Genomic DNA, 57,671 nt, shown 5'->3' with positions numbered 1-57,671 from the left:
GATTTGTTGCTTATTTTACAATTGAAAACGGCATTAAAGACAGCCTGAATTATGTTTTTAAAATCCATGACAGCATCCAAAACATTACAATTAAACGCTTCAAAAAAGACAGCTTAGAACAAAAAGCTAAAAAAGCAGTCCAAAAAATTTCTGCTGCCGACCAAAATAAAATCAAAGCTTTAAAAAAGAAAAAACGCATCAACGGTTTTGACAAAACTTCCAAAACTTTCATTCGGGAGCTGCGTTTTCTATCGAAAGACAGCAGCGTTGCTTATTTAAAAATCAGTGGTTTTAAAGAAGGGCGTTTTCGGAAATTCTACAAAGACTGTTTTGCCGAACTTCAAAAAAAAAATACCCAAACGCTGATTCTGGATTTACGGAACAACGGCGGCGGCCGATTGAACGAAATTATCAAACTCTACTCCTACCTCTCCGACTCGACTTTTGTTTTTCTGCAAAAATCGGAAGTGGTTTCCAAAGGCAGTTTGTTTGAAGGTGCTTATTTTAACAAAGGTTCTTTTCCGGTAAAAATTGCCAAATCTCTTTTGGCTCCTTTTGTTTACAGCTATTTGTTACTGACCGTTCACAAAGACAAAGATGGTGAAAATTATTTTGCCACCGAAATCAAACCCCATCCAATCGCTAAAAATGCCTTTGGCGGAAAATTATTTGTGCTGATAAACGGCGGTAGTTTTTCGGCATCGAGTATTCTTTCTTCCAATTTAAAAGGCTCGCAAAGAGCTACCTTTGTGGGTACAGAAACGGGTGGCGATTACAACGGAACCGTAGCCGGTTTTATGCCCGTTATTCAAATGCCTCATTCGAAATTAAAGGTCCGAATGGGCGTTATGAATTTTGCTCCCTTTTACCAAACTCCCGTCAAAGGACATGGAATTTTTCCGGATATAAGTATTCAACCTACTTTGGAAGATAAAATTCAGGGAAAAGATCCTGAACTGAATTGGATTTTAAATAATATTAAAGCGCAGTAAATAATTAGCTTTTATTTTTTAACCTTTTTAAGCCACTCCGACTGGGTTAAGCCAATGTATTTTTTATCATTCCCATACGGATCTTTCCCTCCTTTTAAATAGGCTTGGATAACAGTCATCGGAATGGTATCTTTTAATTTTGTAGCAACTTTATAGGTATGATTTCCGTGAAAATCATGGCATTGAATACAAGTAAACCACTGTTCTTTGGCGATTAATTCTTCATGCGAAATATCAACTGGATCCTCTTCTACTTTTAAATCCTTATGGCAGTTCATACAATAATTCATACTGATGGAAGCTACTGTAACCCGCTCTCCCTTATGCTCCGTATGACAACTGATACAAGTGGTTGCATCGATATGCTTTATGGCTTCTTTAAATTTAGGTTCCGAGAAACGATAGGTAGGATGCCTGTCATTAGGCCTGTCGTGACAAGCCAAACAGGTATTTGCATCGACATCTTTGGTTCCAAAATCAACTCCTTCTTTTCTCAATCCTATCATATGTTGAAAATTAGATTGAAATTGTTGAGATAAATTTCCCTTGGCATCAAGATGACAGGCCATACAGGAAACATCCGCATGACCGGAATTCATTGGTCCTAATGAAATATATTCTTCTGAAGAATCCAGCGTAAGATAAAAGAAGAGAAAACCTCCCAAAACCAAGCCAATAATTCCACCTATAAATTGTCTTTTCCTTAATGGGCTAACTTTCAGCATAAACTGTTTTTTTTTATATTTCAATAGTTACTTTTTCACTTTTAGGATAACTAATACAGGTCAGTATACTTCCCTTTTCAACTTCCGATTGTGGCAAAAAATGCCCTTCAGTCATTTCAATATCACCAGAAGTACAAACTCCTTTACAAGTAGAACACATACCTGACCGACAGGAATAAGGCAATGCGATATTACTAGCCATAGCTACACTCAGGATGGATTTATTTCCGGGTACTTTTAACTGATGGGTTTGTCCTTTAAAAATTAATTCTACATCGCTAACCCTATCTTTACCATATATTTTGACGGCGGGACTTTTAAAAATTTCAACGATTATATCGCTCCTTTTCACATTATTGGAAACCAAAATTTCTTTGGTTATTTCCATAAAACCAAAAGGTCCGCATATCATATAAACATTGCCTTCAAAAGCGACATCATGCTTTTTAAAAAGTTTTGAATACAATTCATTACTGGCTAAACCTGTATGATAATTATCTTTAGTTTCAGGGTTATCAACTAAAAGATGTTCAACTTTAAAAGTTTCGGGATATTGTTGGGATAATTCACAAATTTCATCGTGAAAGATAATTGCTTCTTTATTTTGATTAGCATAAACTAATAAAACTTTAGACCGGGGTTCATGAGTCAATACCGACTTAATAATTGAAAGTACAGGTGTAATTCCGCTCCCCCCGGCAAATAGCACGTATTGTTTTTGTTGCTTTTTATCCGGTTCTACAAAAAAACTCCCATTGGGTTTCTCTATTTGAAAATGGTCTCCTACTTTCACCTCATTACACAAATACTTAGAAACCAATCCGTTTTCTACTTCTTTGACTGTAATTTTTAAATCTTTATCGGTAAAAGGATTACTGCTGAAAGAATACAAACGTTTTTCGGTTGTTCCGTTTACAGGTACATAAAGAGTCAAAAATTGTCCTGGTTTGTATTTTATCTTATTGAAAAAATTACCATTTTTAAAATATATACTAACTGCTTCCTTAGTTTCTCTCTTGATATCCTTTACTACTAACTTCATTTGTTACTGTTTAAAAAATTTTAGATGTTTTGTACTTTAAAAATTCACAACGCCTTACTTATAATAAAAAACAACGCCTATATGAAAAACCATCAAAAGGGTTACAATGATGGAAAACGCTACATGTACAATCATCCAGCCTTTGAACAACACCTCATTGGCAGACTTAATCACATCCAAATTAAAATAACCAAGTAGGGTATTGATCATAAAAATATAAGCAAGCAAGGCTGTGTATCCATAACCTAATTCCATGCTGTGCAAATAAAAAAGCAGCGGACTTAAAGCCCCAATCCACTTATGGAGTTGGGTTACTTTTAATGAATACTTTCTGAATTTTTGAATCACTCTGCTAAAGGTAAGCAGCCATTGAAATAGTATAAATATTGCTAATCCAAAGCCTGACCACCTTTTAAACATTTCTTCTTGTTGCAACTTATACAACCACTCCCATTTTAAATCCAGAGCAAACTGAAGAAAAAACAGAAATAGTAGTATAAGCCCAATAGTGGTTGACTTTGTATTTCTCACTTTTGAATTTTATTAAAAAGCTATTAGCTAAGATTATTTTGCAACAACCAATTTTTTCATGGTATTGTAGGCGGTAAGTTTCTTAACGCTATCTAAGAATACTTCAGGAGTAGGTAAATATTTCCCTTGCGAAGGCCATTTAGTTCCTATTTCAGGTTTTTCACTTTCTTTAAACGTTGCTACCTCAGCCAAATATTCTTTATACGTATCTATTGTCCCTTTAGAATAAGCATTCAAAATAGCAATAGCTCCTTTATAACTCAATGAATCAGATGGATACTGCCAGGTTGTTGCCCCCATTACGTCTCCCAGTTTCCAGTCTTTTTTAGTAGTTTGTTTATGATTATTATGACAGCTTACACAAGCATCTGCACTGGCTAAATCGGCAAACATAGCCGTATGTAACTTTTGCTCTTCATCATAAAAAAACTGAGGTTTTTGATCTTTTTTGATTGACTGAAATAAATCAGCCTGTTTCCCTTTGAACTTATTGGCATTGTTAACCGGAAAATCAGAGCCCAGATACAATCCTAATGGCACATCTCCTTTTTTAATACTGGTGGCAATTCCTCTTAAAAATAATGCCGGCAATGGTCCTGCTTCTATTTCATTTTTTCGCCAATCTTCGTCAAATTTCATTCCTTGTTTCTTTCCTTCACCAACAATTGCTTTGGTGTATAATGTTCTGGTAACATCATTTTCTTTAGCAACCATTTCCAACACCTCATCAACAGAGAAAATATTCTCTTCAGCCGATGTGGTTTCTTTTTCTTCTGCTACTCCTCCGCAGGCATAAGTAAGTACAATCAGGAAGGAATAAGTAATCATTTTTAAAGTGGTATTTTGAATATTTTTTTTCATAATCAGTAAATTAAATAAATTAATAAGATGCATCAATCATTACAGTTGCCATAGTACCGTAAACACTAGCCCAGGCCTCTTTAACTTCCGGAGTAAAATCATCTCCAAGTCCTACAGCCAGAGTATCTAAAAGTGCAGCTCCAACCGTATTATAATGAGAAGGCTCTACTTTATACTCTACATGACGTTTCCCTAAATTTTGCAACACAGGCACTAACATCTCTAAATTGCTTAATCCTGCCACAGCACTGGATAACATCATCATTAATTTATTTCCCTGTGCTTCCATTGCTTCATCACCTGATGGAAAAAGAGGCTTAAGCGCCGGATCCAATTCAAATAGTTTCGAATAAAATATTTTGGCTGCCGTTGGCGCAATTGGTTTTACTTTCTCGAAAGATTCCTGTACTAAAGTGATTGTTTTTTGTTCCATAGTTAATTCATTTAAGGGTTATTTAATACGTATATATACATAAGTATTACTTAGTTTTTTTCAAAAGTAACTAAACTCCTTTTTAATAAACAGGTCAATAAATGGACTTTTATATCTTTTTAAAACACTATTTTTTTGATGAATCCCAAAAAAAAAAGATGCCCTTTTGCATAAAAAAAATATAAAAAGAACGGTATTACAAGCAAACAGACTGATAATAAAGTCTGTATAATTTGAAGATGCTGATGAGCCAATTTGGGTCATTTCTATTGATACCAATCACTCTATAAAAAGTAGTAAAGCATTCTTACTTATATATTTTTCTTGATCTATCAGAAACAACCACAACCGTTAAAATAGAAAAACACGTCACATATATAACTAAAAATCACTAACTTAGTAGTACCAATTTTAAACATACAGCAATATGAACAGTGTAAAAGAATTAAATAAATGGGCCAATGCGCACACTTATTTTACTTTAGATTTACTACGAATTGCACTTGGCGTGTTTTTATTCGTAAAAGGAGTTAAATTCATCACCAATATTCAGTATCTGGTCGAGTTGATTTCTCCTATTGACCAAATTGGAGGAGGAATGTTCCTCGTTCATTACATTACACCCGCCCACATGATTGGCGGTATAATGATTGCTTTCGGATTGCTCACCCGCTGGGCTATTATTGCACAATTACCTATTTTATTTGGTGCCGTTTTAGTGAATTTTATGGGCGAAATGCACTCTGAAAATTTATTTTTAGCCTTAGGAACTTTGGCTGTTTGTTTATTTTTTATGGTTTATGGAAGCGGAAAACATTCTGCTGACTATTATTTTAAAATGTATCAATAAATAATAATTCCTAAAACCGCTTAAACACAAAGCCCAAATTAATTAAGTTTCTATTCTGTTTATTTTATAAAACTAAAGCTCGATATTCTATCGGGCTTTTTGCTTTTTATAGGACAAAGACCTTTTTCTACGTATTTCCAACTCTTTTTGAATCTCAAACAATCAAAAAACCTAAGTAAAACATCTCTAAACAATTAGTTTTCAAAAAGTTACTTAGCACGCATAAGTAATTTTAAAATATTATAAATCAATAACTTAAATACAAAAATTGTTTTTACACCTATTTTTTATTGTGATATAAAATAAAAGTTTCTGGTTTAAAAAACTAGTTTTTGTTGCGCAAGACATTATGCGTAAGTAAAATTACGTAAGTATGTTTGCAATGTAATAATTAACAAAACAAATTTTTAAATCAACTTATTATGAAACTATTCAAAACACTTTCTTTATCAGTACTTGGCCTAATGGGTACTGCTGCTGTAGCTCAGGAATTTAGTTCTGACATTCAACTAAGACCAAGATACGAATACACTAATGGTTTTGGAACTTTATTAACCCCTACAACAGCACATACTTCATTCGTGGGTCAACGTTCAAGAATTAATTTGAACTATGCTGATACCAAATTAAAAGTAAAAGTAGCTTTGCAAAATGTACGTACCTGGGGAAATGTAAGTACTTTAGGAAATACCTCTACTGACAAAAACGGATTTGCATTATACGAGGGTTGGGCTCAATACAATTTCACTGATAAATGGGGTACTAAAATAGGACGTCAAATGATTTCTTATGACAATCAAAGAATCTTCGGAGGATTGGATTGGGCAAATCAAGGGAGAAGCTTTGATGCCGCTTTAATTAAATACAAAGGCGAAAAAAGCCAGTTAGATTTAGGATTTGCCTTAAATGCAGATTCAGAAGGAAAAGTTGCCCCATCTGCCCCTTATGCTACTGATTTTAAAGACATGCAATATGCCTGGTACCACACTAACATTAAAAAATTAAACATTAGCTTCTTAGCTTTAAACTTAGGCAAAGAATACCAAAAAACGGTTTCTGAAATTGAAACCAATTATTTCCAAACTTTAGGAACTTATGCTAATTATGCCGGTAAAAAATTAAGCTTAGACTTTAGTTTCTACGGGCAAACCGGAAAAATTGGAGCCAATCAGGTTTCGGCTTACGAAGCAGCAGCTAACTTAGGCTATGCTTTTACACCAAAATTCAAAGCAACTGTAGGATATGAATTCTTATCCGGAAAAGATCAAAGTTCTACTTCTTCAGTAGTTAAATCATTCAACCCGGTTTTTGGAACTAACCACGCTTTCAACGGTTTTATGGATTATTTCTACGTAGGAAACCACGCGGGTTCTGTAGGATTACAGGATGCTACTTTAAAATTAGATTTCCCTATCAAAAAAGTAAACCTTTCTATTGCTCCGCATCTATTCTACTCTGCTAACGAATTGGCTACAACCAGTGACAAATATTTGGGAACAGAGGTAGATTTAACGGCAGTTTACAAAGCAAGTAAAGACATTACCTTAATTGCAGGATACTCTCAAATGTTTGCTTCAGATGCTATGGTAGCCTTAAAAGGCGGAACAGGTTTGAAAGACACCACAAACAACTGGGCTTACTTAATGGTAAACATCAACCCACAAATTTTCTCTATAAAAAAATAATTGACACTATAACTTAAGAAACTTTAACATGAAAAAAATAGCATTACGATTATCGATGATAGCGCTAACAGCTTTAAGTATTATTAGCTGTAAAAAGGAAGCTAAAAAAGAAATGGAAGCCGGAGCTGAAACTGCAAGCGCTTCTAAAACTGAAAAATTAGCTTTAGAAAAACCACAGGTAACTTTGGGATTCATTAAACTTACTGATATGGCTCCTCTTGCCATTGCAAAAGAAAAAGGATTCTTTGAAGACGAAGGTTTATTTGTAACCTTAGAAGCACAATCTAACTGGAAAAACGTATTAGACCGTGTGATTGACGAACAAATTGACGGTTCGCACATGCTTGCCGGACAACCTATCGCTGCTGCAGTTGGTTTTGGAAGACAAGCCAAATTAGTGACTACTTTCTCTATGGATTTGAATGGCAATGGTATCACAGTTTCTAACGATGTTTGGTCAAAAATGAAACCGGGAATCCCTTTGAAAGACGGAAAACCGGTTCACCCAATCAGCGCAAGTGCTTTGTTACCGGTAATCAAAGAATACAAAACAGCTAACAAACCATTCAAAATGGGTATGGTATTCCCGGTTTCTACACATAACTACCAATTGAGATATTGGTTGGCTGCCGGAGGAATCAACCCTGGACAATATACTAAAGACAACGTACAAGGAAACATCAATTCAGATGTATTACTTTCGGTAACGCCTCCTCCACAAATGCCGGCTACTCTTGAAGCAGGAACTATCAACGGATACTGTGTAGGTGAACCTTGGAACCAACAAGCTGTAGCTAAAGGAATTGGAGTTCCGGTAATTACTTCAAGTGATATCTGGAAAAATCACCCGGAAAAAGTATTCGTAATGACAGAAGCTTTTGTGAAGAAAAATCCAAACACAGCAATAGCAATTACAAAAGCTTTAATCAGAGCTGGAAAATGGTTAGATGATCCAAAAAACAGAGCAGAAGCTGTAAAAATCTTATCAAGTCCTGCTTATGTAGGTGCTGATGAAAATGTATTGAAAAACTCAATGACAGGAACATTTGAATATGAAAAAGGAGACAAACGTGATGAACCAGATTTCAACGTATTCTTCAAATACAATGCAACTTATCCATTCTACTCTGACGGTATCTGGTACATGACTCAAATGAGACGTTGGGGACAAATTACAGAAGCGCAATCTGCTGAATGGTATGCATCAAAAATCAAAGAGGTTTACAAACCGGAAATTTGGACAAAAGCGGCTGAATTATTGGTTAAAGAAGGAAACTTAGACCAGACTGATATCCCAACTACTGACGGTTATAAAGCGCCAACAAACGAATTTATTGACGGTATTACTTACGACGGTAAAAAACCATTGGAATACTTGAAAAGCTTAAAAATTGGTAATAAAAACTAAATAAAAGTTCATAATGTGGGGGCTGTTTCTAGGACAGTCTCTGCATTATTTAAAAAAACAAAACAGTTTGAGTTTTAAAAACAGTGAAACTCTATTTTATATTTCTTTTTAAAAAGTTTAAAAAGGATTTTACGAAATCATACTTTTTTAAACGCTTTTAAACCAACATTATTAAATACAAGCATTATGAAAACAATGACAATAAAAACGGTGAAATTTATAGGATTAGGTTATTTAGAACCGCTTATTCGATTGATTGCAGGTGAAGAAGTGAAAAAAAACGCAAAGGAGGCATTCAAAAAAATCATGATTCCTTTACTTTCTGTATTCTTTTTTATTCTCTTATGGCAATCATTTTCAGATTATTTAAATAATGTGGAATCCGAAATGAAAATTGAAAAAGCCTTGCAGGATCAGGGCCCGGAAGCGGCTAAAAAATTAGAAGAATGTATTGCTTCGGGAGACATTAGCTGTCGTCCAAATTCTTTACCTTCTCCTTTAATGGTAGTAGGCGCTTTAGGAAAATTATGGGATGATCACTTATTATTATCTTCCAAAAAAGCAGATTTTATTCAACAATATGCTGCTGTAAACGAAGAGCGTTTGGCCAAAGGAGAAACCGAAATCAAATACACCGGAAGACCTTCATTTGTAGATCAAATTTTCACCAGTCTAAAAACCGTTTTTGCCGGATTTTTATTGTCCATCATCATTGCAATTCCAATGGGAATTTTGTTAGGATTAAGTGAAACATTGAGAACATCTTTCAACTGGATTGTTCAAATTTTCAAACCGGTATCTCCGGTAGTTTGGTTGTTATTAGTTTCGATGATTGTAAAAACTATTTTAGCTAATGTTGATGTCGAAAAATCATTTGTAATTTCTTTTATCAGTGTGGGATTGTGTTCGATGTGGGCTACTTTGGTCAATACCAGTGCGGGAGTTTCTTCAGTAGATAAAGATTACATCAACGTGGCCAAAGTATTGCAGTTGGGAACTTACCAAAAAATCTTCAAAATTATTTTACCTTCTTCGTTCCCGATGATTTTCACCGGATTACGAATTACGCTTTCTGTAGCCTGGATGGTATTAATTGCTATTGAATTATTGGCACAAAGCCCTGGATTAGGTTCTTTTGTTTGGGAAGAATTCCAAAACGGTTCCAGCGATTCCAATTCGAAAATTATTGTAGCCATGTTTGTTATTGGATTAATCGGATTTATGCTGGATCGCATCATGATGATTTTCCAAAAATTACTAACCTTCAATAATTAATTTCCAACTTAAAAAACTACAATTATGGCTTATTTAGAACTTAAAAATGTTTGTAAATCATACGGTGAAGGAAAAAATAAAACGGAAGTCTTAAGAAACATCAATTTAAAAATTGAAGAAGGAGAATTTGTTGCCATCGTTGGATTTACGGGAAGTGGAAAAACAACCCTGATTAATTTGATTGCCGGCTTAATCGAACCCGATTCCGGACAGGTACTTTTCAAAGGAAAACCTATTCAGGGAACCAGTCACGAACGTGGAATTATTTTTCAAAATTATTCCTTACTTCCATGGTTAACGGTTTATGACAATGTGGCGATGGCGGTAAAGACCGTTTTCCCGAATTGGAAACCAAAAGAAGTCGAAGAACATGTGAATAGTTTTATTGCCAAAGTAAATCTTTCACATGCTGCTCATAAAAAACCAAAAGAACTTTCAGGAGGAATGCGTCAGCGTGTGGCGGTAGCCAGAACTTTGGCCATGAAACCGGAGTTGATTTTGATGGACGAGCCACTGGGTGCTTTGGATGCTTTGACCAGAGGAAATTTACAGGAAGAAATTTTAAACATTTGGAGTGAAGACAAGCGTACTGCACTTTTAATTACCAATGACGTTGACGAAGGTGTTTTTATGGCCGATAAGGTAATTCCGCTTCGTCCGGGACCAAAAGCCACTTTAGGCCCTGAATTTGACATTAAAATTGACCGCCCAAGAGATAAAACCGCTTTAAATCATAATGATAATTTCAAAAAATTAAGAAATTCCATTATTGAATACCTGATGGAAATAGGCGCCGAAAGAACCGCCGGACAGGAAGTTAGCGCTTACGAGTTACCGGATTTAGTTCCGCTGCAATTCAGCTAATTTTTTAAACATATAAGTCATTAAAAGCTAAAACTAATTCGACTTATATGCTCTTAAAAATCACTTTAACTTAAAGTCATAAGCCAAAAACTTATATGACTTATATGTTTTTAAAAATTTTAAAGAAAGAACATCATGACAGAAACGATAATAAATACACAAAAAGTCCCACACGATCCGGCAGGTTTTGAAAAATACATGTTGGAATTAAACAATCTGACAAAGGTCTATCCTACTCCAACCGGTGATTTTGTGGTATTAGAAAACCTGAATTTAAAAATAAAAGAAGGCGAATTTATTTCCATCATTGGACATTCAGGATGTGGAAAAACGACTTTACTCTCTATGATTGCCGGTTTAAACCCAATTTCGGGAGGACAAATCGTTCTAAACGGTTCCCCTATTACCGGTCCCGGACCAGACAGAGGAATCATTTTCCAATCACCAAGCTTATTACCTTGGATGAGTGCACTTGAAAATGTGGCTTTGGGAGTAGATAAAGTTTTTGCTTATGCGACCAAAAAACAACGCATTGATATTTGCAAATATTACCTAAGCAAAGTAGGATTGGACGGTGCTTTTGACAAAAAAGCCAAAGACCTTTCGCAGGGAATGAAACAAAGGGTGGGAATTGCCCGAGCTTTGGCACTAAAACCTCAAATTCTTTTGTTGGACGAACCTTTTGGAATGTTAGATTCCTTAACCCGAGGCGAATTGCAGGACGTACTTTTGGAAGTTTTGAACAAAGAAAAAACAACCGGAATCATGATTACGCACGATGTGGACGAATCCATTTTCCTTGCCGACCGTGTCATTATGATGACTTCAGGACCAAGAGCACAAATTGGCGACATCCTGGACATCAATTACGAAAGACCCCGAAACCGAAAAGCCATTCTCGAACATCCTACTTATTACGATAACAGAGAACACCTGATTAATTTTCTGGAACATTAATTCCATCACAATAATGCCCCGGAATCTTACTTTAATTATTTTTACTAAAAGAATCGAAGCCTCAAAACTTCGATTTTTTTATGCCTTTTCCATAAGAAATGAGTATTCTTGCACGAAATAAACAACCACAGATTGCCTTGCCTGTTCGCTATTGCTCGGGTCGCAAATTGGTTTAGTTTAAAATGCCACGAATTCACGAATTTAATTTGTGAATTCGTGGCAAGTCTTTATTTTAAAACTCTAACTATTAAAATGAACATCGAAGACTTAGTAGGCAAATTTCAAATTACAGGCAGCAATCAGGATGCCGAAAACCATACTTACAAAGGAACCCTTACTTTACGACTGGACCGCAACAAAAGAATCAAAGCCCAATGGCTCATTAATAACGAACAGCTACAAACCGGCAGCGGATTTTTCAGAGATAATATTCTGGTGATTAATTTTAAATACCTGGGCGAAGACGACAAATTTTTCAAAGGTGTGGTGGTGTATCGTTGTATTTCCAAAGATCTATTAGACGGTTTCTGGTCCGAAAAACACGGCAATCCCCTATTTTTAGGAACGGAACGTGCTTTAAGAATCAATGAAGTGTTACAGTAATTTTTATATGTAAGAAATATTTTTATTTTTGTATTGCGTAGTTAAAAATCACACACAACCTTTTAAACAAAAAAAAAAATCGTCTGTCCATCTATATATATACGAAAGTTTGTTTGGGCTATATATTAAGTTATACGAAAGTCACACAATAATGCAAAAAGTATGAAAATAAATATAATCATATTAATCCTCTTATTTCAAATAATTTCACAAAGTGAAGTTGTCGGAAAATACAAAAGATTTGGAGGTGATATCACGCTCAATTCTGACTATACTTATGAATATAATTATTATTTCGACACTTATTCAGGATGGTCAAAAGGAAATTGGAAAATGAAAAATGACACCATTTATCTATATCCAATTCTAATATATGATACATTAAGAATTCCTGGAAAAAAAGATTCATTAATATTATCGTCCACTAAAAAGCCAAATCTCATTGTCGCGAAGAATTTAAACGAAATATACTGGCCAGAATCCTCAGGCGAACAAACTGGAAATATTTTCAAGAAACTATTTTACAAGAAAGGGAAGTTATTTCAAATAGATAAGAATGGAAAATTGAAAATCAAAAAAGAAAGAAAACCTTATTACAGAGTAGAAGAGTATTACAACCCTTGGTTTGAGAAAAAATAATAACCTTCGCACAACAGCGGTAGCTGTTGGACAACCCCAATTTTGGATTGATTTTTTTTTAACGATACCGTTTCAACCTCTTTTAAAACGATTTCAAAGGGAGTTTGTATTTACACAAATTAGTTTTAACAGAAAAACAATTGTATTTTTAATCCCAACCTCTACCTACTAGCCAAACGTTAGTTATATTAAAAAAAACATGAGAAAAATATCACTTTTCATTGCTGCAAGTTTAGATGGCTACATTGCAAAGCCTAATGATGATCTTAGTTTTTTGAAACTGGTTGAAAAGGAAGGCGAAGATTATGGTTATAAAGAATTCACAGATACAATCGATACTTTGATTATTGGCAGAAAAACCTATGATTATGTGCTTAAAGAAATTGGTTCTTCTCATTATGACAATGGACAAAGAGAGGTATATGTTATAACAAGAACCTCAAGACCAAGTGTTGGCAGAACGACTTTTTACAGAGGTAAACTGACCGATTTAGTAGAACAACTAAAATCTGAAAATGGGAAAAACATATATTGTGATGGTGGTGCAGAAGTAATTAATGAACTATTAAAAAATGACTTGATTGATGAGTTTATTATCTCTGTCATTCCTGTTTTATTAGGGAATGGAACCAGATTATTTAAAGACGGGCGTCCTGAACAATTACTAGAATTTGTAAAAGCAAAAACATTTGATACGGGATTAATACAATTGCATTACAAACGAAAAAAATAAAAAAATCCCCCTCTAAAAGCAAAAATCGCTATAAAAAAACAAAAAAATGAAACACCTCATCAAATTCAGTTACTTACTCTTATTAGTAATCAGTACTAAAGAATTGGCACACAAACAATAGTTGCTCCTAAAGTAATTGTTACTGAAAATGCTTAAACAGAGTATAATATAAAATTTGTATTTTTGCAGAGAAAAGTCTATTTTAGATAAAATTTAATGTTATGGCAACAACAATTAAAATTACTCCTGTAGTAAAAGGAAAAGAATCTGAGAGATTCAATGCTGTCATATCTACCAGTAAAACAAATAAAATTTCAGAAGCTAAAAAAGCTAAAATTTTTGCCTTGGTAGGTAAAGTAATGGCAAAAAAAGCATAATCAATGGATTTATCAGATTTCGCTTTTTCTCTATTAAACGAAGATGAAATTTTAGACAGTTTTGACTGTAATGATGATGAAATAAACGAATTCCTTCTTGAAGATTCTAAAAATTTTCAAAACGAAAAAATCACAAATACTTATTTATTCAAAGAAGGCAATGAAATAGTTGCCTTCTTTTCTATATCCAATGATTGTTTAAATGATTTGGGATACGAAAATTCTATTTGGAATAAACTACATAGAAAAATTAAACTCCCAAATGAAAAAAGAATCAGACAATATCCTGCCGTAAAAATCACCAGACTGGGAATTGACAAAAAATATCAAAAGAATGGTTTATCCCATCAGCTATTAGATTTTATTAAAGGCTGGACTTTCATTGAACACAAACCTGCCTGCCGCTTGTTAATCTTAGACGCTTATAATCAACCCAAACAAATTGCAATGTATCAAAAGAATGATTTTATATTTCTTTTAGAATCTGACAAAGATGAAAAACATCGGTTTATGTATTTTGATTTAATGAGATTAGAATAACAACTTCGTAGAGCATCTATTATTTACTCTCTAAAAAAATAAAAATAAAAACAAAAAAATGAAACACCTCATCAAATTCAGTTACTTACTATTACTAACAATTAGTTGTAAAGGATTCGCACAACAAACAGCCGTTGCTCCTAAAGTAACCCTAACCGAAACCGAAAAAACACTGCAATCGCAATGGCAGGGCAAAAAGGTCGCTTTTTTGGGAGATTCCATGACCGATAAACGCCGAGTGGGAACTACTTATGTGTACTGGGAATACCTGAATGAGTTGTTAGGAATAGAGTCTTTTGTGTACGGCATCAGCGGAAATCAATGGAATCACATTTACAAACAAGCCGAAAAACTAAAAGCCGAAAAAGGAACAGATCTGGATGCCATCATCATTTTTGCCGGAACAAATGATTACATGCACGGCACTCCTATTGGTGACTTTTTTACTGAAACGACAAAACAAACCAACTTTAACGGCAAGGAAGTAAGCCGTAAATACCGCACACCTATCTTCAACGATACGACCTTTTGCGGAAGAATTAATAAGGCGATGTCTTACTTGAAAAACAATTTTCCGGAGCAGCAAATTATTATCATGACGCCTATTCACAGAGGATATGCTAAGTTTAATGACAAAAACGTGCAACCGGACGAAAACTTTTGCAACGAACAGGGTTTGTATATCGATAGTTATATAGAAATACTAAAACAGGAGGCTTCCTATTGGGCTGTTCCTTTAATCGATTTGTATTCAAGCAGTGGTTTGTTCCCTATGGCGGAATCGCATTTGCAATATTTTCATAATAAAGATACAGACAGACTGCATCCTAATGCACTGGGAGATTATCGTTTAGCCAAAACCATTCAGTACCAATTATTAGCTTTGCCTTCCGGTTTTGTACAAAAATAAAATCTAAAAAAAGTGGTTGTCCTAATAACAATCACTTTTTTTTATTCCTATTTTTGAGTAAAAGTAGAACTTAGAAAAGTTGGCTTGCAACAAAATAGCATTTCTAAGCTTTTAAGAACAATAAAAATGGGACACTATAAAGCCAATTCGATTAATTCTCACAATTTTAATCTGACCTCAGACGACCAACAAATTGGAGCTTTAGTTTACTCCAAATGGTATTCTTTCAACGCAGACATTTTACTCGCGGATGGTTCAAAATACGAACTAAAATCCAAAGATCTTTGGGATTCGAAAATTGAACTGAAAGACAGTAATCAAAATACTTTACTGGAGTTCAAAATGGGTTGGAAAGGCATCCTTATCAAATGTTTTTTTGATACAAAAGAAACAACCTATTTACTCAAACTTAAAGGTTTGTTCAGTAATAAATTCACCTTGATTGATACCGAAAAAACCGAATTACTGGTGGCTGAAACCGATTTTAAATGGAGTAAATTCAGCTATGATTATCATATCGAAACAACTCCGGTTTTTGAACAATTGGGCAACAGCAAACTATTTTTACTAACCCTGTTACATTGTGTTAATTACTACATGAACAGCATTGCAACCGGCGGTTAATATAAATTTGCTTATCTTTAAAACCAACTTTAAAAAGCAGCATCATGGGAAAAATAATTTCATTTATGCATATCTCACTCGACGGTTTTGTAGCCGGACCAAACGGAGAAATGGACTGGATTAAAATAAATGACGAAATTTTTGATTTTGTAGGCAAACGCATCAGCACCGGAAATACTGCTTTGTACGGTCGAAAAACCTATGAAATGATGGAAGGTTACTGGCCTACCGCCGCCGATAAACCCAATGCGAGCAAACACGACAAAGAACATTCCAAATGGTACAGCAAAGTGCATAAAGTGGTTTTGTCTCAAAGCTTAAAAAATGTAAAGCTGGCCAACACCACCATTATCAGCGAACACCTTTCGGAAGAAATTAATGCTGTAAAACAACAAACTCCTAACGATATTTTGCTTTTTGGCAGCCCAACCGCTACTCACGCACTGATACAGCAAAACTTAATTGACGGTTACTGGCTTTTTGTAAATCCGGTTATTCTGGGAAAAGGAATTCCGTTGTTTAAAGATGTTCAAGAAAAAACAGCGCTCCAACTCATCGGCAGCCACACTTTTGACTGTGGTGTTATAGAGCTGAATTATTTGGTAAACCAAAAAGAATAAGCACCTCCTTTTTAAAATTTTTGTTCAAGAACGTTCTCTTCGAAATTTCTAATCTTTTTTGAAATCAAAGAGCGCTAAAGTCATTTTATTTCCGCATATTAGTGCTGACCAATCTGACTTTTGTAAATTAACAACTATGTGGTGGCAATATCTACTCGTTTTTTTAGGAGCTTTTCTGTTTGATGTTGTTCCGTTTCCGTTTCCGCCTGCTTTTACCATAATGGTAACCCTAAAAATACTCTTTGACTTAAATACCTGGTGGGTTATTATTCTGGGAGTATTGGGTTCTATTGCGGGACGCTACACCCTTACTTTGTACATTCCGTTACTGGCCGACAAGATATTCAAACCTCAAAAAAACAAAGAAGTACAGTTTTTAGGCGAAAAAATAAGCGAAGAAGGCTGGAAAAGCCAAATGGTAATTCTGACTTATTCATTGATGCCCCTGCCTACTACACCATTATTTTTAGCTGCCGGAATGGCAAGGCTAAAACCCATTCAAATTATTCCGGCTTTTTTTGTTGGCAAATTTATCAGTGATACAATTGCCGTACATTTGGGCGATTTTGCCTCCGAAGGCATCGACGACATCCTAAATGAGGCGCTCTCCTGGAATTCCATTCTCAGTTTAGTACTTAGTCTATTATTCATTGCAGCCTTACTTTTCATCGATTGGTTTGCCCTGATTGAAAAAAAACAATTCAGGCTGAATTTTAGAATTTGGAAATAAATCCAAACTAAAAAATCGCAGCAACAGCAATAAAAAACGGCGCAAACTCCGTGGAGACCTGCGCCGTTTTCTATCCCAAAACATTCGGAATAAGATTTTTATTGGGCTTTTAAGATGACAGTTAAATCACTAAAACAACTTGTAGATGCGATGAATTGGGATAACCACGCCTTGTTTTAAAACAACATTTTTATCGGTTACCGCCCACACGGTGGTATTTACAATTTTTTTAGATTCGTTGTCTTCAAAGAAAATTTTAATTTTTGAATGCTCCAAATTACCTAATGACAAAGCCCGGTTAATTTCGCTTATTCGGGTTTTTACCTCGCCGTCATCATCAAGTACATCTGTAGCAGGAAATTTTAGAGAAGCAATATCTTCTTTCTCTATGATTGTGAATTCTTCTGTCATGATTGAAATTTTTAATTAATACTATGGCTATCGCAACGATAGAAAGGGTTTTACCGCTATCCTTTCAACAATAACCTACTATAAAATTAAAAACAATCTTTTGATGTAAATGCCAATATTTTATTAATTTTTCAATACAAATTAGAATTTGATGCAAATAAAAAAAACGATTCAACACTTGGTAAAACCGTCTTTTTTCATCTAAAAACTATTTAAAACTAAAATCACTCAATGACAATCAGGATTAGCCTGTACAAACAAACTCATCGTGGAAGGAGACACATAAGGAATCCCCAAACCTAATCCTCTGAGAATAAACAACAACCCGATAACCACGACCACATAAGGGATGGCTTTTTGAATTTTATTGCGGGTAGCCAAATTTAAAAACGAATTAATATAAACCACACTGCTCATTAAAGGAACGGTACCCAATCCAAACAAAATCATATACAAAACTCCTAAACCACTACTTTGCATCGCAATAGCGCCAAACAAAGCCACATAAACCATTCCGCAGGGCAAAAATCCGTTTAGCAAACCAATCGTAAAAAGAGATTGATAACTTTTCTTCTTAAACTGATTTCCTAAAACCTGTTTTAACTTAGAAATTCCTCTAAAAATTGGTTTTGAAAAATTATAATTAGCAAATGTTCTTTCGGGAATTACGATGGCTGCAATCATTAAAATTCCAATAATAACAGACAGTTTTTGCTGCATTCCCGCCATAAAAAAACCTTTACCTAACAATCCGAAAATAAAACCGATACCGGCATAAGCCGCAATCCGCCCCAAATGATAGGTAATAATCTGTGTTACTTTCTTTGCCGGATTATTTCGATCCACAGGCAGCATCATCGCTATAGGACCACACATCCCAATGCAATGAAAACTACTTAGTAATCCAAATATCAAAGCGGTGTAAAGCATCATTCTTGAAGTTAGGAGTCCCGATAGCTATCGGGAGAAGTCAGGAGTTAGAAGTTAGAAGTTTTTAAAATCTACAAAAACTCATAACTCACAACTCATAACTTTTTTTACTGAATATATATCGGTTCTTTTGTTAAGTATTTTTTTCCGGCATATTGCCATTCCATATTAATGTCCCATTGACCGCCTACCAATTTTGATTTAGGTATGAGCAAAGTTGGATTAGATAACGAAATCGGAGTGTCGAAATCTAATTTTTTGTTAGACGGTCGGTAAAGGGACACTGTTCCTGTAATTTGGTTCGGTGTAAACTCCTGCGGAAATTCAATAGTAATTCCCGCATCGGTTTTGGTTATGATTGGTTTTTGTTTCAAATCCTGAGCATTTTGAACACGCTCCATTTCTTCCTGAAAACGGGCGTCATGCTTGTAATATTCTTCCACAACCAATTCATTATCATACTTTGAATTGGATTGTACTTTTATCACAAAATATAATATAAAGCTCACAAACAACGCTATGGCTATTAGTAATCCTGTTCCCCAATTGATTCTTTTCATCGTCTTATTTTTTTTGAAGTAAACCTTTCTCTTTCTTTATCAATCAAAACTTCTCGGGCTTAAAAAACTCGTACTGGTGGTTTCTATTTTTTTATCGCCGTTATATACTTCTACTTTTAATTTCGTTTTATCGCTTTCCAGCAAATATTTATTGATTTCAATAAATAAAGTTCCGCTGCTCATCCCTTGTTTAGGTACTTTTAAAGTTTGCTTTCCTACTACTTTCAGGTTCCCTTTGATATCTTTCAATTTGAAATGAATATCATTAAAATCATCGTTGGTTTTATTGATAATTTTATAAGTAAACACATTACTGATATTTTCTCCTTTATGCTGGTACAACTGTCCCGGTAATCGCAAAATAAGTGCCTCGACATCGGTGCGTAAAAACAACAGCCCTACTAACATTCCAACCAAAATGACTAAAACAGCGGTGTAACCTTTCATTCGGGTGGTGAATTTAAACGGTGCTTTTTTCTCAATTTCATCTTCCGAAGCATAACGAATCAAACCTTTAGGCAAGCCCACGCTTTCCATAATACTGTCGCATTCGTCAATACAGGCGGTGCAATTGACACATTCTAACTGCGTTCCGTTTCGAATGTCAATTCCGGTAGGACAAACATTCACACATTGACGACAATCGATACAATCGCCTTTTCCGGTTAAAGCACGATCTTCTTTTTTATTGAATTTGGCACGTCCGGCTTCTTTTTCGCCTCGAACAAAATCATAAGCTACATTGATGGATTTATTATCTAACAAGACTCCTTGTAATCTTCCATAAGGACAAGCTATGATACAAACCTGTTCACGAAACCAAACAAAAATAAAGTAGAAGATTCCGGTAAAAATGGCCAATGATATCAGCGTTTTCAAATGATTTAACGGATTATCCTCAATCATCGCAATCAAAGTATCACTTCCTATCAAATACGCCAGAAAAATATTGGCTATCCCAAAAGAAATCAACAGGAATACCGTCCCTTTCAAGGCTTTCTTTCTGATTTTTTCGGCATTCCATTCCTGTTTTGCCAATCGCATCTGAGCACCACGGTCACCTTCTATCCAATATTCAATCCGCCTGAAAACCATTTCCAGGAAAATAGTTTGCGGACAAATCCAGCCACAGAATATACGCCCGAAAATAACCGTAAACAAAATCACAAACACTACTCCGATAATCATAAAGAGCACAAAAAGATAGAAATCCTGTGGCCAGAATGGAAATCCGAAGATGTTAAAACGACGCTCCAGAATATTGAACATCATAAACTGATTGCCATTTACTTTTATAAAAGGATTAGCAACCAGAATTAACAACAAAACATAACTCAGTGCCTTTCGGTAATTATAAAATTTTCCGGATGGTTTTTTAGGATAAACAAATTTTCTTTTTCCTTCATTGTCAATTGTTCCAATGCTGTCCCGAAAGCTTTCGTGACTAAATGTTTCGTCGGCTAATTTTGACATTTTTTTTGTGATTTTTAATCTAAAAACATTAGATTATTTTTACCATTAAGGAATTATGTATTAGAATTCCATGAGCCAAATCTTCATAATTCCCTAATGGCTTAAAATTTTTATTTTGTTGCTTCCTCAACCCAAATTTCACCGTCCGGCGCTTTTGGATCTTTAGGATTACTGCCTTTTAAAGACATAATATAGCTGGCTACTTTTTGAATTTCTTTTGGTTTCAAAGTTCCTTTCCAGGAAATCATTCCTTTACCGTCACGGCCACCGTTAGTAATGGTGTGGAAAATATTTTTGATTCCGCCACCCAAAATCCAGTTGTCATCGGTTAAGTTAGGACCAATTTGCCCTCCGGCATCAGCGCGGTGACAGGCGGCACAATTGGTTTCAAAAGTTGTTTTTCCTATTGCTAAATCGGCAGGATCCGTTAGTTGGGTAACCGTTTTTTCGTCCATTAAATCAGGTGCATTTTTCATGTACTCCGCCACTTCAATTTTGGCCTGAGCCAATTCTTTTTTCAATTCCATTTCCTGATTATCGGCTCCCAGCATTTCGTAACGCACTAAATAAATAGCGGCAAAAACAATACAGGCATAGAAAGAATACACCCACCAGGGTGGCAAATTATTATCTAATTCTTTGATTCCATCGTAATCATGATTCATCAGCAGGCTGGCTTCATTTTCGATAGGAACCGTACGGGTAAGCTTGTTCATCAGGTTTTTAAACCATGCCGATTCTTTTAATGGCAATTGTTCTTCGGCTGCTAATCGGGCTTTTTCTTCTTCCGGTAACAATTGGTACACAATATTGTCAGCCGCTTTAATCACCATTTCAATAGCAATTAACAACAACAATACCACCAATAAAATAACGTCAACCATTGGGTATTTGATAAAAGCCGCCCGGTCTCCGGAGTCAATAAAATATTCGATAGCACCAAAAATGAGGAAGAAAATCACCGGTACTCTTACATATGCTGGAATTATTTTTTTCATTTTGTTTATTTTGAAATTATACTACAAACTGTCTTTCAACGGAATCTGACTCATCTCTTTGATTTTATCTTTTTTATAGGTAAAAACCCAAAGCGCTAATCCCATGAAGAAGAAAAAGAAAATCAATAAGGATACTATTGGATAAATCGCAACTCCCGCGATGGTTTCCATGTTGTGTTTTATTTGTTCAAACATGATACTTCTTTTTACTAGTTCGTTTTCACTTTAATATCCGTTCCTAATCTTTGGATGTAAGCAATCAGGGCTACAATTTCTCTGTTTTTCATTGGAACAAATTCCTCTCCTCTCGCTGCTGCTTTCTTTTTGCTTTCGTCATAACTTTTTACAAAATCAGGATCAGCATGCAGGCTGTTTTCAATTTCCTGAGATTGAGCTTCTATGGCTTTTTGCGCATTTGCAATATCTGAGTCTGTATAAGGAACCCCTAAATTTCGCATCACTTCCATTTTTCCTTCGATATCCGAAATATCCAATGCTTTATTATCAAACAACCATTTGTATCCCGGCATAATAGAACCGGCAGATGTACTTTGAGGAGACCACATGTGGTTAAAATGCCAGTTGTCGTTGTATTTCCCTCCAACCCTTAACAAATCCGGTCCGGTACGTTTAGATCCCCAAAGGAATGGATGATCGTACACAAATTCTCCGGCTTTAGACTGAGGTCCGTAACGTTCTACCTCACTTCTAAACGGACGAACCATTTGAGAGTGACAGCTTACACAACCTTCACGGATATACAAATCACGTCCTTCTAATTCTAATGGTGTATAAGGTTTTACACTGCTAATCGTTGGAATATTCGATTTTACCATAATCGTTGGCACAATTTGAATAATACCTCCAATTAAAATCGCTACAGTAGCTAAAATGGTCAATTGAATAGGTTTTCTTTCTAACCAAGGGTGGAATTTTTCACCGGCTAATCGGGCGCTGCTTATTCTTTGTAAAGCAGGAGCTTCGGCTAATTCGTCTTCTACAACATTATTCGCTTTTACCGTTTGATAAATGTTATACACTAAAATTAGCATTCCGGTAACATACAAAGTTCCTCCCACGGCTCTCATCCAGTACATTGGAATAATTTGAGTTACGGTTTCTAAGAAGTTACCATAAGTCAGTGTTCCGTCAGGATTAAATTGTTTCCACATGGACGCCTGTAAAAATCCGGCAACATACAATGGCAGTGTATAAAGAATGATTCCTAAGGTTCCTAACCAAAAATGCACATTGGCTAATTTCAAAGAGTACAACGGTCCTTTAGTCATTCGCGGAATCAACCAATAAATGATACCAAAAGCCATAAATCCGTTCCAGGCTAAGGCTCCCACGTGTACGTGAGCAATAATCCAATCGGTAAAGTGCGCAATAGCATTTACATTTTTAAGAGACAACATTGGCCCTTCAAAAGTTGCCATTCCATAACCGGTAATTGCCACTACAAAAAATTTCAACACCGGCTCTACACGTACTTTATCCCAGGCACCACGAAGAGTTAACAATCCGTTAATCATACCTCCCCAAGACGGAGCAATCAACATTACTGAGAAAACAACTCCTAAATTCTGCGCCCAGTTAGGCAAAGCAGAATACAATAAATGGTGTGGTCCCGCCCAGATGTATAAGAAAATTAAAGACCAAAAGTGTACAATAGACAAGCGATAAGAATATACCGGTCTGTTAGCCGCTTTAGGAATATAATAATACATTAAACCTAAGAACGGAGTGGTCAGGAAGAAAGCCACCGCATTGTGTCCGTACCACCATTGTACCAAAGCATCCTGAACCCCAGCGTAAACAGAGTAACTTTTCATGGCAGAAACCGGCAAAGCCAAACTGTTAAAAATATGCAACACTGCTACCGTAACAAAAGTTGCTAAGTAAAACCAAATGGCTACATACAAATGACGCTCTCTTCTTTTTAAGATAGTTCCAATCATGTTGATACCAAAAACTACCCAAATCAGCGCTATTGCAATATCTATAGGCCATTCTAATTCGGCGTATTCTTTTGAAGTAGTGTAACCTAACGGAAGACTTATCGCGGCAGCCACAATAATCAATTGCCAGCCCCAGAAGTTAAGATTACTCAAAAAGTCGCTGTACATTCTGGCTTTTAACAAACGTTGCAAAGAATAATATACTCCCGCAAACATCGCATTCCCAACAAAGGCAAAAATTACAGCATTGGTATGCAAAGGTCTTAAACGACCAAAACTCAACCAGGAAAAACCATCAGTCAGGTTTGGGAATAAAAATAAGATAGCTAATAAAAGTCCGACCGTCATCCCGACTACTCCAAAAACAATGGTAGCGTAAATGAACTTTTTAACAATTTTGTTGTCGTAATAAAACTGTTGCATTTCCATATATTAAAATTAAAATGATTTAAAAATTATTGCTTTACTCTTTTTCAGAATTCGTTGTTGTATTCTGATTAACGGACTTTGCCTTGTGATTTCTGCTTTGCGTCCTGGCTGTTTCGTCGTCAAAAAGCATCCTGACCGATGGCGTATAATCGTCATCATACTGACCGCTTTTAACTGCCATAAAAAAGGCAATTAAAAACGCTATAGCCACGAAAATGCTAATGGTGATTAATAAATAAATGACACTCATACCTTAAATTTGTGTTAACAAAATTACTTTAGACATTTTAGAGAAAATATGACATTTATCATACAAACTATTTTTATTTTACCGCAATCCCGATAGCTATCGGGACACAAAGATTATTCGCAAAGATTCGCCAAGTTTTTCCAACTCATAACTCATAACTCATAACCCCTAACTTCTAACTTCTTAGCATAATAATTACTCATTAAAGTCACAAAACTCACAATAGTAATCGTACTCAGAGGCATCAAAATCGCGGCTATTAAAGGATCCAAATGGCCTGTTATTGCAAAGCTCAACCCTACCACATTATACAACAGAGACAAACCAAAACTCATCTTGATTACTTTCATGGCTTTTTTAGAAAGTTTTAAGAAATAATGCAATTTTTGAAACTGTCCCGCTTCCAGAATAGCATCGCAGGCGGGAGAAAAAACATTCACATTTTCAGAAATCGAAACGCCCACATCACTTTGTGCCAATGCTCCGGCATCATTCAGTCCGTCACCAACCATCATTACATTTTTGCCCGAATCCTGTAATTGTTTGATAAATTCCAGTTTTTGTTCCGGTTTTTGATTGAAAACCAATTCGGTTCCCGCTGGTAAAAGCTTTTTCAAAGCTGTTTTTCCACCTTCATTATCGCCTGATAAAACTTTGATTTGGTATTCTTTATGCAAACTTTTAAACAAAAGCTCTAATCCGTCCCGATATTGATTTTTAAAAATATATTTCCCAAAATAAACGCCGTCAATTTGGATATGTACCGAAGTTTGTAAACTCTGCTGTTCTTCCGGCATTCCGGCAAAAGCAGCCGAACCAATTTTTACCAAACTCCCCACTACCCGCGCCTGAATTCCTTTTCCGGTAATTTCTTCAAATTCGCTAATGGTTATTTTGCCCGCTTCCGGCAACATATCATACAACATCCTGCTCAACGGATGATTAGAACCCCGCAACACTGATTTGATTCGAACCAAATTAGCTTCCGTAAAAGGCTTCCCTTCATAAAAAATATTTGATGCTGCATTAGAAGTAATGGTTCCGGTTTTATCAAAAACCAGCGTATCCACTTTGGCTAATTGTTCAATAACCAATGCGTTTTTGAGATAGAATTTTTGCTTGCCTACAATTCGCAGAATATTCCCTAAAGTAAACGGAGCCGTTAAGGCCAATGCACAAGGACAGGCCACAATTAAAATCGCGGTAAAAACATTGAAAGCTTTATTGATATCAATAAAAATCCAATAACCAAAAGCCGCGAAAGCAATCAGCAGCAAAACCACCGTAAAATAACGACTGATGGCATCGGTAATACTTTTGTGTTTTTGTGTTACTTTTTTCTGAAAAACATCATTGCTCCACAATTGGGTTAAATAACTTTGGGAAACCGAAAACAGCACTTCCATTTCAATTACCTTACCCAGTTGTTTTCCTCCGGCAAAAATTTTATCTCCGGATTTTTTGTTTATCGGAATAGCTTCTCCGGTAACAAAACTGTAATCGATAGCGGTATTATCACTTATTAAAATTCCATCCACCGGAATCAATTCCTGATTTCGAATCAATAATCGATCGCCTTTTTGAATATCATAAACCGGAACGCTTTCTTCAGAACTGTCGGCATTAATCCGGGTAACGGCAACCGGAAAATAGGATTTAAAATCCCTTTCAAAACTTAAAAAACTATAAGTTTTAATTTGGAACATTTTTCCTAAAAGCATAAAGAAAATTAAACCGGTCAAACTGTCAAAAAAACCAGAACCGTAATCAAAAATGATATCAACTACACTTCGGATAAACATCACGATAATCCCTAAAGCAATGGGCACATCGATGTTTAACATTTTAGACCGGATACTTTTGTAAGCCGAAACATAATAACCGCTTCCGGAGTACAAAAAAGAAGGCAGCGACAGAGCAAAAATCAGCCAGCGGAAAAACGGTTTGTAATTGTCCAGCCAAAATTCTTTTACCTCAAAATATTCGGGAAACGAAAGCAACATGATATTTCCAAAACAAAAGAAAGCCACGCCTAATTTATAGGTCAGACTTCTGTCGGTTTTGGTTTGAGGTGTTTCGTAATTCTTTAAACTAATATAAGGTTCGTAACCAATAGATCCGAGCAAATACACAATAGTACTTAGCGAAACTTCGGCGGGATTATAAATAATACGTACTTTTTTCTCCGGAAAATTAACCTGAGAACTGCTTATTCCTTTTTGAAGACGCTGTAAATTTTCCAGAATCCAAATACAAGAGCTGCAATGTATATGAGGAATGCTAAGTGAAACAATAGCGGTTGTAGCCTCTTGAAATTCCAATAATTTCGAAACGATGTTTTCATTTTCTAAGAAATCATATTTTCCTTTTATGTCCTGCGGACTTGCTCCTGGTGATTTTTCAAAATCGTAATAACAACTCAAATCGTTCAGACTAAAAATTTCGTAAACCGTTTTACAACCGGCACAACAAAATGTCTTTTGGTCAAACAATATTTCAGCTTCTTTTACAATATCTAAACCACAATGGAAACAGTTTTGTGTATCCATAACTTTGCTCATTTTACCTAATGCAAAATTCTTAAAGGAATAACACTTAAAATATGATATATGTCATATAAATACTTAATTTTGTAAATAATCAAATCATTCATTCAAAATGAGCAAATGTGAACAATGTATCGTTAGAGAATTCAGCTCTCTGAAAGCACTAAACAAAGAGGAATTAGTCAAACTTGCCGAATGCAAGACTTCCCGTTTAGTAAAAAAAGGAGAAGTGATCTTTGAAGAAGGCGAAAATGTCAATGGCATTTTTTGCGTAAAAGACGGCGTTTGCAAATTGACTAAATTGAGTCAGAATGGGAAAGATCATATTGTAAAACTGGTGACCAAAGGAGAACTTTTAGGGCAACGTTCGATGATAAGTGAAGAACCCGTGAATTTAAGTGCCGTTGCTCTCGAAGACATGCAGGTTTGTTTTATTCCGAAAAGTGAAATCATGGGCTTTTTTGACAAAAACAACCAGTTTTCTATGAATGTGATGCGTACCATTTGCGGTGACCTGAAAGAAGCCGACAGCCAAATGGTAAACATGGCTCAAAAAACCGTAAAAGAACGTCTGGCTGAAACCCTGCTCTACCTTCAGGATACTTTTGGCAAAAACGAAGACGATTCCTTAAAAATCCAACTTAGCCGCGACGAACTCGCCAGCATGATTGGTACCGCTACCGAAAGCTGCATCCGCCTATTATCTGATTTTAACAAATTAGGCTTAATTGAATTAAAAGGAAAAAAAATCATCCTGAAAGACATTCCTAAGCTGAAAAAGATGAGTTAAGTTTTTTTTCTTGACTCTTTACCGCAAATTACTACTCTCTTATCTTTTGTAATAAAAATAGTATTTCTATTTTTGTTGGGATATGTGCTATATTAAAGTAGCAAAATCCTGATTAGGATTGATTGTTACTCCCACTTGGCACTCGTTTGCAAGGAGTGCTAGTGAAAATTGACTAAAAATTTTAATAAGTATACAGAAAAAATAAAAATATGGATAAGGTAATTAATGATTTCTCAATTGGGCTAATGTTTTGGCAAATAATAATCTTTTTATCTCTTGGACTTTGGATTTATTGTTTAATCGATATTTTAAAAAATAAGTTTCTCCATAATGACAAACTTATATGGATTTTAGTGGTTCTTTTGGTTCCATTTATAGGTTCTTTATTATACTTATTCATTGGCAAAAGAAGAAAATGCGAACAATAGTTTTAATAGCAATCTTTTTAAATTTCTATTCTTTTTCCGCATTTGGAACAAACAATATAAACACTGCTTTGGACACTATCCGAAATAAAAAAGAATGTTTTATCAAAGAACTCACTTTAAAAACCGAAAGAATTGAGAAGCCACGAAAATTCATTTTTTGGAAATTAGCTCACAAAAAAGTAAATACTATCGACCGAATAATTGATACTAAAGGAAAAGTGATTTTAAAGAAATCTTCCATTCAGATTTGTTCAAGTGATGCTTGCGGTGATCGTAAATTTCGTAGAATAAAAATAGTCGGTAACGAAATTTGGATTTTCAAATACAATAGAAATCCTGAAAAAGGAATAATAAAGCATTACAACTTTTGTAAAAGATATTTAGTCCAAAAAATTTGGGATGATGAAAATTTCAATGATTATTAATAAAAACTAAAGAATCACTACCATCTGGCGCTCGTTTGCAACGAGTGCCTACTTACATAAATAGATAAATCATAGCGTTTGCAACGGGGTTTACTAAACATAAATCCTTACCGGTTTTCATAAAAAAATTGAAATTACTGGATAAGATTGCTTCCTTCGTCAGTATGACATATTAAGTGGTCTAAGTCATTGCGAGCGATAGCGTGGCAATCTCACTAAACTAAAGCTATGAAAACCCAATCACGCCGATATACACACAAACGTTAATGCAGTCGCGAAGCTTCGAGATACAATCCGTACCCTTAACAATAAGAAAAATTCGAATTTCCTTCTTGAGATGCTTCCTTCGTCAGCATGACAAGTTTGCGGCGAATACTAAACAAAACCTGAAAGCTTTGCAATCTTGTAGACAATAAAAAACCTCAATAAAAACCCTTATTTTTTTCGAATAACAAAATAGCTTCTTAAATTTTAATTCGTTCTATCAAAAATTAACTTTTATTTTCTTTTTCTTTCGTTTATTTTCTTTTATATTTGTTTTCACACTAACACAAAAAGAAAAAACAATTTATGTTACCCAATCAACGAAGAGAGAAAATTCTCGATTTATTAAAAGAAGACGGTTTTGCTAAAGTTATTGATTTAGCCCGTCTGTTTAAAGTTACCGAAGTAACTATTCGTCAGGATCTTGAAAAATTAGAAAGTGAGGGGCTAATTTTAAAAGAACACGGAGGAGCAAGTATCAAAAACGTTGAAGATCAAGTAAGAAGCTTTTCGCTTCAGCGTCAGGAAAATTTAGAACAAAAATCGGCAATCGCCCAGAAATGCCTGGAATTTATTGAAAACGGAGACACCATCATTCTGGATTCCGGTTCGACAACCACTGAAATTGCCAAAAAACTTAAAGGGAACAAGCAATTAACAGTAATTACCAATGCGTTAAACATTGCTTTGCTGTTAGGAACCGACCCTGACATTGAAGTAATTATGACCGGAGGCGAATTTAAACCGCCTACATTATCCTTAACCGGACAAAAAGCCGCTGACTTTTTCAAAGGACTCAATGTGCAAAAATTATTTTTGGCCACAGCCGGAATTTCCTTAAAATCAGGACTTACCTATCCTAGTATTAGCGATTTAGTAGTTAAAAAAGCCATGATTGAAGCAGCCGAAGTCACTTATTTGGTAGCCGACAGTACTAAAATTGGTAAAAGTGCTTTAGCCAGTCTGGGTGCCTTATCCCTAATTGATTACATCATTACCGATGGAGACATCGAAGAAAAACACAAAGAAGTATTCAGAGACAATGAAATAGAAGTCATTGTTTCCTGATTGAAATAAAAACAAAAAATTAAAAAATAAAACTAAAGAATTCATAAAATGGCAACATCAACATTAGGAGTAATTATAGGAAACAGAGATTTTTTTCCGGACAGTTTAGTCGAAAAAGCGAGAATTGAAATCATTGAAGTGTTTGAAAAATTAAACATCAAACCTATTTTATTAGACAGTAACGCTACCAAACTGGGCGGTGTAGAAACCTATAAAGAAGCACAAAAATGCGCGGATTTATTCAAAAAACACCAGGAAGAAATTATGGGAGTACTGGTATTGCTTCCTAATTTCGGAGACGAAAAAGGTGTTGCCGACACTTTGAAATTAGCCAATTTAAACGTTCCGGTTTTAATTCAGGCCTATCCGGATGAATTGACAAAAATGAATGTGGTTAACCGTCGTGATTCCTGGTGTGGGAAAATTTCGGTTTGCAACAACTTATACCAATACGGCATTAAATATTCGTTGACTTCTCAGCATGTCATGAGTCCGTCTGACCCAATTTTCCAAAAAGACTTATTGGATTTCACAGCTGTTTGTCGTGTGGTAAAAGGGATGCGTAATGTTCGTATCGGTGCAATCGGAGCCAGACCGGGAGCTTTTAACACCGTTCGTTATTCTGAAAAAATATTACAAAGACACGGTATCAGCGTAACCACTTTCGACTTATCAGAAATCTTAGGGAAAGCCAATAAATTAACCGCTGAGGATACTAAAGTTAAAGCACATTTAGAATCTATCAATGCCTACGTTGCTCAGGGCAAAACTCCAAACGAGGCGATGGTTCAAATTGCCAAACTGGATGTAGTTTTAAAAGAATACATGGAAGAATATGCTCTGGATGCCACTGCTATCCAATGTTGGACTTCTTTACAGCAAAATTATGGTTGTAACGTGTGTACCAGCATGAGTATCATGAGCGAAAACATGTTGCCAAGTGCCTGTGAAGTGGACGTAACCGGAACTTTGAGTATGTATGCGATGCAATTGGCTTCGGGTTCTCCGAGTGCCTTGGTGGACTGGAACAACAACTACGCCGACGATCCTGAAAAATGTGTGCTCTTCCACTGTGGAAACTGGGCTAAATCCTTCTTGCCGGATATTCAATTGAGTAATGCACCCATTTTAGGAACTTCTGTTGGGGTTGAAAATACATATGGCGCTTTGGACGGAAGAACGCCAGCCATGCCATTAACTTATGGCCGTATCAGTACCGATGACCCAAAAGGAATTATCAAAGTGTACATTGGCGAAGGCGAATTGACAAACGACGAACTCAATACTTTTGGTAACCGAGCCGTAGCTCAAATACCGGATTTACAGGGATTAATGCAATACGTTTGCAAAAATGGTTTCGAACATCATGTCGTTATGAATGCTTCCAAAACAGCAGCCATTCTGGAAGAAGCCCTTGGAAATTACATGGGGTGGGAAGTTTACAAACACTAAAAACAATCAACATGCATATAGCGGAATTACAACGAAAATCCCTTGAGAACAGAAAAAAAGTACTCAAATACATCTATCATGCGAAGGCAGGTCATACAGGAGGAAGTTTGTCTATTTTAGATATTCTGAATGTATTGTACAACGATGTGATGAATGTTTCTCCGGAAAATTTTCACTCGAACGACAGAGACCGATTCATACAAAGTAAAGGTCATAGCGTCGAAGCTTTGTATGTGGTTTTGGCCGACAAAGGATTCTTTCCGGAGGAAGATTTATTGACGCTGTGCCAATACAACTCTCCTTACATTGGACACCCAACCAAATCCATCCCGGGAATTGAACAAAACACCGGCGGATTAGGACATGGTTTGCCTATTTGTGCCGGAACAGCATTAGCTGCCAAAAAAGACAATTCTCCGGTAAAAGTTTTCACCATTTTAGGGGATGGCGAAATGGCAGAAGGTTCGAATTGGGAAGCGATGATGTTTGCAGCTCATTACAATCTGGATAATTTATGCGCTATTTTGGATTACAACAAATTGCAAATTACCGCTGCTAATGAAGACGTATTAGGTTTAGAACCTATCGATAAAAAACTGGAATCCTTTGGCTGGGCCGTAAAACATGTGGACGGACATAATATTGAAAAACTTTCTCAAACCCTGAAAGGACTGCCATTGGAAAAAGGAAAACCAAGTTTTATCATAGCTCATACCACCAAAGGAAAAGGAATCAGCTATATGGAAAATGTCCTGAAATGGCACCATGGAGTTCCTTCGGAAGAGCAATACCAACTGGCTATGGAGGAATTAGACAAGCAATTACAAGAACTTGAAACTAAGGAATAATGGAAGAAACAAAAGCAACTGCAACAGCTAATTTAGAAGTTTTTTCAGAAGTACTTCAAAATTTAGCTGCCAGCGATAAAGATATAATGGTCGTAACAAGCGATTCTCGTGGCTCGGGAAAACTGGTGCCTTTTGGACAAAAATATCCGGAACAAATTGTAGAAGTGGGTATTGCCGAGCAAAATCTGGTAGGTGTTGCCACCGGATTAGCCAGCATGGGCAAAAAGGCCTTTGCGGTCTCCCCTGCCTGTTTCCTGACCGCCAGAGCTTTGGAACAAATTAAAAACGACGTCGCTTATTCGGACAATCCGGTAAAATTAATCGGAATCAGTGCCGGAGTAAGCTACGGAGCCTTGGGAACTACCCACCACAGTTTGCACGATTATGCGGTTTTGAGAGCTATAAATAACATCACTGTTGTGGCTCCTGCCGATAATTTTGAAACCGCCGAAGCCATTAAAGCAGCAGCCGAAATGAAAAGTCCGGTTTACCTGCGTTTTGGTAAAAAAAATATGCCGGTAAACCTGAATGCAAACGCAACAGATTTCAAAATCGGCAAAGGTCGTGTTATTCAGGAAGGAACTAATTTAACTTTTGTGGCTACCGGAGAAGCCGTTTTACCTTGTGTAGAAGCCGCTAAATTACTGGAAAAAGATTACAATATTTCCTGTAAAATTGTAAGTATTCACACAATCAAACCATTGGACAACGAACTTTTATTAGCCTCAGCTGCTAATAGCAAACCAATCATTACCGTTGAAGAACATTCTATTTACGGCGGTTTAGGCGAAGCAGTAGCTTCTTTATTGTTCCAGAATGGTTTTAGGAATAAATTTAAAATCGTAGGCTTACCGGACGACCACACCGTTTCAGGTTCGCAAATTGAAATATTCAACCATTATGGTATCTCGGCTGAAGGATTAAAAAACACAGCTTTAAACATAATAAAATGTGATTAAAATTTAGTAAAAACGTCAGTTCGAGTGTTTTTTGTGTAGTGCAACGGAACAAAAAATCCCGATAGCTATCGGGACGAGAACCGTTTTTAATGACATTTTTCTTGTTCTCGATAAAATTTTCTTCCTTACGCTCTGCTTCGGGAGAAAATCGCTCAAACTGACGAAAAATGATTATAAAAAACAAATTGCTATTAAAGTATAAACCAATATCAACCAACCAAGACCATTGAAAAACCAATAAAAAGTTAGCTATGAAAATAAAACAGCTTTCTCTGCTCCTCCTGACTTTGATTTTAGTGTTTGGCTGTTCTTCAAAAGACAAAAACGAAAAACCTAAAATAGCAGTTGTAGTATCTACTCTCAACAATCCCTGGTTTGTAATGCTGGCCGAATCGGCAGCAAAAAATGCTGAAAAATTAGGCTATGAAGCCAAAATATTTGATTCACAAAACAATCCGGCGGTAGAATCAGACAATTTTGAAAATTTGATTTCCTCAGGTTACGATGCCATTTTATTGAACCCAACCGATTCGGACGGTTCCATTTCGAATGTTCTGAAAGCCAAAACGGCCGGAATTCCGGTTTTTTGTATGGATCGTGAAATCAATGCCGATGATGCGGCTACCAGCCAAATTCTTTCGGACAATTACTCGGGCTGTGTTTCCATCGGAATTGAGTTTGTGAAAGAATTGAAAGAAAAAGGAAATTATGTCGAAATCCTGGGCTTAGTGGGCGACAACAACACCTGGGCACGTTCGGGCGGATTTCATTCGGTAGTGGATAAATTCCCAAATCTGAAAATGGTAGCACAACAAAGCGGGAATTTCGACCGCAACAAAGCGATGGAAGTTTTAGAAACCATCATGCAGGCTAATCCGGACATTGATGCTGTTTTTTGTGGCAACGATGCTATGGCTATGGGGGCTTTCCAGGCCTTACAAGCAGCCGGAAAAGCGTATAAAGTTAAAATTTTCGGTTTTGATGGAGCCAGCGATGTGATTGAAAAAATCCGTGAAAAGAAAATTGTAGCTACCGGCATGCAATTCCCAAAAGTAATGGCCGAAACAGCAGCGCAATATGCCGATGAATACTTTAAAGGAAGACGTGTTTTCCCGCAAAGAGTTCCGGTTGAAGTTGAGTTAGTCAATGCGTCAAACATTAAAGACTATTAAGCATGAAAAAAAAGTATGTAATTCTTTTAGTTCTTTTACTGCTGGCAGTTTTGGGCTATAATTCGGTTTATTTCAAAAAATTAAGCGATGTTAAAAACGCTAACAAAGAAAATTTTGATTTCAAGGCTTATGCCGATTCCATTTATTACAAAGGCATTTTAAAAAGCAAAAAAAATATTGCCCTGACGGATTTAATAGCCATGATACAAAGCAATCCGGAAACAGCCTTTAAAAAATACGGAAACCGCTTGGGAATAGGAAATTCGGCTTATTTTATGATTCAGAGCACCGGAAAAATCATCGACATCAAAGACGGATTGTACACCATTGCCGATGCAAAAAACGGCGTGATTTATATTGATACCAAATACATTTTTGGAAATGCTATTCGCGATGCCTCCGGTTTGGTAAAACTAACCGATTTTAAAACCAATGCGCAGTTTAACAAAGTTTCCGAATCCTTAAATGATATCATCCGAAACGAAGTCATCCCGAATGCAATCAAAAAAGTAGGCATTGGCGACAGTGTTTCCTTTTCGGGAGCCATCAAACTGAGCAAAAAACAAAGTTTATTTAAAGACATTACCGTAATTCCATCTCAAATAAAACGTCAGTAAGTTGTTAGAAGCAGTTAATATATCCAAAGAATTCCCGGGCGTAAAAGTGCTGAATCAGGTAAATTTTAAATTTTACCCGGCTCAGGTGAACGCTATTTTAGGAGAAAACGGTGCGGGTAAATCGACGCTGTTAAAAATCCTTACCGGCGAATATACCGAATACGAAGGCGAAATTAAACTGAACGGAGAAACCGTTCGCTTTTCAAGTATCAAAGAAGCACAAAATGCCGGAATTGCCATTATTCATCAGGAATTAAACCTGATTCCGGAATTAAATGTAACCCAAAATTTATTTTTAGGAAGAGAAATCAAAACCGCTTTCGGACTTTTGGATACCCAAAAAATGGAAGCCGAAGCCCAAATTATTTTCGATAAAATCCAATTGCACGTCAGCCCGAAAACTCTGGTACAAAAACTAAAAGTGGGCGAACAGCAATTGGTAGAAATAGCCAAAGCATTATTGTCCAATGCCGAAATAATTTTGATGGACGAACCTACCTCGGCCTTGAGTGATAAGGAAATTGATAATTTACATCGCATCATCGCCCAGTTAAAAACCGAAAATAAAACCATCGTGTACATTTCGCACAAAATGGACGAATTGTTTCGTATTGCCGAACGTTACACGGTTTTAAGAGACGGAAACACCATTGATGCCGGCGAAATGAAAGCCACTACCGAACAGGATTTGATTCGGAAAATGGTAGGTCGCGAAGTGCTTATCGAAAAGAAAACTTCCGAAAACCATTTTGAAGATGCTATTTTAAGAGTAAATAACCTCAACCTCATCAATCCGAATAATAAAAGTCGAAAATTACTTCAGGACATTTCTTTTGAATTGAAAAAAGGAGAAATTCTGGGGATTTTTGGACTTATGGGCGCCGGAAGAACGGAACTCTTGGAAACTATTTTTGGGATGCATCCTGCCAACAGCGAATTTGATATCGAAATTAATGGCAGCCAAAGCATTCATAAAAAACCAAAAAACGCTATCGAAAACGGACTGGCTTTTGTAACCGAAGACCGCAAAACCGAAGGTTTGGTTTTAGGAATGGATATTTCGTCCAATATCAGCCTGACCAATTTAAAGGCTTTAGGACTTTTGAACAATACAAAAGACAAGGCTTCCGCCAAAGATTATATTGAAAAACTACGTATTAAAACGCCTTCCGAAACGCAATTGTGCCAAAACCTGAGCGGCGGAAACCAGCAAAAAGTAGTTTTGGCAAAATGGCTCGCAACCAATCCGCAAATTTTAATGATGGATGAGCCAACACGCGGTATTGATATTAATGCTAAAAACGAAATTTACAACCTGATAAAAGAACTCGCTGCCAACCAAATGAGTATTCTTTTAGTTTCTTCAGAAATTCCCGAAATCCTCGCGCTTTCAGATCGGATTTTAGTCATGGCCGAAGGAAAAATAAAAGCTTCCTACTTAGCCGCAGAAGCCAACGAAGACAAATTATTAAAATCAGCCTTACCTGAATAATTATGAATATTTCTATTAACCACCCTATTATCAAAAAATCGCAATCATTGATTGCCTTATTCCTCCTGTGTTTATTCATTAGTCTGCTTTCAGATAAATTCATGACCAGCACCAATCTTTGGAATGTCTTGCGACAAATTTCTGTGAATGTGTGCATTTCGGTCGGAATGACTTTAGTGGTTTTGATGGCCGGAATTGACTTATCCGTAGGTTCGGTTTTAGGACTTTCAGCAGCCGTTTGTGCCGGTTTATTAAAAAGCGGACTTTCCTTTGAATCTATGGATTTATTTGTTGGATTTACGGTTTTAGGCGCCATTGTGGCCGCCATGCTTATCGGAATGCTGCTGGGTTTATTCAATGGCTGGGTCATCACCAAATTTGCCATTCCGCCCTTTGTCGCAACCTTGGCAATGCTTACCATTGCTCGCGGTTTGACGATGCTTTATACCGAAGGAATTCCGATTTCAAACTTAGGTCCAAAATTCGAATTTATCGGTTCGGGCTGGATTTTAGGCATTCCTGTTCCGGTTTGGATTTCGCTGATTATGGTTTTAATTGTGGTTTTTCTAACCAATAAAACCGCTTTCGGACGCTATATTTATGCTATTGGCGGGAATGAAAAAGCCGCTTTTTTATCGGGAATTAACATCAATAAAATCAAACTGGCTGTTTATGGAATTGCCGGAATGATGGCAGCTGTTGGTGGTGTTTTGGTTACTTCCAGATTAAATTCAGCGCAACCTAATGCCGGTATGAGTTACGAACTGGATTCTATCGCAGCGGTAGTTATTGGGGGTACTTCGCTTTCCGGCGGTGTAGGAACAGTTACCGGAACTGTAATTGGTGCTGTAATCATCGGAGTCTTGAACAACGGATTGGTTTTACTGGATGTTTCCCCTTTCTGGCAACAGGTTGTAAAAGGTATCGTAATTTTATTAGCGGTGATTATTGATAAAATGAATCAGAAAAATAAATAAAACATTTTATTCTTTTTTACCATTAAGAAATTAAGGTGCATTAAGCTAAATCATCTTAATTTTTTAATAGTGATTTTTACACCTCCCTAACCCTCCTCAAGGAGGGAGTTGTGACTTGAAAACCTGAACGATTCCCCTCTTGAGAGGGGCTAGGGGTGTGTTTTTAGGTTCTATTATTTTAATTTTTAAATTATTAAGGAATTTGACTTAATAACCTTAATTTCTTAATGGTAAAAAATGTCAGTCTGAGCTTGTCGAAGACTTTTATATACAAATTATACTAATGAAAAAATACATACTTGCCATAGACCAGGGTACCAGCAGTACCAAAACCATACTTTTTGACGAATCAGGTCAGGCTGCTGCCAAAGGCTGCGTGGACTTAAAAACCAATTATTTTGACAATGGTTTTGTGGAGCAAAATCCGGAAGACATTTATCAAAACGTACTGGATTCGGTAAGCGCATGTTTAAAGGATTTCACCCAAAAAGGCTTTGACGTTCAGGATATTGTTTCCTGCGGTATCAGCAATCAGAGAGAAACTTTTGTGCTTTGGGACGAAAACGGAAAACCGCTGGCTCCGGCTGTGGTTTGGGCCTGCAAACGTTCGATTGGCGTTTGTAATGAGTTGATAGCAAAAGGACAAAACGATTGGATCAAAGCCAAAACAGGTTTGCTGTTAGACCCTTATTTTTCCGGAACCAAATTGCTTTGGCTACTGGAAAATGACGCCGATTTAAAACAAAAAGTAAGCAATGGCGAAGTATATTTTGGAACTGTTGATTGTTGGATTTTGTACAAACTAACGCATGGCGCCCAATTCAAAACCGATTATACCAATGCGTCCAGAACCTTATTGTTTAATATTCATAGTTTAGAATGGGACAGCGAAATCCTCGAAAAATGGGGATTATCTAATTTGAATTTGCCCCTGGCCTGCCCTTCTTCGCATCATTTTGCGACCATCGACTGGGGCTCTATTTTAAATTTAAAAGAATTTTTCTCCATCCCGATGACGGCCTTAATTGGCGATTCGCATGCGGCAACTTTTGGGGAAGGCTGTTTTGAAAAAGGCACTGCCAAAGTCACCCTGGGAACCGGAAGTTCGATTATGATGAACATTGGCAACAAAGCCGTTTTATCCAATTCCGGAATGTTGACCACGATTTGCTGGAGTACCGAAAACCGCGTGGATTATGCGTTGGAAGGTGCCATTGTTTCCTGTGGTTCTACGATTGAATGGCTCAAAAACGAATTGCAATTGTTCTCTTCTCCTTCTGAAACCGAGGTTATGGCAACCGCAATTACTGACAATGCCGGCGTATATTTGATTCCGGCTTTTAGCGGACTGGGCGCGCCGCACTGGCAAATGAACCGAAAAGCATCCATTGAAGGCATGACTTTTGGCACTACTAAAAACCATATTGTTCGTGCTGCCTTGGAAAGCATTCCGTACCAAATTAAAGATGTGGTGCAAGCGATGGAACAAGACATGCAGGCGGCTTTGAAATCCATTTCGGTAAATGGCGGTATGACTCAAAACGCATTTGTGATTCACTTTCTGGCAGATTTGTTAAGAATTCCATTGAACAAACAACGCAATCCTGACGTTTCAGCCTTAGGAGCAGCTTATCTCTCCGGATTGAAAAGTGGTGTTTACGAAAGCATTGCGCAACTTTCGGAAATTAATAAACAACAAACCGAACAGGTTTTAGCCAACACCAATAATTCCCTACCACAAAACGGCTACATAGGTTGGAAAGAGAAGATTTCCCGATTTTAGTCCCGAAGTCTCGGGAGCAGACCGCAGATTTCAGAACGCAGTCCAGAAGTTTAGTGACAAAAAATAGTATTACCAATTCACAGCCGTTTTTAAAGCGGCTGTTTTTGCATATGTAAGAAATAATTTTATTTTTGTGTAATAATATAAAAACTCCTTAGAATAAAGAAAATTTTACGCATGACATGCAATTTAAGTACAAAAAAGTTTAATTTGTGAGGCTATAAGCTGATATAATTCCATTAATAGATCCATTACAGAAACACACAAATCTTGACGAAAAAGTATTAAAGTAAATGAGTGACTACCATTGTTTAGATATAGAATTTTCTAATGTTAATTTTAACGAGTATCGTTATCCAAACATAAAAGCTAAAATCAAAAAAATTCATCACGCTCATTTGTACACACAAAAAGATAAAATTGAGTTGCGAATTTTGTTTGACGAAAAAACAGGCTTTGGTGATTCATTAATGCTTTGGACAAGTAAAATTGATTGGCGAAAATTTGGTTCATATATTAAAATAGAATTAACAAAAAATTACACCAACGAGCGCTTACAAAAAATTGATTTATCTGACGCCAAATTAATTGGTATCACAAATAGTTCTAATTTTTATGAAGACAGTAAAAAATATATTATTGTTAGGATTGACACAGTAAAATTTTATTGGAATCCAGTTGAGAGCGAAAAAAATAAAGCTGAATTTTACTTAGACGACAAAGGCTTTAGAGTTGTTGAGTCCTTTTACTCTTTTTTATCTCCTAAATCGTGGTTTAAAAATGACGGTAACTTTAGTATTGAACGCATGAACGATTCAATCAAGTTTTACAAACTTGCAAAATCAACGTTTCGCCCAGAGTTTAATTTCGTTTCAAAAGATGACCGAAGAAAAAGAGTTGCTACAGTTACTAAAGAACCCAAATTTCAATTCAAATATGGAAAAGATATTACAGAAAATGAAGCTGTTCTTTATGGCGATGTTATTTTAATGTTAGCTTCATTTTATCATCACATCAAAATTGATTATGTTTTTCGCAGAATACATTTACCAGATAATACAATCACAATAAAAAATATTGAACAAAATAACTTTATTGATAAAAGCGGAAATCTTAGGAGCTTTGGAATTTATTGGACTTTTAACAAATTTCTGCAATCTAATTGGCAAAAAGAATCCTTAAAAAACTTTACGTTGCTTTCGAAAGCAATATCATTGTTTAATCAATCGCATTTAGTTGACAGTTATTCTACGTTTCTAATTCGGTACAATATTATTGAAATTTGCGACAAGCAAAAACACGGCAACATAAAATTTAAATTTACATTAAACAAGAAACAGATAAAAGCCAAACAAGACGAGGCTTTGCTTAAACTTTTGGAAACAATAGACAAAAACGAACATGATGAATTTAAAAAAAGGTGGCACAATGTGCTGACACTTTTACAAAATAAGCCAATGAAAAATCAATTGGTTTCGTTTTTAGAAAGTCAAAACTTAGATCCAAAAACATTTCCTATAAAACTTGACGACTTGAAAAGATTAAGGGACAACATTACACATGGAAGTATTGCCAAAGTAAACTCTGAACAACTTAGACAAGCGAACATTTTACTTTACAGAATTAACGGAATACTTATTCTGAACTTAATGGGAATTAATGATTGGAAATTAAACACCGAAATAAACTAAAGGAGGTAGCTTATCACCTCACTAGTCCTCCACTGGCACTCGTTTGCAACGAGTGCCTACATACAAAAAAACAAATCATAGCATTTGTAATGCGGTACGTTAAACATTACTTGATGAGATGCTTCTGATGAGATGCTTCCTTCGTCAGCATGACAAGATTGTGGGCAGGTGTTATGGTTAAGATTTCTTGTTTTATTTTCACGCAGATTTAGGGAGATTTACGCAGATAATAATAAAAAATCTGCAAAATCTGCGTGCTATCCTATTTTTATAGTTCAATAAAACTTCATTCATCAACAGGACAACTTTGTGGTGAAATCTTATTTTTTACTAACATTTTCCGGAAAATATCACTGAACTATTACTTGAAAGTTTCTTTTAAAAGAACAAACGAAGTATATTTACATCTATAAAAAACGGAAAAGCATGCACATCAAAACACTAATTCTGATTATCATTAATAGTTTAATCGCATTGGTCATTGGATTACTGTCTTTTTCTTCGTACCAACAGTTTTCTAACGTTTTGAACGATCGTATTTTATTGCAATTGAATTCGATTAAAACACTCAAACAAAACCAGATTGAACATGTTTTAAAATCAGAATGGGAACGTTTTGAAACTTCCGATTGGCAAAACCAAAATATTGACACTTCCCTATTAAAACTTCCGGATAGCATTAAAAACAGCACTGGGATTTATGACTTGACAGCTTACCACGTTGCTAAAAAAACAACCATCGCTTTTATCGCTAACACAAAAAAAGGGCGCCAAATTAAAATTTTAGATTACAACAAAATCAAAAAAATTCTTCTGGAACGCACCGGTATGGGCGACAGCGGCGAATCCTATCTGGTGGGCGAAGATTTCCGAATGCGTTCGCAATCCCGCTTTTACCCCAACAAAATCCCTTACACTCTTTTGGTAAAAACGAAAGGAGTCAACAATGCCTTTAAAGGAATAAACGGCAGAGGTGTTTTTAAAGATTACAGGGGAATTGATGTATATAGCGTGTACAGCCTCATCAAAATTCGGAATTTAAAATTGGTTATCCTTTCTGAAATGGATGTCGATGAAGTTACAATTCCGTTACAAGAGTTGAAGGAAAGACTTATTTTTTTAACGCTTGCCATCTTTTTACTGGCGGTGATGCTTTCTCTTTTTTTGATACGCATTATTACCAATCCTATTAAAAATATGCAAAAAAGCCTCCGAATTATGGCGGAAGGTGACTATAATCAAACCAATCAATTTATCAAAAATTCCAGCGAAATCAAGGAAATGTTTGATGCCTTAGCCAATTTGAAAGCTTCTTTACAAGGTGCTGTAAAATTCTCGGATGATATTGGAAAAATGAATTTGAACACCGATTTTCAGCCTAAAAGCTCGAATGATTTACTCGGAAAAAGTCTTCTGGCGATGCGGGATAAACTCATTGAATTTAGAAATAAGGAAGAAAACACCCGAATTCAATCCAAACGAATGCTGGTAAACAGTTTAGAAAATGAAAGACGTCGCCTGGCGAGGGAACTTCATGATGGTGTGGGTCCGTATTTAACTTCTTTGAAACATTACATTGAAAACAGAGTGGAAAATGAAGTCAAAAAATCAGAAATGAAAAAAATAGTGGATGCTACTATTTCTGAAATCAGACTGATGTCCAATGCCTTAATGCCGGCTTCTATGGACGATTTTGGAATTGGTGTTACCTTAACCAATTTTATCGAAAGCCTGAAAAAATCGACAACGGTAACTATTGAATATGAAGACTTAACCCGTCAGGAAGGTTCTAATATTACCAACCAACAGGCAATTAACCTTTTTAGAATTTGTCAGGAGTTAATCAATAACTCTTTAAAGCATGCTCAGGCCAAAAACATCCGAATTACCCTTTCAGAATTTGACGAATTTATCTCTTTGTTTTATTTTGATGATGGTATCGGCTTTGACATCAATACCGTTAAATTAGGTTTAGGAATTAATAACATCAAAGAACGTGTTGAAATTTGTAACGGTAGCATTGTTATCAATGCAATGCCCGGAAACAGCAGTTTTGAAATTGAATTACCCATAGAATTATGACAGAAATCAAACTAATAATAGCCGATGATCATGAGCTTTTTAGAAACGGACTTGCTGAGCTCCTAAGAAAACATGACGACATCAAAATAATGAAAAGTGTTGCAGATGGTATGGAATTTATGGAACTCATAAACAGTCCGTTTGATGCCGATATTGTATTACTGGACATCACCATGCCTAACATGGATGGTTTTGAAGTTTTAAAACAGTTAAAAAACTTAAATTCCAACATAAAACCTATTGTAATTTCCATGCACGATGACGGCAATTACATTGCTAAATGTGCCAAAATGGGCGCTTACGGCTACTTACTAAAAAACACTGACGAATCAGAATTAATATTCGCAATAAGAAGCGTTGCTAAAGGCAAAAAATATTTCAGTGCTGAAATCTCTGAAAAAATGATCAACTTTATGTCGGAACAAAGCATCAGTGAGAATATTTTGTCCAATAAAGAAACCGAAGTTTTAGGCTTAATTGCAAAGGGCTTAACCACAAAAGAAATTGCCACAAAATTATTTGTGAGTTCCCGTACCATAGAAACCCATCGCGCTAATATTTTAAAAAAGTTAGAGGTAAAAAACACCGCCGAACTCATTAAAAAAGCAGCAAAAATGAATTTGATATAACACAAAAAACAACAATATCCGTATAAATACGGATACGAATTGAGTAAATTCACATAATCCTAAAAGGCTGTTACTGAATGTAAATTTGTATAAAACAATAAAAAAGTAATAGTCATGAAAAAAATAGCATTAATTTTAGGATTTTTAGTAATATCTTTCAACGCAATGGCACAAGAAGAAAACCATGTAAAACAAAGTGATTTAAAAGGACCTGCGTATAAAAACTTTAAATCATGGATGCACAAAGCCGTGCCAACAAAAGTATATTCAGAAAGTAATAAAGTAGCTCTTCAGGGGCCTGCATACAAAAACCAAAAGCCACGAAAAATCACTTCTAAAGAAAATTTGGTTCTGGTACAAACTACAGGTTCTGAAAGACAACAATTAACAGGACCGGCTTACAAAAATCATGGCCCTTGGAATAACACTGCCAAACAAGACTTGGTTGCTGTGGAAACAACTAAAGATGATAAATAACTGAATCAGTATAAAAAATGAAAAAAGGCTGTTCGAAAAACTTTTCGGACAGCCTTTATCTTTTTAAATCAGGAACTATTCCTGATATAATTTAAATAACTCTTCCTTGTCTTTTACTGTGATAACTGCCTGTTTTTCCTTGCCTTTATTATCAGCATAAAGGAGTTGGTACGATTTATTTTTGCTTACTTTAAACTTTAAAAATTTATTTAAATCGTCTATAGGAGATGGTGAATACCCAAAGTCTATTTGTTTTCCCTCCTCTTCCAGCACTATTTTTTCTGAAACACGTTTTAAATCCTTATCCGATTTAGATTGAAAAAGCTGAACGCTAATCCATACTTCATCCGGTTTTAAATTTTCTAAGACTTTCTCTTTTTCATACAAATCAATGTATCTTTTAGTCACATTTTCTGCATGAATCGCTTTAGAAAGAGTATCCCATTCTAATCTGAAATAAGTATCTTTTGGTTTATAAGAAGACGCATAAATCCAGTGTCTTGGATTGGACAAATCAGCTCTTCCAGCATCGGCTACAAACCAGGCTTTGTTTAAATCTTCAAAATAATATTCGGTAAAATACCATTGCCCATCAACCCATACTTCTACCCAACTGTGATTTCCTTTCATATTGGTCCACATAGGAGTTCCCGCTATTCTTGCAGGAATTCCAACCGATCGAAAAGCATCAACCAACAGGAAAGAAAGACCTGTACAAGTAGCCATTTTTTCCTTTATAGATTGAAACGGACTAATATTTACAATACTGCGATTGATATTATAATCTACTAATAAAATATCTCTGATGTTAGCATTCACCGCTTTTATAGCCTGACGAATGTCTTTGCAGTCTTTGACAACTGACGAAAATTTTAAATAAAAATCATTTCTCCAATTGTCTCTCCTTTCATCAAAACAATAGTAGGACAACACTTCATTAAAAAAAATGGAATCCGGCAACTTAGCACACCATGAAAACTCTTCTCTCGCTTTATAAGCCCCTTCAATTTGGTCGCTAATATATGGGATGGATAAGGTTTTTAAATCACGTTCGGGCATATAAGCAATAAGAAAAGAAGCTCCTTCGTAATGCTTTTTGGGCACGGTGTTTAAAAAATATTGTAAAGAGTCTTTTCTGTCTCCGGATTTTTCTAAAGCAGTATGTAACAAAGCTTCGTATTTAGGTAAAAAAATGCGATTTTTAATTTGGCTGAACGCCAAAAAAGGAATAATTGTAAAAATGAGAACGAGGCAATTAACTTTTTTCATGTATGTAAAAGAGTATTTTAGATATAAAAAACGCTACTTAATTTAAGTCGGTTTTATATCTGATTATAGTATTTACAAGCTGTTTTTAGCTTCAAAAATGGAACTTTTAAAACTAAAATTAACAAAAAAACAATACCACAATTCAAGAAAAAATCAAAATGGTGTTATATTAACAAACAACAATCTACCGCTTAAGAAGCGATAAGAATGTACTATAACCGGCTGTCTTAGGAAATTAGTAATTATTCCCCGCTTAATTTTTTTTACTAAAAAAATCAACAATCTTTAAGATGAAATCTGTAAACAATAGCCTTTTTATAAAATTAGGCTTTCATCAAAAACACAAAAGTATTTTTTGAAAAATTAAGAATAAATTCATCCGAAAAAACTCAGTATAAACTTTGACTCATTTAATTTTATCGTCATTTAAGTTCAAAATTCTGATTTATAAAATCTGTTTTTTTAAAGCTTTTTGGCTTCTTCCCAAAAAACATCCATCTCTGCCAAAGTCATATCAGAGAGAGATTTTCCTAATTCTCCAGCTTTACTTTCCAAATACTGAAAGCGTTTGATGAATTTTTTATTAGTGCGTTCTAAGGCATCTTCCGGATTAACCTTTAAAAAACGGGCGTAATTAATCATCGAAAACAAAACATCTCCAAATTCGGCTTCTATTTTATCCTTATTCCCTGATTTCACCTCAACTTGCAGTTCTTCTAATTCTTCCTGCACTTTGTCCCAAACCTGATGTGGTTCTTCCCAGTCAAAACCTACGCCTTTTACCTTATCCTGAATTCTGCTGGCTTTTACCAATGCCGGTAAACTTCTGGGAACTCCTTCCAAAACAGATTTTTTTCCTTCTTTAAGTTTCAGTTTTTCCCAGTTTTGTTTGACTTCTTCTTCGTCTTTTACTTCTATATCACCATAAATATGCGGATGACGGTGAATCAATTTTTCACAAATCTCATTACAAACATCTGCAATATCAAAATCCTTGGTTTCGCTGCCTATTTTGGCGTAAAAAACAATATGCAGCAACAAATCGCCCAATTCCTTTTTAACTTCGTTTAAATCATTATCTAAAATGGCATCTCCTAATTCGTAGGTTTCTTCAATAGTAAGATGTCGGAGCGTTTGCAAAGTTTGCTTTTTATCCCAGGGACATTTCTCGCGCAAATCATCCATAATATCCAATAATCGTTCAAAAGCCTGCAATTGATTTTGTCTTGTATTCATAAGAAGAAGTTTGTGTAAAAATAAGAAATCCTGTGTTCTAAGCACTTTAGAACACAGGATTTTATAACATTTCAGCAAAAATTATTCTGCTACTTTTTTAGATTTTTTTGGTTTTTCTGCCGGAGCTTCTGCTTCTGCAGCAACTACCTCCACCACTTCTTCGGCTACAGCTTCTTCAGTTGTTACCAAACCTTTAGCCTGTAAAGTGTTGTACCAGTTTAAAATTTTCTTGATATCCGAAGCATATACTCTCTCTTCGTCATAATTTGGCAAAATTTCTTTAAAATAAGCCGCCTGAGCCGCTACATCTTCTTTGTGAGAAATAGCCGGACCGTTGTTTTCTTTTTCAGCAATGCTGTTCATTACTTCTTTTAACGGTTTTTCTCCTTCATAAGTATATACTGAGATTTCAGATAACAAACTTACATTGCTTCTCAAGTTTACCGTGATTTTTTTTCCGTCAACCAATGATTCTGCGACAAAACCGGTGCGTGTTTGCACTTTTAAAACATATAAACCCGGTTTTCCTGAAATCGCTAATATTTTTTCTAAATTCATGTTATATAATTATTATTTAAGAATTCTTATAATTGTTTGGCTATTGCTCAAAAACGATACCAAAAAGACTTTAAAAAGAATGATTATCTACTTTTTTTACCAAAAAAACGCATTCTGTAATCCTGGAACGTTTTGCCTTCCATGATATTCTTTAGTTTACCTTTGATAAGACGTTTCTTTAACGAAGAAATTTTATCGGTAAACAAAATTCCTTCAATATGATCGTATTCGTGCTGGATAACACGAGCTACCAGTCCGTCGAAAACTTCAGTTTTCATCACAAAATCTTCTTCACAGTATTCAATAGTTACTCTTTCTTTACGATATACATCCTCACGAACGTCCGGAATACTCAGGCAGCCTTCGTTAAAAGCCCAGTCTTCCCCTTCTTCCTTGATGATTTTTGCATTAATAAAAGTACGTTTAAAACCTTTTAATTGTTTTTGCTCATCAGCTTCTAAATCTTCATCGTCACTAAAAGGTGTTGCGTCTATAACAAATAAACGTATGGCCAGTCCTACCTGCGGCGCTGCCAGTCCTACTCCGGATGCATTATACATCGTTTCATACATATTGGCAATTGTTTCTTTCAAATTAGGATACTCGGCTGTAATTTCCGTTCCTACTTTTCTCAAAACCGGATCACCGTATCCTACAATTGGTAAAATCATTGTTGTTGTATTAAATATTAGTAGCTTTTTAAAGCTTTAAATCCTAAATTTAGGATTGCCAAAAATAGTAAAATTTAAACAATGCTTAAAAGGGATTAACAATAAATAGTGTTTTTAAAATTTAATCCTAAAAACAAAGGTATTTATCCCATTGATAAATGCGACAATTCATACCTTTGTGTATAATCCCTAAAATTTATGATTTCAAAAATTCAGAAATTCATTTCCGGTACCAATTTCAGTAATGCTTTGAAAGTCACCATTGCCGCCGTTTTTCCCGTATTATTATTTTCCTATTTTGATCATTTTCAAATTGGTTTTACCATCGCTTTAGGTGCTTTTTTTACTTTTCCAAGTGATATTCCCAGTAATCTGAAACACAAAATCAACGGATTATTAGTGACTTCATTCATCATTGCCGGAGTCAATCTGATTATCAATTTGTGTTACCCTTATGCGTGGATTTTTTATCCGGTACTCATTACACTGATTTTTTGTATTTCGATGATTTTAGTGTACGGACAACGGGCTACAATGGTTTCTTTTTCGGCTTTATTGTCGCTTTCGCTGGCTTTTGCACATTTAAATTCGGGTTGGGAAATGCTTCACTACGCCGGACTTTTATTAGCCGGAGGATTATTTTATACCATTATTTCACTGCTTTTTTTCTTTATAAAACCCAATCATTATGTCGAATTGCAAATGGCCGAATGCATCCGACTTACGGCTAAATACCTGAAATTACGCGGTGATTTATGGGAACTTAATTCGAACCGAAAAGCCATTACTAAAAAACAATTGCATCTTCAGGTAGAACTGAATATTTTACACGAAAATATTCGAGAAATTCTAATTACCAACCGAACCAAATCAGGCTCTTCAGGACAAAACCGAAAATTTTTACTCAGTTTTATTTCTTTGGTCGAAATATTAGAACTGGCTATTGCTACTTCTTTTGACCATAACAAATTACATCAAAAATTTGACAGCTATCCAAAAGCCCTGGAAACCTATCAAAATCTGGCTTACAGCTTGGCTAAAAGCTTAAAATTATTGTCGCAAAGCATCGAAAAACACGAAGCTTATACCTCCGAACACAATCTGATTGAAGATTTACACAACTTTGAAGAAACAATAACTTCTTATAAAAAAGACTTGAAGACCAAATCTTCTTCGGAAGAAGTATTAATGCTCATTACCATGCTGCATTATGCCGAAAAGCAGGTAGAAAAAATCATCACTTTAGAACGTGCTTACACAGACAATATTAATTCGAAAGATTTAATCAAAGGACGCGACAAAGACATTGAAAAATTCATAAAACCCCAATATTATCCGCTGAGTACTTTTGTAGAAAACCTCAGCTTTTCCTCAACTGTTTTCAGGCATTCGCTGCGAATAACCGTTACCATTTTATTAGGGTACATGATTGGGAAAGTTCTTCCTTTGGAAAATGTTTACTGGATTATCCTGACCATTGTAGTGATTATGAAACAGGGATTTGGACAAACAAATGAGCGTACGTATCACCGTATTTTTGGGACGTTACTGGGTGGTGTTATTGCTTTTGGAATACTTTCGGTCATTCACGATTCTTATGTAATTAGTACGCTGGCAATAATTGCCATGCTTTTGGGTTTTTCTTTCAATCCCAGCAATTATAAAATTGGCGCCACCTTTATCACTATTTATGTGGTTTTAATTTACGGTGTTTTGGCTCCTGATAACGGTAATGTGATTGAATACCGCATTTTAGATACCATTGTGGGCGCTTCGCTGTGTTTGCTCGCTAATTATTTTTTATGGCCGTCCTGGGAATTTTTAAGCCTTCCGGCCTACATTGAAAGCGCAATTGAAGCCAACAGAAATTATCTAAGGGAAATTTCGATTATCTATAATAAAAAAACAGAAGTTTCTACCGAATACCGACTGGCTCGAAAACAGGCTTTTATTGAAATTGGAAATTTAATGGCTTCTTTTCAGCGCATGCTTCAGGAACCTAAATCCAAACAAAACAAACTGCCCCAGGTTTATAAATTAGTGGTACTAAACCATTCTTTATTGTCTTCGCTTGCTTCTTTAGGAACTTATATTCAGTCACACAAAACAACCGAAGCTTCTAAAGCCTTCAATGTGGTGGTGGATAAAGTGCTGGGAAATTTAGAATTTGCTATGAATTTACTCAGTAATCCTGATTCCACTCCGACGCAGTCCAATGAAGAACTGGATCAACGACTAACGGAGTTGAAAAATATTCGTTCCAAAGAATTAAAACAAATCAAATTGATTGACAAAGAAGCATATCAAATCAAAATGCAGGAAGCTCAATTGGTTATTGAACAATTGATTTGGATGACAAATTTATCCGAAAACATCGTAAAAACTACCGAATTACTGATGTCTGAAAAAAAAGAATCCCATTAGCCTTGACTAACGGGATTCCTCATAAAGCGGTATCGCTATTATTTTAATTTTAAAACGGTAGCGGTATTTTCTCTAACTGCTTTAAGCAATTCCGGATTTTCATTTAATTTTTGTCCGTAAGAAGGAATCATTTCTTTAAACTTAGCCTGCCATTCCGGAGTTTTGATTTCATTTTTATAACATCTGCTAATTACATCAATCATAATTGAAACCGCTGTAGAAGCACCTGGCGAAGCCCCAAGTAATACCGATAAAGTTCCGTCGGCAGCAGTGATTACCTCTGTTCCAAACTCTAACTTCCCTCCTTCTTTTTCGTCTTTCTTAATTACCTGAACACGTTGTCCGGCACGCTCTAAAACCCAGTCTTTAGATTTTGCCCCCGGAACATATTCTCTCAAAGCTTTAATTCTGTCAGCCGGAGATTGACGCACCTGCTCAATTAAATATTTAGTCAACGGAATATTTTTATAACCTGCAATCAACATCGGCATAATATTGTCCAACTGAATTGATTTTGGCAAATCAGAATATTTACCATTTTTCAAGAAACGAGTTGAGAATCCTGCAAAAGGCCCAAACAATAATTGTTTCTCACCATTTATCATACGCGAATCAATATGCGGAACCGACATAGGTGGCGCACCCACACTAGCTTTTCCATACACTTTTGATTCATGTTTCGCAATCACATCCGGATTGGTACATTTCAACCATTGTCCACTTACCGGGAAACCACCAAAACCTTTCCCTTCCGGAATATCGGCTTTTTCTAATAATGGCAACGAACCTCCTCCTGCTCCGATGAAAACAAATTTAGGATAGGCTTTTCGAATAGAACCATCATTCAAATTTTTGATTTTTATTCTCCAGGTTTTATTTTCTTTTTGTCTTAGTTTTTTGACTTCATGACCAAAATACATATTCACACCTTCCATTTGAGTCAGATACTGAAACATATTTCGGGTCAATTCACCAAAATTCACATCTGTACCAATAGCCATAGAGGTTCCGGCTACTTTTTCAGATTCTTTTCTGCCTTCCATAACCAATGGCATCCATGATTTCAATTCGGCAAAATCAGTACTGAACTGCATTTCCTCAAAAAGCGGATTGGCTTGCAAAGCTTTGAATCGTTTGGTTAAAAATTCTACATTTTTATCCCCCCAAACAAAACTGATATGTGGAATTCTTTTGATAAAATTCTCCGGAGATTTTACGATTCCTTTTTGAGCTAAATAAGCCCAAAATTGACGGGAAACCTCAAAAGATTCAGCAATACTAATGGCTTTTTTAGGATCGATACTTCCATCACTTCCTTCCGGAGTATAATTTAATTCACAAAAAGCGGAGTGTCCTGTTCCGGCATTATTCCAGGCATCTGAACTTTCGGCAGCAGCATTGTCTAATCTTTCGTAAATATCAATAGTTAAATCGGGTTGTAATTCTTTCAGGATAATTCCTAAAGTAGCACTCATAATTCCTGCTCCAATAAGAACCACATCACAATGGGAACGTATAGTTGTATCTGACATAATATTGTTTTTATAGGCGGCAAAGATACTTTAATATTCTTGTAATTAAAAGAGCCTTTCTAAGGGAAAAAGTTACATTTATCACTAAGTTTTGCGGTTTTAACAAAGAATTATTAAAACATTTTACGGGAAAGATAATCCTGCAACATGATAGTTGCTGAAATTTCATCAATCAGGGCTTTATTTTGACGTTGTTTCTTATTCAAACCACTGTCAATCATGGTCTGAAAAGCCATTTTAGAAGTAAATCGTTCATCTACCCGCTCTACTTTCATCTCCGGAAAATGGTTGGTAAAATGCGTTACAAATCCTTTGATAATGGAAGCACTTTGCGAAGGTTCACCGTTCATTTGCTTAGGTTCGCCAATGAGCACCAATTCGACTTTTTCTTTCGAAAAATAATCTTTTAAAAAATCAATAGCCGTAGCAGAAGGAATAGTCGTTAAACCCGATGCTATAATTTGCATTTCATCGGTAACTGCTATTCCGGTGCGCTTTTGTCCGTAATCAATACAAAGTATTCTTGCCATTCTATTTTTTTTTTTGCTAAGATATAAACGAAATTTTGCAAATCTAAAGAGATTTTCGGTATTTAATAAAACCAAAAATATAAATCACATTTTCAGCAGTATGAATGTAATAAACTATAGTATAACCCTTAAAAATATAATCTCTTATATTTTCATCATCATAGTATTGGGATTTTTTAAAATTAAACGGATTTTTTAAATCTTTCTTGACATTTCTCAATAAGTCAGATTTAAACTTTCTGGCAGCAAAGGGCTTATCTTTTGAAATATAATAGATTTGACTGTTAAGCTCAAACAAAAATTCTTCCTGAAACTTAATTTTCATATTTAGAAATAGTTTCTTCTAAAATCGCATCAACTTCTTCAATAGTATAAAATTTAGCTGTTCCATTTTTAATTTTAGCTAAAGAAGCATCCATTTTTTTTTTATTTAAGTCAAAATCAGAATCTTCTTCAACTATTTTTAATTCATCTGCAGAGAACGAACTTAATAATGCTATTATTTTTTCTTTGATTTCTGATTTAAATTCTAATCTAATCGCTTCCATAATCCAAACAATTTAATATACAAATATATAACATTTTCAATACTTTTCTCTTTTTAGCTTTTAGTTAAAAAGCCTATATTTGCCAAAAATTTAATAAACATGAGCAATTTACAAACAATTATAGAGCAAGCTTGGGAAAACAGAGCTTTGTTGCAGGAAGAAACAACAACTAACGCGATTAGAGAAGTAATCGAATTATTAGATTCTGGAAAATTAAGAGTTGCTGAGCCAAAAGGCGATTCATGGCAAGTAAACGAATGGGTTAAGAAAGCAGTAGTTATGTACTTCCCTATTCAAAAAATGGAAACTTGGGAAGCTGGTGTTTTTGAATTCCACGACAAAATGGAATTGAAAAAAGATTATGCTGAAAAAGGTGTTCGTGTAGTTCCTGGAGCTTCTGCTCGTTACGGATCATTTATTTCAAGCGGCGTAATCATGATGCCAAGTTATGTAAACATTGGTGCTTATGTTGATGCCGGAACAATGGTAGATACTTGGGCTACTGTAGGTAGTTGTGCTCAAATTGGTAAAGATGTTCACCTAAGTGGTGGTGTTGGAATTGGTGGTGTTTTAGAGCCATTACAAGCTGCTCCGGTAATCATTGAAGATGGTGCTTTTATCGGTTCTCGTTGTATTGTGGTAGAAGGAGTTCACGTAGGTAAAGAAGCTGTTTTAGGAGCTAACGTATGTTTGACTGCTTCAACTAAAATTATTGATATTACTGGTGATGAGCCAGTGGAAATGAAAGGTTTTGTTCCTGCTCGTTCAGTAGTTATCCCTGGAAGTTATACTAAAAAATTCGCTGCTGGAGAATACCAAGTTCCTTGTGCTTTAATCATTGGAACCCGTAAACCATCAACTGACTTGAAAACTTCTCTTAACAATGCTTTGAGAGAGTATGATGTAGCGGTGTAATATCTTCTCTTCGATGAATAAAATTTCAGGAGTAATAATAACATATAATGAAGAAAGGTATATTGAAAAATGCCTTTCTTCATTAAAAGATGTTGTCGATGAAATAATAATCATTGATTCTTTTTCTACCGATAAAACCAAAGATATATGTCTTAAGTATGGCGCAATCATTATTGAAAAAGAATTTACTGGTTTTACGGATCAAAAAAATTTTGCTAATAGTAAAACAAATTTTGACTATATACTTTCCTTGGATGCTGATGAAGCACTATCAGAAGAATTAAGAAAGGAAATTTTATCAACTAAGCAAAAAAAATTAGATAAAGATGGTTATTCTTTCAACCGACTCAACAATTATTGCGGAAAATGGATAAAACACTCTAACTGGTATCCTGACCGTAAAATAAGACTATTCAACAAACAAAAAGCCAAATGGATTGGTAGTAACAACATACATGAAGTCATTGCTCTAAACAACCCCAAAAACGAAGCTATTTTAAAAGGAGATTTACTTCATTGGGCCTATGATTCAGTAACCGAACACTACCTAAAAATAAACAACTATACTGAAATTGCGGCTAAAAACTACATTAAGAACAAAAACAAACAAGTAAGTATTTTTAAAATTTTTACTAACCCGTTTTGGAAATTTATCAATAATTATTTTTTAAAAAAAGGTTTTCTTGACGGCTATTACGGATTTGTAATTTGCATTTTTGCATCCATTGGAACATTTCTTAAATATATCAAAATAAGGGAGTTTCAACAAAATAAAAAAAATCATGAAAATAGGTTTTGACGCCAAACGTTTCTTTCATAACAAAACTGGATTAGGAAATTACAGCAGGGATTTAATACGCATTCTATCTACCCATTATCCAAAAAACACTTACTTTTTATACAACCCAAAACATTCATTCTCCTATATTTCTCATTCCTATAATACTAAAGAAATAGTTCCTTCTGGGTTTTGGAAAAAAATAAAATCACTTTGGCGTTCAATCGGTATTGGTCTGAGACTCAAAAAAGACAACATTAAAATTTTCCATGGATTATCAGGAGAAATCCCTTTTTTTATTCCAAAACACATAAAAAAAATTGTAACAATACATGATTTAATTTTTTTACGTTACCCAAAACTTTACAACTCTTTAGACCGATATATTTATTATTTAAAATTTAAATATGCTGCTCAAAAAGCAGACAAAATCGTTGCTATTAGTCAACAAACTAAAAAAGACATTATAACGTACCTAAAAATACCTGAAGATAAAATAATTGTAATATATCAGGGGTGCGCTGATGTTTTTAAAAAAGAATATTCTGACTCCGAAAAGCAACGAGTAAAGGAAAAATTCGGATTAAAAAACAATTTTATACTAAATGTAGGCACAATTGAAGAAAGAAAAAATGCACTTCAAATTGTAAAAGCAATTGAAAATATAGATACAACCCTGGTACTCATTGGAAGGAAAACGGAATATTTCGAAAAAATCAAAAAATACTGTACAGAAAAAAAATATATTGACGATAAAATTATTCATTTAGAAAACGTATCATTTGAAGAATTGGCAATTATATACCAATTAGCTACAATTTTTATATATCCATCGATTTTTGAAGGTTTCGGAATTCCAATTATCGAAGCTCTATATTCAAAAACACCTGTTATAACAACAAATAGTGGTGTGTTTCCTGAAGCAGGAGGACCAAATAGTATTTATGTCAATCCAAATAATACTAATGAAATAACGAGACAAATAATCTTATTATTACAAAACGAAAATTTACGAAAAGAAATTATCGAAAAAGGATATCAGTACGCACAACAATTTTCCGATTCAAAAATCGCTGATGAAATTCAAAATCTCTATAAAAATTTAATTACTATATCTTAACGGACTTATACATGAACATACTTCATTTTAATTTACAAAAAAATTGGCGAGGTGGAGAACAACAATTAGCCTACTTAATGGAGTATGCACAGAAAAAACAGTACCCACAAACCTTAGTATGCGTAAAAGGAGGACACTTGGAATCATGGGCTATCAAGGAAAAAATCCCATTCTTAAGCATTGGCACAGGCTTTTGGCAAAAGATTATAGCAACGTTTAAAATAAAAAAATATATTGAACAGCAAAAAATTGATTTATTACATTGCCATGAATCTAAAGGACATTCATTAGCCCTTTTTAGTAAATTATTATTTGGAATTAACTGCCCAATCATAATTACAAGACGGGTTGTTTTTCCAATCAAGGGTTGGTTTAGTCAAAAAATAAAATATTCAAGTAAGTTTGTCAGCAAAACTATTTGTATCAGCAAAGCAGCTCAAGATGTTTTTGAAAAAACAACTAAAAATAAAAATACAACCCTCATTTACAGCATGACGGATTGTTCATATAAATTCCCTCCTTCTTTTTCCATTAGAAACAGACTTAACTTAGATAAAGAAACAACATTAGTAGGTTACATTGCAGCTTTAACTTATGAAAAAGACCATAACACTTTTTTAAACACAGCAAAAAAAATTCTAGAAAAAAACTCTAACATCCATTTTATTTTAATTGGGAATGGTCCAATGGAAAGTGAACTTAAACTTCACGCAAAAAAACTTCAAATAGAAGAAAAAATCCATTTTTTAGGTTTTATAAATAATCCAAAAAATTTAATACCTCAAATCGATTTATTACTTTTCACTTCCATTAAAGAAGGTTTAGGCTCAACAATACTCGATTTTTTTGTAGCAAAAAAACCAGTTGTCACGGTAAAAAATGGTGGTAGTGAGGAATTAGTCATTAACAATAAAACAGGGTTTATCTGTAATCCAGGTGACACAAAAAATCTTGCTGACAAAACATTATTTCTTATTAATAATAAAAAAGATAGAGAAGTAATAATAGAAAATGCATATAATTTTGTAGTTCAAAATTTCAACATTGACTCGGTTTGCCTGCAAACTTATAATACATATCACGAATTAATAAAGGATAAATAGTAAATTTTGAGCCGTTGGATGAAACTATTATAAACATCAATTCGAATGTTTTTTTATTATAAGTATTTTTTCTTTGACAAGTAGAGGTTTAACTATGTTTTATCGATGAATGGAGTATCTGTATCGTTCAAATGAATAAATATATAATGGAATTTCGGCTTGAAGTAGTTATCTTTGCGAACGTAAAAAAACCGGATTCTGACTCGTTTTGTGTGAGCAGGAATCATGAAATGTTGGGTATAACTCGATATTGTCTCAATAAAATTAAAAAAATCAATGGGTTCTGATTCTAGAATAGCTGTTATTGGTCTTGGTTACGTAGGTTTGCCTTTAGCCAGATTATTTGCGACTAAACACAGCGTTGTTGGCTTTGATATCAATCAAAAAAGAATAGAAGCCTTAAACAAGGGGATTGATGATACCTTAGAAGTCGAAGAGTCGGTTTTACAATCGGTTTTAATTTCCAAGGAAGAAATACAAACAAAAAAAGGGTTCTATTGCAGTAATCAACTGGAGGATATCGCCGATTGTAACTATTATATTGTTACCGTTCCTACTCCTGTAGACAAGAATAACCGCCCCGATTTGACCCCGCTCTACAAAGCCAGTGAAACTGTCGGCAAGGTTTTGAAAAAAGGAGACATTGTTATTTATGAATCCACCGTTTATCCCGGAGTGACGGAAGAGGAATGTGTGCCTGTTTTGGAACGTATTTCCGGTCTGAAATTTAATGTTGATTTCTTTGCCGGTTATTCTCCGGAACGTATTAATCCCGGAGATAAAGAACATACGGTCGATAAAATTTTAAAAGTAACAGCCGGCTCTACTCCCGAAATCGGGCAAAAAGTAGATGCCTTATATCAATCGGTGATTACT

The 57,671-nt window shown here is 35.3% G+C and carries 60 protein-coding genes (1 of these 60 running past the window's edge); 38 read left to right on the top strand and 22 right to left on the bottom strand.

What is annotated here, in order from left to right; all coding sequences use genetic code 11:
* Nucleotides 1-992, top strand: partial view of a S41 family peptidase gene (locus B6A10_RS13550; RefSeq protein WP_238929409.1) — the 3' portion only. Its footprint begins 547 nt before the window's first position; only the last 992 of its 1,539 coding nucleotides appear in the window; the start codon falls outside the window, past its left edge; the stop codon is at nucleotides 990-992.
* Between the two features lie 11 nt (nucleotides 993-1,003).
* Here B6A10_RS13550 and B6A10_RS13545 read toward each other — a convergent pair whose 3' ends face one another.
* The 5 genes from B6A10_RS13545 to B6A10_RS13525 are packed head-to-tail and all read right to left on the bottom strand — an operon-like array spanning nucleotide 1,004 to nucleotide 4,584.
* A complete protein-coding gene (locus B6A10_RS13545; RefSeq protein WP_188221291.1) occupies nucleotides 1,004-1,717 on the bottom strand; it encodes a cytochrome c3 family protein in 714 nt (237 codons plus the stop codon).
* A 13-nt stretch (nucleotides 1,718-1,730) separates the two neighbouring features.
* The gene (locus B6A10_RS13540) at nucleotides 1,731-2,759 is read right to left on the bottom strand and encodes a ferredoxin--NADP reductase (RefSeq protein WP_188221290.1); all 1,029 of its coding nucleotides are present in this window, start codon (nucleotides 2,757-2,759) and stop codon (nucleotides 1,731-1,733) included.
* Nucleotides 2,760-2,813: 54 nt separating this feature from the next.
* On the bottom strand, nucleotides 2,814-3,290 hold the full coding sequence (locus B6A10_RS13535; protein WP_188221289.1) for a hypothetical protein: 477 nt from the start codon (nucleotides 3,288-3,290) through the stop codon (nucleotides 2,814-2,816).
* A gap of 33 nt (nucleotides 3,291-3,323) precedes the next feature.
* Nucleotides 3,324-4,151, bottom strand: a complete 828-nt coding sequence (locus B6A10_RS13530; protein ID WP_238929408.1) for a c-type heme family protein — start codon at nucleotides 4,149-4,151, stop codon at nucleotides 3,324-3,326.
* A 19-nt stretch (nucleotides 4,152-4,170) separates the two neighbouring features.
* On the bottom strand, nucleotides 4,171-4,584 hold the full coding sequence (locus B6A10_RS13525) for a globin family protein (RefSeq protein ID WP_188221288.1): 414 nt from the start codon (nucleotides 4,582-4,584) through the stop codon (nucleotides 4,171-4,173).
* Between the two features lie 427 nt (nucleotides 4,585-5,011).
* On the opposite strand from B6A10_RS13525, the gene B6A10_RS13520 reads away from it, so the two are divergent.
* The 15 genes from B6A10_RS13520 to B6A10_RS13450 all read left to right on the top strand — a co-directional run bounded on the left by B6A10_RS13520 (nucleotide 5,012) and on the right by B6A10_RS13450 (nucleotide 17,399).
* Nucleotides 5,012-5,434 carry a DoxX family protein gene (locus B6A10_RS13520; protein WP_055092773.1) on the top strand — a complete coding sequence of 141 codons (423 nt, stop codon included), beginning with the start codon at nucleotides 5,012-5,014 and terminating at the stop codon, nucleotides 5,432-5,434.
* A gap of 422 nt (nucleotides 5,435-5,856) precedes the next feature.
* The gene (locus tag B6A10_RS13515) at nucleotides 5,857-7,119 is read left to right on the top strand and encodes an alginate export family protein (protein ID WP_188221287.1); all 1,263 of its coding nucleotides are present in this window, start codon (nucleotides 5,857-5,859) and stop codon (nucleotides 7,117-7,119) included.
* Between the two features lie 28 nt (nucleotides 7,120-7,147).
* Entirely contained in the window at nucleotides 7,148-8,527 is a 1,380-nt protein-coding gene (locus B6A10_RS13510) for a CmpA/NrtA family ABC transporter substrate-binding protein (protein WP_188221286.1), read from the top strand.
* Between the two features lie 186 nt (nucleotides 8,528-8,713).
* Complete coding sequence (locus B6A10_RS13505; protein ID WP_055092779.1) at nucleotides 8,714-9,802, top strand: ABC transporter permease; 1,089 nt, start codon at nucleotides 8,714-8,716, stop codon at nucleotides 9,800-9,802.
* Nucleotides 9,803-9,826: 24 nt separating this feature from the next.
* Nucleotides 9,827-10,666 (top strand): ABC transporter ATP-binding protein, encoded by an 840-nt coding sequence (locus B6A10_RS13500; RefSeq protein WP_188221285.1) that lies wholly within the window; start codon nucleotides 9,827-9,829, stop codon nucleotides 10,664-10,666.
* Between the two features lie 135 nt (nucleotides 10,667-10,801).
* The gene (locus B6A10_RS13495; RefSeq protein ID WP_188221284.1) at nucleotides 10,802-11,623 is read left to right on the top strand and encodes an ABC transporter ATP-binding protein; all 822 of its coding nucleotides are present in this window, start codon (nucleotides 10,802-10,804) and stop codon (nucleotides 11,621-11,623) included.
* Nucleotides 11,624-11,875: 252 nt separating this feature from the next.
* Complete coding sequence (locus B6A10_RS13490; protein ID WP_188221283.1) at nucleotides 11,876-12,226, top strand: hypothetical protein; 351 nt, start codon at nucleotides 11,876-11,878, stop codon at nucleotides 12,224-12,226.
* Between the two features lie 162 nt (nucleotides 12,227-12,388).
* Nucleotides 12,389-12,865, top strand: a complete 477-nt coding sequence (locus B6A10_RS13485; RefSeq protein ID WP_188221282.1) for a hypothetical protein — start codon at nucleotides 12,389-12,391, stop codon at nucleotides 12,863-12,865.
* Between the two features lie 199 nt (nucleotides 12,866-13,064).
* Nucleotides 13,065-13,598 carry a dihydrofolate reductase family protein gene (locus tag B6A10_RS13480; protein WP_188221281.1) on the top strand — a complete coding sequence of 178 codons (534 nt, stop codon included), beginning with the start codon at nucleotides 13,065-13,067 and terminating at the stop codon, nucleotides 13,596-13,598.
* Between the two features lie 221 nt (nucleotides 13,599-13,819).
* Nucleotides 13,820-13,975 carry a hypothetical protein gene (locus B6A10_RS13475; protein WP_188221280.1) on the top strand — a complete coding sequence of 52 codons (156 nt, stop codon included), beginning with the start codon at nucleotides 13,820-13,822 and terminating at the stop codon, nucleotides 13,973-13,975.
* A gap of 3 nt (nucleotides 13,976-13,978) precedes the next feature.
* The gene (locus tag B6A10_RS13470) at nucleotides 13,979-14,515 is read left to right on the top strand and encodes a GNAT family N-acetyltransferase (RefSeq protein ID WP_188221279.1); all 537 of its coding nucleotides are present in this window, start codon (nucleotides 13,979-13,981) and stop codon (nucleotides 14,513-14,515) included.
* A gap of 58 nt (nucleotides 14,516-14,573) precedes the next feature.
* Nucleotides 14,574-15,425, top strand: coding sequence for an SGNH/GDSL hydrolase family protein (locus tag B6A10_RS13465; RefSeq protein ID WP_188221278.1), 852 nt, complete (start codon nucleotides 14,574-14,576; stop codon nucleotides 15,423-15,425).
* Between the two features lie 126 nt (nucleotides 15,426-15,551).
* On the top strand, nucleotides 15,552-16,049 hold the full coding sequence (locus B6A10_RS13460; protein WP_188221277.1) for a hypothetical protein: 498 nt from the start codon (nucleotides 15,552-15,554) through the stop codon (nucleotides 16,047-16,049).
* Nucleotides 16,050-16,093: 44 nt separating this feature from the next.
* Complete coding sequence (locus B6A10_RS13455; RefSeq protein ID WP_188221276.1) at nucleotides 16,094-16,669, top strand: dihydrofolate reductase family protein; 576 nt, start codon at nucleotides 16,094-16,096, stop codon at nucleotides 16,667-16,669.
* A gap of 58 nt (nucleotides 16,670-16,727) precedes the next feature.
* A complete protein-coding gene (locus tag B6A10_RS13450; protein ID WP_238929407.1) occupies nucleotides 16,728-17,399 on the top strand; it encodes an SNARE-associated domain-containing protein in 672 nt (223 codons plus the stop codon).
* Nucleotides 17,400-17,528: 129 nt separating this feature from the next.
* Here the strand turns inward: B6A10_RS13450 and B6A10_RS13445 are convergent, their stop codons facing one another.
* The 9 genes from B6A10_RS13445 to B6A10_RS13405 form a co-directional block, all read right to left on the bottom strand.
* Entirely contained in the window at nucleotides 17,529-17,810 is a 282-nt protein-coding gene (locus tag B6A10_RS13445; RefSeq protein ID WP_055092802.1) for a hypothetical protein, read from the bottom strand.
* A gap of 228 nt (nucleotides 17,811-18,038) precedes the next feature.
* The gene (locus B6A10_RS13440) at nucleotides 18,039-18,740 is read right to left on the bottom strand and encodes a sulfite exporter TauE/SafE family protein (RefSeq protein ID WP_188221301.1); all 702 of its coding nucleotides are present in this window, start codon (nucleotides 18,738-18,740) and stop codon (nucleotides 18,039-18,041) included.
* A gap of 107 nt (nucleotides 18,741-18,847) precedes the next feature.
* Entirely contained in the window at nucleotides 18,848-19,300 is a 453-nt protein-coding gene (locus tag B6A10_RS13435) for a FixH family protein (protein ID WP_188221274.1), read from the bottom strand.
* 39 nt (nucleotides 19,301-19,339) lie between these two features.
* Nucleotides 19,340-20,773, bottom strand: a complete 1,434-nt coding sequence (gene ccoG / locus B6A10_RS13430) for a cytochrome c oxidase accessory protein CcoG (RefSeq protein WP_188221273.1) — start codon at nucleotides 20,771-20,773, stop codon at nucleotides 19,340-19,342.
* Between the two features lie 110 nt (nucleotides 20,774-20,883).
* Nucleotides 20,884-21,771, bottom strand: a complete 888-nt coding sequence (locus B6A10_RS13425; protein WP_188221272.1) for a cbb3-type cytochrome c oxidase N-terminal domain-containing protein — start codon at nucleotides 21,769-21,771, stop codon at nucleotides 20,884-20,886.
* A 21-nt stretch (nucleotides 21,772-21,792) separates the two neighbouring features.
* Nucleotides 21,793-21,966 (bottom strand): cytochrome c oxidase subunit IV, encoded by a 174-nt coding sequence (locus tag B6A10_RS13420; RefSeq protein WP_026713875.1) that lies wholly within the window; start codon nucleotides 21,964-21,966, stop codon nucleotides 21,793-21,795.
* A gap of 14 nt (nucleotides 21,967-21,980) precedes the next feature.
* Nucleotides 21,981-24,161, bottom strand: coding sequence for a cytochrome-c oxidase, cbb3-type subunit I (gene ccoN, locus B6A10_RS13415; RefSeq protein ID WP_055092809.1), 2,181 nt, complete (start codon nucleotides 24,159-24,161; stop codon nucleotides 21,981-21,983).
* 34 nt (nucleotides 24,162-24,195) lie between these two features.
* Nucleotides 24,196-24,411, bottom strand: a complete 216-nt coding sequence (gene ccoS / locus B6A10_RS13410) for a cbb3-type cytochrome oxidase assembly protein CcoS (protein ID WP_188221271.1) — start codon at nucleotides 24,409-24,411, stop codon at nucleotides 24,196-24,198.
* 152 nt (nucleotides 24,412-24,563) lie between these two features.
* Nucleotides 24,564-26,960: a heavy metal translocating P-type ATPase gene (locus B6A10_RS13405; RefSeq protein ID WP_188221270.1), complete on the bottom strand. Its 2,397-nt coding sequence runs from the start codon at nucleotides 26,958-26,960 to the stop codon at nucleotides 24,564-24,566.
* A 109-nt stretch (nucleotides 26,961-27,069) separates the two neighbouring features.
* Between B6A10_RS13405 and B6A10_RS13400 the strand changes: the two genes are divergently transcribed.
* The 16 genes from B6A10_RS13400 (at nucleotide 27,070) to B6A10_RS13325 (ending at nucleotide 44,111) form a co-directional block, all read left to right on the top strand.
* Nucleotides 27,070-27,747: a Crp/Fnr family transcriptional regulator gene (locus B6A10_RS13400; RefSeq protein ID WP_188221269.1), complete on the top strand. Its 678-nt coding sequence runs from the start codon at nucleotides 27,070-27,072 to the stop codon at nucleotides 27,745-27,747.
* A gap of 209 nt (nucleotides 27,748-27,956) precedes the next feature.
* Nucleotides 27,957-28,175, top strand: coding sequence for a PLDc N-terminal domain-containing protein (locus B6A10_RS13395; RefSeq protein WP_188221268.1), 219 nt, complete (start codon nucleotides 27,957-27,959; stop codon nucleotides 28,173-28,175).
* Nucleotides 28,163-28,600 (top strand): hypothetical protein, encoded by a 438-nt coding sequence (locus B6A10_RS13390; protein ID WP_188221267.1) that lies wholly within the window; start codon nucleotides 28,163-28,165, stop codon nucleotides 28,598-28,600. Before B6A10_RS13395 ends, B6A10_RS13390 begins: the two co-directional genes overlap by 13 nt.
* A gap of 570 nt (nucleotides 28,601-29,170) precedes the next feature.
* Nucleotides 29,171-29,932 (top strand): DeoR/GlpR family DNA-binding transcription regulator, encoded by a 762-nt coding sequence (locus B6A10_RS13385; protein WP_055092822.1) that lies wholly within the window; start codon nucleotides 29,171-29,173, stop codon nucleotides 29,930-29,932.
* Nucleotides 29,933-29,980: 48 nt separating this feature from the next.
* On the top strand, nucleotides 29,981-31,384 hold the full coding sequence (locus B6A10_RS13380; protein ID WP_188221266.1) for an L-fucose/L-arabinose isomerase family protein: 1,404 nt from the start codon (nucleotides 29,981-29,983) through the stop codon (nucleotides 31,382-31,384).
* A gap of 11 nt (nucleotides 31,385-31,395) precedes the next feature.
* A complete protein-coding gene (locus tag B6A10_RS13375; protein ID WP_055092826.1) occupies nucleotides 31,396-32,232 on the top strand; it encodes a transketolase in 837 nt (278 codons plus the stop codon).
* Nucleotides 32,232-33,191, top strand: a complete 960-nt coding sequence (locus B6A10_RS13370; RefSeq protein ID WP_188221265.1) for a transketolase family protein — start codon at nucleotides 32,232-32,234, stop codon at nucleotides 33,189-33,191. Before B6A10_RS13375 ends, B6A10_RS13370 begins: the two co-directional genes overlap by 1 nt.
* 251 nt (nucleotides 33,192-33,442) lie before the next feature.
* Complete coding sequence (locus tag B6A10_RS13365; RefSeq protein WP_055092831.1) at nucleotides 33,443-34,363, top strand: D-ribose ABC transporter substrate-binding protein; 921 nt, start codon at nucleotides 33,443-33,445, stop codon at nucleotides 34,361-34,363.
* Between the two features lie 2 nt (nucleotides 34,364-34,365).
* A complete protein-coding gene (locus B6A10_RS13360) occupies nucleotides 34,366-34,980 on the top strand; it encodes a DUF2291 domain-containing protein (RefSeq protein WP_188221264.1) in 615 nt (204 codons plus the stop codon).
* Between the two features lies 1 nt (nucleotide 34,981).
* A complete protein-coding gene (locus tag B6A10_RS13355; protein WP_188221263.1) occupies nucleotides 34,982-36,472 on the top strand; it encodes a sugar ABC transporter ATP-binding protein in 1,491 nt (496 codons plus the stop codon).
* Nucleotides 36,473-36,474: 2 nt separating this feature from the next.
* On the top strand, nucleotides 36,475-37,449 hold the full coding sequence (locus tag B6A10_RS13350) for an ABC transporter permease (RefSeq protein ID WP_055092838.1): 975 nt from the start codon (nucleotides 36,475-36,477) through the stop codon (nucleotides 37,447-37,449).
* Between the two features lie 283 nt (nucleotides 37,450-37,732).
* Nucleotides 37,733-39,232, top strand: coding sequence for an FGGY family carbohydrate kinase (locus tag B6A10_RS13345; RefSeq protein WP_188221262.1), 1,500 nt, complete (start codon nucleotides 37,733-37,735; stop codon nucleotides 39,230-39,232).
* 398 nt (nucleotides 39,233-39,630) lie between these two features.
* Nucleotides 39,631-40,923, top strand: a complete 1,293-nt coding sequence (locus tag B6A10_RS13340; protein ID WP_238929406.1) for a hypothetical protein — start codon at nucleotides 39,631-39,633, stop codon at nucleotides 40,921-40,923.
* 426 nt (nucleotides 40,924-41,349) lie between these two features.
* The gene (locus tag B6A10_RS13335) at nucleotides 41,350-43,005 is read left to right on the top strand and encodes a sensor histidine kinase (RefSeq protein WP_188221260.1); all 1,656 of its coding nucleotides are present in this window, start codon (nucleotides 41,350-41,352) and stop codon (nucleotides 43,003-43,005) included.
* On the top strand, nucleotides 43,002-43,634 hold the full coding sequence (locus tag B6A10_RS13330) for a response regulator (protein WP_188221259.1): 633 nt from the start codon (nucleotides 43,002-43,004) through the stop codon (nucleotides 43,632-43,634). Before B6A10_RS13335 ends, B6A10_RS13330 begins: the two co-directional genes overlap by 4 nt.
* Before the next feature lie 114 nt (nucleotides 43,635-43,748).
* Entirely contained in the window at nucleotides 43,749-44,111 is a 363-nt protein-coding gene (locus B6A10_RS13325; RefSeq protein ID WP_188221258.1) for a hypothetical protein, read from the top strand.
* A 75-nt stretch (nucleotides 44,112-44,186) separates the two neighbouring features.
* Here B6A10_RS13325 and B6A10_RS13320 read toward each other — a convergent pair whose 3' ends face one another.
* The 4 genes from B6A10_RS13320 to def form a co-directional block, all read right to left on the bottom strand.
* On the bottom strand, nucleotides 44,187-45,380 hold the full coding sequence (locus B6A10_RS13320) for a transglutaminase-like domain-containing protein (RefSeq protein ID WP_188221257.1): 1,194 nt from the start codon (nucleotides 45,378-45,380) through the stop codon (nucleotides 44,187-44,189).
* Between the two features lie 462 nt (nucleotides 45,381-45,842).
* Nucleotides 45,843-46,616 (bottom strand): nucleoside triphosphate pyrophosphohydrolase, encoded by a 774-nt coding sequence (gene mazG, locus B6A10_RS13315; protein WP_188221256.1) that lies wholly within the window; start codon nucleotides 46,614-46,616, stop codon nucleotides 45,843-45,845.
* Nucleotides 46,617-46,697: 81 nt separating this feature from the next.
* Nucleotides 46,698-47,174: a DUF5606 family protein gene (locus tag B6A10_RS13310; RefSeq protein WP_188221255.1), complete on the bottom strand. Its 477-nt coding sequence runs from the start codon at nucleotides 47,172-47,174 to the stop codon at nucleotides 46,698-46,700.
* 83 nt (nucleotides 47,175-47,257) lie between these two features.
* On the bottom strand, nucleotides 47,258-47,845 hold the full coding sequence (def, locus tag B6A10_RS13305; RefSeq protein WP_055092859.1) for a peptide deformylase: 588 nt from the start codon (nucleotides 47,843-47,845) through the stop codon (nucleotides 47,258-47,260).
* A 198-nt stretch (nucleotides 47,846-48,043) separates the two neighbouring features.
* Here def and B6A10_RS13300 point away from each other — a divergent pair, with 198 nt between their 5' ends.
* On the top strand, nucleotides 48,044-50,269 hold the full coding sequence (locus tag B6A10_RS13300; RefSeq protein ID WP_188221254.1) for an FUSC family protein: 2,226 nt from the start codon (nucleotides 48,044-48,046) through the stop codon (nucleotides 50,267-50,269).
* A gap of 38 nt (nucleotides 50,270-50,307) precedes the next feature.
* Here the strand turns inward: B6A10_RS13300 and B6A10_RS13295 are convergent, their stop codons facing one another.
* The 4 genes from B6A10_RS13295 to B6A10_RS13280 form a co-directional block, all read right to left on the bottom strand.
* A complete protein-coding gene (locus B6A10_RS13295; protein WP_055092863.1) occupies nucleotides 50,308-51,801 on the bottom strand; it encodes a malate:quinone oxidoreductase in 1,494 nt (497 codons plus the stop codon).
* A gap of 113 nt (nucleotides 51,802-51,914) precedes the next feature.
* Nucleotides 51,915-52,331, bottom strand: a complete 417-nt coding sequence (gene ruvX / locus B6A10_RS13290; RefSeq protein WP_188221253.1) for a Holliday junction resolvase RuvX — start codon at nucleotides 52,329-52,331, stop codon at nucleotides 51,915-51,917.
* Nucleotides 52,332-52,374: 43 nt separating this feature from the next.
* Nucleotides 52,375-52,656 carry a type II toxin-antitoxin system RelE/ParE family toxin gene (locus B6A10_RS13285; protein WP_055092867.1) on the bottom strand — a complete coding sequence of 94 codons (282 nt, stop codon included), beginning with the start codon at nucleotides 52,654-52,656 and terminating at the stop codon, nucleotides 52,375-52,377.
* A complete protein-coding gene (locus B6A10_RS13280) occupies nucleotides 52,646-52,879 on the bottom strand; it encodes a hypothetical protein (protein ID WP_055092869.1) in 234 nt (77 codons plus the stop codon). Before B6A10_RS13280 ends, B6A10_RS13285 begins: the two co-directional genes overlap by 11 nt.
* A gap of 99 nt (nucleotides 52,880-52,978) precedes the next feature.
* On the opposite strand from B6A10_RS13280, the gene B6A10_RS13275 reads away from it, so the two are divergent.
* From B6A10_RS13275 to B6A10_RS13255, 5 genes are all read left to right on the top strand, one after another.
* Entirely contained in the window at nucleotides 52,979-53,794 is an 816-nt protein-coding gene (locus B6A10_RS13275) for a 2,3,4,5-tetrahydropyridine-2,6-dicarboxylate N-succinyltransferase (protein ID WP_188221252.1), read from the top strand.
* A 13-nt stretch (nucleotides 53,795-53,807) separates the two neighbouring features.
* On the top strand, nucleotides 53,808-54,593 hold the full coding sequence (locus B6A10_RS13270) for a glycosyltransferase family 2 protein (RefSeq protein WP_188221251.1): 786 nt from the start codon (nucleotides 53,808-53,810) through the stop codon (nucleotides 54,591-54,593).
* Nucleotides 54,577-55,692 (top strand): glycosyltransferase family 4 protein, encoded by a 1,116-nt coding sequence (locus B6A10_RS13265; protein ID WP_055092875.1) that lies wholly within the window; start codon nucleotides 54,577-54,579, stop codon nucleotides 55,690-55,692. Before B6A10_RS13270 ends, B6A10_RS13265 begins: the two co-directional genes overlap by 17 nt.
* A gap of 11 nt (nucleotides 55,693-55,703) precedes the next feature.
* On the top strand, nucleotides 55,704-56,795 hold the full coding sequence (locus tag B6A10_RS13260) for a glycosyltransferase (RefSeq protein ID WP_188221250.1): 1,092 nt from the start codon (nucleotides 55,704-55,706) through the stop codon (nucleotides 56,793-56,795).
* Between the two features lie 276 nt (nucleotides 56,796-57,071).
* On the top strand, nucleotides 57,072-57,671 hold a 600-nt coding region (locus B6A10_RS13255; RefSeq protein WP_238929405.1), incomplete at its 3' end, for a nucleotide sugar dehydrogenase.

It is taken from the genome of Flavobacterium pokkalii (genome assembly GCF_014596575.1).
Lineage (GTDB): Bacteria > Bacteroidota > Bacteroidia > Flavobacteriales > Flavobacteriaceae > Flavobacterium > Flavobacterium pokkalii.
Note: the sequence above shows the minus strand (reverse complement) of the source record. Positions and strands in the feature narration are given on the sequence as shown.

What these genes read in the sequence shown, in the direction of transcription:
- B6A10_RS13545 (WP_188221291.1), bottom strand. Translation starts at nt 1,717, where the DNA reads ATGCTGAAAGTTAGCCCATTAAGGAAAAGACAATTTATAGGTGGAATT.
- B6A10_RS13540 (WP_188221290.1), bottom strand. Translation starts at nt 2,759, where the DNA reads ATGAAGTTAGTAGTAAAGGATATCAAGAGAGAAACTAAGGAAGCAGTT.
- B6A10_RS13530 (WP_238929408.1), bottom strand. Translation starts at nt 4,151, where the DNA reads ATGAAAAAAAATATTCAAAATACCACTTTAAAAATGATTACTTATTCC.
- B6A10_RS13525 (WP_188221288.1), bottom strand. Translation starts at nt 4,584, where the DNA reads ATGGAACAAAAAACAATCACTTTAGTACAGGAATCTTTCGAGAAAGTA.
- B6A10_RS13520 (WP_055092773.1), top strand. Translation starts at nt 5,012, where the DNA reads ATGAACAGTGTAAAAGAATTAAATAAATGGGCCAATGCGCACACTTAT.
- B6A10_RS13515 (WP_188221287.1), top strand. Translation starts at nt 5,857, where the DNA reads ATGAAACTATTCAAAACACTTTCTTTATCAGTACTTGGCCTAATGGGT.
- B6A10_RS13510 (WP_188221286.1), top strand. Translation starts at nt 7,148, where the DNA reads ATGAAAAAAATAGCATTACGATTATCGATGATAGCGCTAACAGCTTTA.
- B6A10_RS13505 (WP_055092779.1), top strand. Translation starts at nt 8,714, where the DNA reads ATGAAAACAATGACAATAAAAACGGTGAAATTTATAGGATTAGGTTAT.
- B6A10_RS13500 (WP_188221285.1), top strand. Translation starts at nt 9,827, where the DNA reads ATGGCTTATTTAGAACTTAAAAATGTTTGTAAATCATACGGTGAAGGA.
- B6A10_RS13495 (WP_188221284.1), top strand. Translation starts at nt 10,802, where the DNA reads ATGACAGAAACGATAATAAATACACAAAAAGTCCCACACGATCCGGCA.
- B6A10_RS13490 (WP_188221283.1), top strand. Translation starts at nt 11,876, where the DNA reads ATGAACATCGAAGACTTAGTAGGCAAATTTCAAATTACAGGCAGCAAT.
- B6A10_RS13485 (WP_188221282.1), top strand. Translation starts at nt 12,389, where the DNA reads ATGAAAATAAATATAATCATATTAATCCTCTTATTTCAAATAATTTCA.
- B6A10_RS13480 (WP_188221281.1), top strand. Translation starts at nt 13,065, where the DNA reads ATGAGAAAAATATCACTTTTCATTGCTGCAAGTTTAGATGGCTACATT.
- B6A10_RS13475 (WP_188221280.1), top strand. Translation starts at nt 13,820, where the DNA reads ATGGCAACAACAATTAAAATTACTCCTGTAGTAAAAGGAAAAGAATCT.
- B6A10_RS13470 (WP_188221279.1), top strand. Translation starts at nt 13,979, where the DNA reads ATGGATTTATCAGATTTCGCTTTTTCTCTATTAAACGAAGATGAAATT.
- B6A10_RS13465 (WP_188221278.1), top strand. Translation starts at nt 14,574, where the DNA reads ATGAAACACCTCATCAAATTCAGTTACTTACTATTACTAACAATTAGT.
- B6A10_RS13460 (WP_188221277.1), top strand. Translation starts at nt 15,552, where the DNA reads ATGGGACACTATAAAGCCAATTCGATTAATTCTCACAATTTTAATCTG.
- B6A10_RS13455 (WP_188221276.1), top strand. Translation starts at nt 16,094, where the DNA reads ATGGGAAAAATAATTTCATTTATGCATATCTCACTCGACGGTTTTGTA.
- B6A10_RS13445 (WP_055092802.1), bottom strand. Translation starts at nt 17,810, where the DNA reads ATGACAGAAGAATTCACAATCATAGAGAAAGAAGATATTGCTTCTCTA.
- B6A10_RS13440 (WP_188221301.1), bottom strand. Translation starts at nt 18,740, where the DNA reads ATGCTTTACACCGCTTTGATATTTGGATTACTAAGTAGTTTTCATTGC.
- B6A10_RS13435 (WP_188221274.1), bottom strand. Translation starts at nt 19,300, where the DNA reads ATGAAAAGAATCAATTGGGGAACAGGATTACTAATAGCCATAGCGTTG.
- ccoG (WP_188221273.1), bottom strand. Translation starts at nt 20,773, where the DNA reads ATGTCAAAATTAGCCGACGAAACATTTAGTCACGAAAGCTTTCGGGAC.
- B6A10_RS13425 (WP_188221272.1), bottom strand. Translation starts at nt 21,771, where the DNA reads ATGAAAAAAATAATTCCAGCATATGTAAGAGTACCGGTGATTTTCTTC.
- B6A10_RS13420 (WP_026713875.1), bottom strand. Translation starts at nt 21,966, where the DNA reads ATGTTTGAACAAATAAAACACAACATGGAAACCATCGCGGGAGTTGCG.
- ccoN (WP_055092809.1), bottom strand. Translation starts at nt 24,161, where the DNA reads ATGGAAATGCAACAGTTTTATTACGACAACAAAATTGTTAAAAAGTTC.
- ccoS (WP_188221271.1), bottom strand. Translation starts at nt 24,411, where the DNA reads ATGAGTGTCATTTATTTATTAATCACCATTAGCATTTTCGTGGCTATA.
- B6A10_RS13405 (WP_188221270.1), bottom strand. Translation starts at nt 26,960, where the DNA reads ATGGATACACAAAACTGTTTCCATTGTGGTTTAGATATTGTAAAAGAA.
- B6A10_RS13400 (WP_188221269.1), top strand. Translation starts at nt 27,070, where the DNA reads ATGAGCAAATGTGAACAATGTATCGTTAGAGAATTCAGCTCTCTGAAA.
- B6A10_RS13395 (WP_188221268.1), top strand. Translation starts at nt 27,957, where the DNA reads ATGGATAAGGTAATTAATGATTTCTCAATTGGGCTAATGTTTTGGCAA.
- B6A10_RS13390 (WP_188221267.1), top strand. Translation starts at nt 28,163, where the DNA reads ATGCGAACAATAGTTTTAATAGCAATCTTTTTAAATTTCTATTCTTTT.
- B6A10_RS13385 (WP_055092822.1), top strand. Translation starts at nt 29,171, where the DNA reads ATGTTACCCAATCAACGAAGAGAGAAAATTCTCGATTTATTAAAAGAA.
- B6A10_RS13380 (WP_188221266.1), top strand. Translation starts at nt 29,981, where the DNA reads ATGGCAACATCAACATTAGGAGTAATTATAGGAAACAGAGATTTTTTT.
- B6A10_RS13375 (WP_055092826.1), top strand. Translation starts at nt 31,396, where the DNA reads ATGCATATAGCGGAATTACAACGAAAATCCCTTGAGAACAGAAAAAAA.
- B6A10_RS13370 (WP_188221265.1), top strand. Translation starts at nt 32,232, where the DNA reads ATGGAAGAAACAAAAGCAACTGCAACAGCTAATTTAGAAGTTTTTTCA.
- B6A10_RS13365 (WP_055092831.1), top strand. Translation starts at nt 33,443, where the DNA reads ATGAAAATAAAACAGCTTTCTCTGCTCCTCCTGACTTTGATTTTAGTG.
- B6A10_RS13360 (WP_188221264.1), top strand. Translation starts at nt 34,366, where the DNA reads ATGAAAAAAAAGTATGTAATTCTTTTAGTTCTTTTACTGCTGGCAGTT.
- B6A10_RS13350 (WP_055092838.1), top strand. Translation starts at nt 36,475, where the DNA reads ATGAATATTTCTATTAACCACCCTATTATCAAAAAATCGCAATCATTG.
- B6A10_RS13345 (WP_188221262.1), top strand. Translation starts at nt 37,733, where the DNA reads ATGAAAAAATACATACTTGCCATAGACCAGGGTACCAGCAGTACCAAA.
- B6A10_RS13335 (WP_188221260.1), top strand. Translation starts at nt 41,350, where the DNA reads ATGCACATCAAAACACTAATTCTGATTATCATTAATAGTTTAATCGCA.
- B6A10_RS13330 (WP_188221259.1), top strand. Translation starts at nt 43,002, where the DNA reads ATGACAGAAATCAAACTAATAATAGCCGATGATCATGAGCTTTTTAGA.
- B6A10_RS13325 (WP_188221258.1), top strand. Translation starts at nt 43,749, where the DNA reads ATGAAAAAAATAGCATTAATTTTAGGATTTTTAGTAATATCTTTCAAC.
- B6A10_RS13320 (WP_188221257.1), bottom strand. Translation starts at nt 45,380, where the DNA reads ATGAAAAAAGTTAATTGCCTCGTTCTCATTTTTACAATTATTCCTTTT.
- mazG (WP_188221256.1), bottom strand. Translation starts at nt 46,616, where the DNA reads ATGAATACAAGACAAAATCAATTGCAGGCTTTTGAACGATTATTGGAT.
- B6A10_RS13310 (WP_188221255.1), bottom strand. Translation starts at nt 47,174, where the DNA reads ATGAATTTAGAAAAAATATTAGCGATTTCAGGAAAACCGGGTTTATAT.
- def (WP_055092859.1), bottom strand. Translation starts at nt 47,845, where the DNA reads ATGATTTTACCAATTGTAGGATACGGTGATCCGGTTTTGAGAAAAGTA.
- B6A10_RS13300 (WP_188221254.1), top strand. Translation starts at nt 48,044, where the DNA reads ATGATTTCAAAAATTCAGAAATTCATTTCCGGTACCAATTTCAGTAAT.
- B6A10_RS13295 (WP_055092863.1), bottom strand. Translation starts at nt 51,801, where the DNA reads ATGTCAGATACAACTATACGTTCCCATTGTGATGTGGTTCTTATTGGA.
- ruvX (WP_188221253.1), bottom strand. Translation starts at nt 52,331, where the DNA reads ATGGCAAGAATACTTTGTATTGATTACGGACAAAAGCGCACCGGAATA.
- B6A10_RS13285 (WP_055092867.1), bottom strand. Translation starts at nt 52,656, where the DNA reads ATGAAAATTAAGTTTCAGGAAGAATTTTTGTTTGAGCTTAACAGTCAA.
- B6A10_RS13280 (WP_055092869.1), bottom strand. Translation starts at nt 52,879, where the DNA reads ATGGAAGCGATTAGATTAGAATTTAAATCAGAAATCAAAGAAAAAATA.
- B6A10_RS13275 (WP_188221252.1), top strand. Translation starts at nt 52,979, where the DNA reads ATGAGCAATTTACAAACAATTATAGAGCAAGCTTGGGAAAACAGAGCT.
- B6A10_RS13270 (WP_188221251.1), top strand. Translation starts at nt 53,808, where the DNA reads ATGAATAAAATTTCAGGAGTAATAATAACATATAATGAAGAAAGGTAT.
- B6A10_RS13265 (WP_055092875.1), top strand. Translation starts at nt 54,577, where the DNA reads ATGAAAATAGGTTTTGACGCCAAACGTTTCTTTCATAACAAAACTGGA.
- B6A10_RS13260 (WP_188221250.1), top strand. Translation starts at nt 55,704, where the DNA reads ATGAACATACTTCATTTTAATTTACAAAAAAATTGGCGAGGTGGAGAA.